This window comes from Dactylosporangium sp. NPDC051087, assembly GCF_055586325.1.
In genome coordinates this window covers 69,902-124,617 of the sequence record NZ_JBVJIJ010000022.1, presented here as the reverse complement: position 1 = coordinate 124,617, position 54,716 = coordinate 69,902, and the positions used below count along the sequence as shown (strand labels likewise).

Here is a 54,716-nt window from a genome sequence, read left to right as displayed (position 1 = left end):
GCCTGCACGACCATCAGGCCGACGGAGTGGGCGAGGACGTCGTGCATGTCGCGGGCGATCCTGGCCCGTTCGGCGCCGGCGGCGGCGGCCTGCTCCTCGGTGAGGCGGCGGGTCCGCTCCTCCAGGTAGGCGATCCGGTCGCGGCGGGCGCGCACGCCGGTGCCGAGCGCATACGCGGTCACGAACATCATCCCGACGTAGCCGATGGACGGCGGGCTCTCCTGCGGCACGATGAGGGAGACGAGGACGCCGACGGCGGTGCCGATCGCGGCGAAGATCCGCCAGCCGGGCGAGGCCAGCTCGGCCCAGGTGTAGGTGGCGACGAGCTGGCCGTAGGGCTGGTCGAAGAGCCGCTCCTGCACCGACAGCCAGGTGGTGCCGATCCCGCAGATCAGCGCGACGAGGACCGGCGCCTGCCGCCGCCACAGCAGCGGCACGGAGGCGAGCGCGCCCAGCGCGACGTCGAGCCACGAGCCCCAGACCACCGCGGGATACACGGTGGCGGCGGTGACCACCACCGTGATCACGATGTCGACCGGCTGGAAGCGCATGGCAGCCATTCTGGCCACGACGGCGGACGGGCGCCTCGGTCGTAAGACGGGTTTTTTCGTCAAGTCATCAGCCGAACGGTCGAAGATCACACTGAGTCATGCTTGCACCGCAGCTGCACCCGAGGAGCAACCGTGCCCGAGCCGATCGGACTCGTCAACGACAGTCACACGCCCGCCATGGCGGAGGCATCGCTGAGCCTGCTGGTGCAGGAGCGCATGATCGTCGTGCTGAACGCGAAGAACGGCACCATCATCTCGGTGAACGACCGGGTGCTGGACACCGTCGACGTACCGCTGGCCGACCTGGTCGGCAAGCGGCTGGAGGAGGTCTGGCACCTGCAGTCGCAGATCGTGGACCAGCTCATGGACAGCGCCCGGGTCGGGCAGTTCCTGGAGCAGGTGACGTCGATCGTCGACAGCGGCGGCCGACAGCGGTGGCTGCGGCTCAACTGCGGGCCGGTGCGCGGCGCGGGCCGGGAGCCCGACGCGATCCTGCTCACCGCCTACGACATCACCAACGACCGGCGGCTGCTCGCCGAGCTGCGCGGCAAGTACGCGGCGGTCGACCGGGCGCAGGCGGTGATCGAGTTCGACCTCACCGGCGAGATTCTCGGCGCGAACGAGAACTTCCTGCAGCTGACCGGCTACTCGCTCGGCGACGTGGTCGGCAAGCACCACCGGATGTTCGTCGACGAGACCTACGCGGAGAGCTCCGAGTACGCCGACCTGTGGGCCAAGCTGGGCCGGGGCGAGGCGATCAGCGGGGAGTTCAAGCGGATCGGGCGCGGCGGCCGGGAGGTGTGGCTGCGGGCGAGCTACAACCCGATCTTCGACCTGGAGGGCCGCCCGTACAAGATCGTCAAGTACGCGATGGACGTGACGGACCAGAAGCTGCACACGGTCGAGTACGAGGGCAAGGTCGCCGCGATCAGCCGGGCGCAGGCGGTCATCGAGTTCGAGCTGGACGGCACGATCCGGCAGGTGAACAAGCACTTCCTGGACGCGACCGGCTATGAGGCCGACGAGCTGATCGGGCAGCAGCACAAGAAGCTGGTCACCGAGGACGAAGCGCGCAGCACCGCCTACAAGAACTTCTGGCAGAAGCTCGCCAAGGGCCACTACGAGGCCGGGGAGTTCAAGCGGATCGGCAAGAACGGCCGGGAGGTGTGGCTGCAGGCGACGTACAACCCGATCTTCGACCTGGAGGGCCGCCCGTACAAGGTGGTCAAGTACGCCACCGACATCACCGAGACCAAGCAGCGCAACGCCGAGTACGAGGGCAAGGTCACCGCGATCGACCGAGCGCAGGCGGTCATCGAGTTCGACCTCGACGGGATCATCGTCGACGCGAACCGCAACTTCCTGCAGCTGACCGGCTACACGAACGTCGAGGAGCTGCGCGGCAAGCACCACCGGATGTTCGTCGACCCGATCTACGCGGCGAGCGAGGAATACCGCGCGTTCTGGGCGAAACTGTCCCGCGGCGAGTTCGAGGCCGGCGAGTACAAGCGGCTCGGCAAGGCCGGCAAGGAGGTGTGGCTGCAGGCGACGTACAACCCGATCTTCGACCTCGAGGGCCGCCCGTACAAGATCGTCAAGTACGCCACCGACGTCACCCAGATGAAGCTGCGCAACGCGGAGTTCGAGGGCAAGGTCGCGGCGATCAACCGGGCGCAGGCGGTCATCGAGTTCGACCCCAAGGGCAACATCCTGGACGCCAACCGCAACTTCCTGGACCTGTTCGGCTACAGCCTGGACGAGCTGCGCGGCAAGCACCACCGGCTCCTCGTCGACCCCGTCGACGCCACGTCGGACCACTACCAGGAGTTCTGGACGCGGCTGCAGCGCGGCGAGTACGACACCGGGGAGTACAAGCGGATCGCCAAGGACGGCCGGGAGATCTGGATCCAGGCGTCCTACAACCCGATCCTCGACCTGGAGGGCCGCCCCTACAAGATCGTGAAGTTCGCGGCGGACGTGACGGCGACCCGGCTGCGCAACTCCGAGTTCGAGGGCAAGGTCACCGCGATCAACCGGGCGCAGGCCGTCATCGAGTTCGACCTCGAGGGCAACGTCCTGACCGCCAACGACAACTTCCTGCGGACCATGGGCTTCTCGCTGCGCGAGATCATCGGGCAGCACCACAGCATGTTCTGCACCCAGGACTACATCACCTCGCAGGACTACCGCGACTTCTGGCTGCGGCTGAGCCGCGGCGAGTTCCTCACCGGCCGGTTCCACCGCATCGGCAAGTACGGCCGCGACGTGTACCTGCAGGCGACGTACAACCCGATCTTCGACCTCAAGGGCGAGCCGGTGAAGGCCGTCAAGTACGCGCAGGACATCACCGAGCAGATCGCCCTGGAGCACCGGCTCACCACGAAGACCAAGGAGATGAGCAGCGCGATCGACGAGCTGTCGACGTCCATCGCGCAGATCGTCGGCAACGCCGGGCACGCCAGCGAGCTGGCCGGGGAGACCCAGTCCAACGCGCAGCGCGGCTTCGAGGAGCTGCGCAAGTCGATCGAGGCCATCGACCTGATGGAGCGCTCCTCCGACCAGATCGCCGCGATCGTGCAGGTCATCGGGGAGATCGCGTCGCAGACCAACCTGCTGGCGTTCAACGCCTCGATCGAGGCGGCGCGGGCCGGTGAGCACGGCGTCGGCTTCTCCGTCGTCGCCGGCGAGGTGCGCAAGCTCGCCGAACGCTCCTCCGACTCGGCCCGGGAGATCAGCCGGCTCATCGTCGAGTCGGCGACCCGGATCAACCAGGGCTCGCAGGTCGCGCAGCGGGCCCAGGACGCCTTCGAGGAGATCCTGCGCAGCGTCGGCAAGACCGCCGAGTCGATCCACCACATCGTCACGTCGACCCGCCAGCAGCAGGAGGCGTCGCGGACCGTCAACACCCTGATCGGCGACCTCATCGGCGCGGCACCCGCTGAACAGTCATGACCGGGACGCTGTACGGGGTGTTCACCGTCGCCGACGTACAGGTGGCGCTGCCCCTGTCGGAGCTGCGTGAGGTGATCCCGTGCCCGGCGGCGTTCGACCCGCTCCTCGCGGTCGCGCCCGGGCTCGTCGGCGCGGTCAACCTCCGCCACCAGGTGATCCCGGTGCTCGACCTGCGGCTGCTGCTGGACCGCCGCGACGCCGCGGACGCCGAGGTCGTCGTGGTCGTCACCTACGACGGGTCGGTGTTCGGGCTGCTCGCGCACGCCGTGCGGGGTGTGGTGCTCATCGAAGACGACGCGCACCTGGAGATCAACATCAACGCGGACCTGCCGCTGTTCAGCCGCACGTTCGAACGCCCCGACGACAACGCTGTCGTCAGCGTCCTGGACTGCGCCGCCGTCAAGCACACCCCCGGGATGGTCCTCGCCGAGGACACCGGCGGGCCGAGCGGCGCCGTCGCCCAGGCGCAGCAGGCCGAGTCCGGGACCTCGGCCGGCGGCCGGCGAATGATGATGCTGCTGCGCTGCGGCGAGATCGGCCTCGCCGTCGACGTGTCGCACATCCACTCCGTGGTCCCGGAGCTGATCCTCAAGTCCTCCCCGCTGGACGGCCCCACGATCCACGGCGTCGTCGAGCTCGGCGACCGGTTCGTGCCGACCGTCGACACGCTCGCCGTCCTCGGGCTCGGCGCGCTCAGCCCGGTCGACGTCAAGCGCGGGGTCTCCCTCTCGTACGAGCGTGGCCTGCTCGCGTTCGCCGTCACCGAGGTCGTCAGCATCGTCGCCGTCCCGGACGCGGACGTGCTGCCGATGCCGGAGTTCGGGCTGCCCTCCTCGGGGCACGCCGTCGGGATCCTCCCCGGCCAGGCCGGCGGGTCCTACCTGGTCCTCGACGGCGCGGCGCTGCGCGCGGACGAGGGCCTCGGCACGATCGCGGCGCTCGGCACGCCCGTCCGCGGCGCGCCGCCCGTGACCCGCGTCGCCGAACGGTCCGACGCGTCCGACCCCCGCTTCGACGGCCGCGCCATCGAGACCAGCGTGCGGAAGTTCCTCACGTACGACGCCGGCGTCGACGTCGCCACCCCGCTGACCCAGATCACCGAGATCGTGCCCTACCCCGCCGACGTCATCCCGCTCGTGGACGGCGGCCCGCTGCGTGGCGTCTTCACCCACCAGCGCGCGTCGGTGCCGCTGATCTGCCTCACCGCCCTGCTCGGCCAGCACACCGAGCTCGACGAGGCGACCGCGCGGGTGCTGCTCGTCGAGGCCCGCGGCACCCGCGTCGGCTTCATCGTGCCGCAGCTGCGCGCGATCGAGGAGTCCGCGTGGGAGGAGCGCCGCGCCGACGCCGGCCCGGACGCGCCCGTCTCCCTCGCCGGCAGCCCGCTGGTGAAGATCGGCGGCCGGATGCTGCCCCGCGTCGACCTGGAGCGGGTCGTGCGGACTATGGTGACCGATCATGAACGGTCTGATCCGGCTGGAGATCGACGGGCATTCGCCAACGCCTGAGCAGCTGTATTACCCCGCGCTGGTCAACTACGGCCACCTGACCGCGATGCAGGTCCGTTCGAGCCGCGTGCAGGGCCTCGACCTGCACCTGAGCCGGCTGGCGGCGCAGTCGCTGGCCCTGTTCGACACGCCGCTGGAGCCGTCGCACGCCCGGTCGCTGCTGCGGCACGCCGTCCGCGACGTGCCTGACGCCGCCCTGCGGGTCAACGTCTTCCGTCCCACGCCCGACGGTCCGCTGTCGGTGCTCGTCGCCGTCCGTCCGCCGGTGTACCCGTCGCCGACGCCGCTGCGGCTGATGTCGGTGCCGTACCAGCGGCCCGTCGCGCACATCAAACACCTCGGCGGCTTCGGGCAGATCTACTGGGGCCACGCCGCCGTCGAGCACGGCTTCGACGACGCGCTGCTCACCGCCCCGGACGGCGAGATCACCGAGGCCGCGGTGCACAACATCGCCTTCCACGACGGCACGCACGTCGTCTGGCCCGACGCGCCCGCGCTGCCCGGCATCGCGATGCAGTTGCTCGAGCCGCTCCTGCCGTCCCGCCGGGCCACGATCACCCTCGGCGACCTGCCGCTGTACCGCGCCGCCTTCGTCACCAACTCGATCGGCGTCGCCGCCGTCGCGGCCATCGACGAGCACCCCTTCCCCGTCGACCCCGACCTGATGGCGACGGTCACCGGCGCACTCGGCGCCGTCCCGTGGGACGAGCTCTGACGATCCCTCCCCCGTGAGAGGGAGGCCGAAGACCGCTCGCCGTGGGGAGGTGCCGGCAGTGCGCGACGACGAGCATCGACGGCATGTTTCGGATGCTGACAGCGCTGGCGTTGCGCCGGCCCGTGCTGGTCATCGTGTTCTGGGTCGCGGTCGTCGGGGTCGGGTTCGGCGTCGGCGGCGGGGTGTTCATGAAGCTCACCGCGCAGGTCGCGACCGTGCCCGGCTCGGAGACCGAGCGGGCTCTTGACCTGCGCGAAGAGGCCGCCGGTCCGCGGCCGGCGCAGCTGACCGTCGTCGCGACCGGCGGGGTCGACCTGACCGCCGCGCTCACCGAGGTGCGCGGCGTCGCCGGGGTCGATGACGTCGGCGAGCCGATGCCCGCCACCGCCGGCGGAGCGGTCCTGCTGCAGGTCACCGTCAAGGACACCGCGACCGCCGAGCAGGTCGCGACGCGGCTGCGGGCCGTCGACAGCGCGCGGGTGACCGTGACCGGCGGGCCGCTCACCGACGCCGAGTTCGCCACGCAGGCACAGTCCGACGTGCAGCGGGCCGAGCTCTTCACGATGCCGGTCGTGCTGGTCCTGCTCGTGATCGTGTTCGGCGGGCTCCTCGCCGGGGCGATGCCGCTGCTCGTCGCGGTCGCCGGGATCGGCGGCACGTTCGGCCTGCTCTACGCGCTGAGCTTCGCCACCGACATCTCCGTCTACGCGATCCAGGTCGCCACGATGCTCAGCGTCGGCCTCGCCGTCGACTACGGGCTGCTGCTGATCAGCCGGTTCCGCGCCGAGCGGGCCGCCGGCACCGGCGACGTGGCCGCCGCGCTCGCCGCCGCCGTCGACAAGGCCGGGCGGACGATCGCGGTCACCGGGCTGACCGTCGCGGCGAGCCTGCTCGGGCTGGCCGTGTTCCCGGACGCGTTCCTGCGGTCGATGGGTCTCGCCGGCACCGGCGTCGTCCTGGTCAACATGTTCGCCGTCCTCACCCTGCTGCCGGCGGTCCTCGCCCTGGTCGGCAAGCGGGTCAAGCCGGCAAAGGTCCGCACCGGCGACGGTGTCTTCGGCCGGCTCGCCGTCGCGGTGCAGCGCCGCCCGGTGCTCACCACCGTCCTGACCGGCGCGGCGCTGCTCGCCCTCGCCGTCCCCGCGCTCGACATGCGCCTCGGCAACAGCGACGCGCGGGCGCTGCCGGCCTCCACGCAGACCCGGCAGCAGCACGACCAGCTCGCCGCGCACTTCCCGGAGCTCATCGGCCCGGACGACATCGTCGCCGTGGTGCGCTCCTCCGCCACCGACGCCGCGACGCTGCAGTTCGCCGACCGGGTCCGGGCCGTCCCGGGCGTGTCGGACGTCAAGGTCGAGCCCGTCTCGGCGGCCGTCACCGTGGTACGGGCCACGCCCGTGCACCGCCCCGAGACCGGGCAGGGACGCGCGACGGTGACCGCGGTGCGCGACGTACCGGCGCCGTTCGAGGTCCTCGTCACCGGCGACGCGGCCCGGCTCGTCGACTACCGCGGGATGCTCGCGGACTACGGACCGATCGCCGCCCTCGTGGTGGTCGCCGCGACGATCGCGCTGCTCGCCGCGTTCACCCGCTCGGTGCTGCTGCCCCTGAAGGCGGTCCTCACCAGCGTCCTGAGCATCGGCGCCGCGCTCGGTGTCGTCACGCTCGTCTTCCAGGAGCGCGGCGACCTCGGCATGATCGACCTGACGGTGCCGGTCCTGGTCGCGGCGATCGCGTTCGGCCTGTCGGTCGACTACGAGGTGTTCCTGCTCGCCCGCATCCGCGAGCACCGGCTCACCGGCGCGGACTCCCGCCGATCGGTCGCGGTCGGCCTGCAGCAGACCGGCCGGATCGTCACCTCGGCGGCGCTGCTGCTCGTGGTGGTGTTCGCCGGGTTCCTGCTCGGCGGGTTCGCGCCGATCCGGGAGATCGGGCTCGGCCTGGTCGTCGCCATCGTCCTGGACGCCACCGTGGTCCGGATGCTGCTGGTCCCGGCGACGATGACCCTGCTGGGCCGGGCCGCCTGGTGGCCGGGCCGCGTCCCGCCCGCCACACCCGCTCCGGAGCCGGTGCCGGCCCTGGTGTCGTAGCCCCGGTTGCGAGATGTTTGGGGCCGGGTCCGGCCGGTTGCAATCCCCGTGATCGCCGGACCCGGCTCCTCGACGGCCCGCATGATGACCTCGGCAGAACACCGACGTTCTCACTGACGGACCAGGAGTGACCATGTCGCAGGAAGCCGAACAGGCCGCAGGCTCGTTGACCATCGCCGATCCGTTGACCATCGCACCGGCCGGCACCGCCGGCGCCGCACCGAACCCCGACGAGACCTGGCAGCTGCGGGGCGGGTTCGCCAACGTCTACTACGGCTCCGGAAACCAGGGCATCGTCCGGCCGGTCGTCATGGCCGACGGGTTCAACCTCGGCCGCAGCGACCTTGACTGGCTCTACCAGGGTCTGGACGGCAACGAGTACCGGCTGATCACCGAGCTGCGCCGGCGCGGCAAGGACGTCATCCTCGTCGGCTTCGACGAACGCACCGCGTCCATTGTGGACAACGCACGCGCGGTGCAGGAGGCGGTCATGCGCACGATCGCCGAGCGGCTGGGCGGCGAACCGCTCACCGTCGGCGGGTTCAGTATGGGCGGCCTCATCACCCGGTACGCGCTGGCGAGGCTCGAGACCGAGCGGATCGACCACCAGACCAGCACGTACTTCTCCTACGACACCCCGCACCGCGGCGCCGTCATCCCGCTGGGCCTGCAAGCCTTCTCACACTTCATCCCGTCGCTGCCGGGCTTCCCCAACGACTTCGCGAAGCAGATGAACAGCCCCGCGGCCCGGCAGATGCTGTGGCGGCACTACGACCCGCGGTCCGGAGCGATCGGCGAGGCCCCGGAACGCATCGCGTTCAAGGCCGAGCTGGAGCGCGTCGGCGGCTGGCCGCGGCTGCCCCGGCTCCTCGCCCTGGCCAACGGCTCCGGCGACAGCTCGGGCCTGAAGATCCCGCCGGGCGACGTCGCCCTCACCGTCGGCAAGATCTTCCCCGGCACCACCTTCATCACCCAGGCCGGCGGCGACGCGACGGTGGCGGAGCTGAAGCGCACATTCCCCGCCGCGGAGAAGACCATCACCACGAAGGACCTGCCGGAGCTCGACAGCGCCCCCGGCGGCACCCTCGACTCCTTCGAGATCCTCGCCGACGCCCTCCGCGCGAAGGGCGCCACCATCGACCTGCGCCACCCGACGGTCTGCTTCGTCCCCACCGTCAGCGCCGTCTCGATCCGCGACATCGACAAGCAGTCCGACCTGTACAGCAGCGTCGACCAGCTCGACCCGAACGAGGCCGACGTCGACGACTACCGCACCTCCGGCACGAACACCCCGCACACGGCCATCACCCACGAACTCGGCGAGTGGCTCGTCGACCGCGCCGGCGGCCGCTGACCACCCACCCCACCGCCCGGCAGCCGTTCCCCGGCCGCCGGGCGGCTCCGTGCCCGGAACCGCCCCGACGACCGGCCGTCGATCCGGCACATGAATGGGCCCGTCCGGCGCTCCCATGCCGGACGGGCCCTGTCAGTGGTGCTGAACGAGGCCGCCAGGGAACCTGCCCGGGCCGGTGGCGGCCGACCCGGGCAAGTCTGCTGAGAGCGCTCTCACAGCATTGAACTTCGATGGAACTCGATTGTCAAACGTTGTTAACGAGAAACTGTCACGGGAAGCTGACCAGGTACACGGGAACCGTGTTGGTGCCCTGCGCCGGACCACCCGTGGTGTTGATGACGTGCGCGATCGTGCCCTTGCCGCCGAGGGACACGGTGAGCAGGTCGTGGAACTTCACGCCCGCGGTGACCGGCGACTCGAAGCCGTGCTCGGCGACGATCGACGGGTCCACGTTGAAGTTGCAGTAGCTGCCCATCCCCCACGCCTCGTGGGTCGTGACGGTGTCCGCGACCTTGTACGCCGCGTAACCACGCGCGCCGGTGCGCCAGGCGGACTGGCTCGGCGGGTCGTACGGCATCTCGTTCTGGAAGAAGATCGTCCGGCCGCCCTGACCGTTCCAGATCACCTCGTCCTTCTGGTAGTGCTCGACGAACAGGCCGTAGGCGGAGACGTTGTTGCCGTTGACGATCAGGCCGGTGTCGGCGGTGTTGACGGTCCAGCCGACGCCGGCGCCGTGGTCGGCGCGCCACGCCCAGATGTGGTCGATGATCGTGTTGTTGGAGTTGACGACCAGGCTGTTGGTGGCCTTGCCCGGCCCGGCACCGCCGATGCGGAAGAACACGTCCTGCACGGTCGTCGGGTTGGCGGCGTGGCTCGCGGCCGAGCCGGCCTGACCGATCGTGAGCAGCGTGTTGGAGTTGACCGTGCCCGCGTCGAAGAGCACCCCGGCGATCTTGACCCCGTCGACGTCGGCGACGGTCATCGCGTTGACCCCGTTGTCCGGGATCAGCGTCGGGTACCCCTCACCGAGGATCACGGTGTTGGGGTTGGTCACGTTGAGCGTCTGGTTCAGGTGGTACACGCCCGGCGAGAAGAAGATGTGCTTGCCGCAGGCGAGGGCGGCGTTGATGGTGCCGGCGCTGACGCCGGGCGCGGCGACGAAGAAGTCCGACAGCGGGATCGACGAGCCCGGCGTGGCACCGCCGGACCACGTGGTGCCCACCGCGTTGGTGCGCAGGTTCGGCACGAACACGCGGTAGGTGCTGCCGTCCAGGTACAGGTAGGGCTTCTCCCGGATCACCGGCGTGTTGGGCACCACGGTGTAGGGCGGGCTGGGGAAGCTGTTCGCCGGGGCACCCTGCACACCGGAGAACACCATGTTCCACACGCCGTTGACCCAGCTGCCGATGGAGCTGTCCCGCGTGTACCACTGCTGCTGCGAGTACGGTCCGACGCTGCCGTCGATCTTGCTGTCGGCGATGTAGCCGCCGCTCGCCCAGCCGTAGCCGTTCGGGGCCAGGTTGAGCTTGCCGCGGATGTGGACCCGCCGCATCGGCGCGGCCTGCGCGACCGCCCACCGGTCGCCGCCGTTGGCGTTGCTCGGCACGATCGACAGGTTCTCGATCGAGCGCCAGAAGTTCTGCGTCGCGTTGCCGCCGAACCAGCCGGCGTCCACGGTCACGTCACCGTTGATGACCACGTCGTCGGGGCTGCGCCCGAGGCCGATCACCGAGGTGTAGAACCCTGTGTTGACGTTGATGCCACTGTACGTGCCGGGCTTGAACGCCAGCACGTACCGCTGCAGGCCGAACTGGTTGGACTCCTGAGACGCGAAGACCGTGTCGACCTGGCTCTGGATGCTGGCCGCGGACATCGACGGGTCGAACACGATGAACGTCGCGGGCAGCGGCTGCGACGCGGGCGGGGTCGTGCAGACGGGCGGCTCCGTGGGGGTGCCGCTGTAGACGGCCAGCTCCTTGATGGAGTACCCGTAGTTGTTGGCCCGCTGCGTACCGTACACGCGCAGGTACCGGCCGGTGCCGCTGACGTTGAGCGTCTGGGTGCCGCCGGTGCTCGTCGTGGTGGAGTAGATCGAGGTCCAGCTGCCGGCCGCGGCGGTCGGCGAGACCTCGACGCTGAAGGCCTTGGCGTAGGACGTCTGCCAGGTGATGACGACCTGGCAGACGTCGGTGGCGGCGCCCAGGTCGACCTGCAGCCACTGCGGGTCGCTGAACGCGCTGGACCAGCGGGTGTTGACGTTGCCGTCGACGGCCTTGGCCGGGGTGAGGCTGCCGTTCTCGTTGGACGAGGAGGTGGCGGGCTTGTTCAGCGCGACGTTCGTCGTGCCGCAGGCGGCGTGCGCCGGTGCGGTCGTGGCGCCCAGGACGGCGACGGTGCCGCCGAGCATGAGCACGGCGCTGAGCAGGGCTCTTGACACCCTGTTGGGGGCATGGGGCATTGGAGCATCTCCCTCAGATGGCGGGGTGGGGACATGTGCCTCGGACGGTAATGACGCCGCTCCGGGGGCGGCAATCGTTTGCCATCCATTTGCCAAACTCGATCTTCGGGCGGGTGGTTGAGTCGGAAACCTGACGCGGTGGGGACCCGGGTGTCGCGGTGCGCGGCGGATGCCTACGCTGACCTGCGAATGCGTCTCCGGGGAGGAAGACAGATGGCCGTTCACGTCGACTTGCAGGCAACGCCCGAGGTGCTCCGCCAACGCCTGTATGACGGTCACCTTCTGGTGATGACGAAGCTGCCGTCCGTGGCGAAGTTCGTCGATCACGCCCGGCAGCAGCTCACCGAGCTCTTCGCGCCGCACGACCCCGAGCACGCCCACGAGCACTTCGAGCCCGCCGCGATGGCCGCGCTGCTCGGCCCGTGGAAGCCGCGGTTCATCCACGACGAGCGGTCCAAGAAGCTGGTCCGCAACATCATCGAGGAGGCCGGCTTCACCGCCGAGGAGACCCACTTCGACGTGCCGAAGCCCCGCACCTCGTTCCCCGTCGGGCACCTGACGACCGGCGTCGCGTTCGCCTTCCCGTGGCACCGCGACGTGTGGTATTCAGCGCCGAACCAGCAGCTCAACTGGTGGCTGCCGATCTTCCCGGCGCGCGACACCAACGCGATGTCCTTCGACCTGGACCGCTTCAACGCGCCCGTCGCCAACAACTCCGGCGACTTCGACTACTACCGCAACAACATCGGCCGGCTCACCACCGCCGCCTCCGTCAAGCAGGAGGCCCAGGTCCGCCCCGGCGCCACCGAGCACAACCCGCCCAACGAGCTCATCGTGCTCCCCGCCCCCGGCCAGGTCCTGCTGTTCTCCGGCGCCCACCTGCACCGCTCCACCCCCAACACGTCGGGCCTGGCCCGCTACAGCGTCGACTTCCGCACCGTGCACGTCCCCGACGTCATCGCCGGCCGGGGCGCGCCGCTCGCCGACACGTACTGCTCGGGCACCGCGATCCGCGACTTCGTCAACGTCGCCGACGAGTCCCGCTTCGAGGAGTCCACCGTCCGCTCCATCTACGGCGACCCGCCCGCCGACGCCATGCTCGTCTTCGAGGCCCCGAAGTGACCCCGTGCTGACCGTCGGCGCGATCGTCCTGGGCGTCGACGACGTGGACCGTGCCGTCCGTTTCTGGCAGGAGGCGCTCGGATACCGCAGGCACGAGACCGGATTCGGCGGGGCCGCGACGATCCTCGTGCCGGTCGACGGCCCGGGCACGCCGATCGCGTTGCAGCGCAACGAGACCCCGCCGCAGGACCACCCGCGCATCCACCTGGACCTGCACGTATCCGACCTCGCCGCCATGGTGGCCGAGACGCGGCGGCTGGTGTCGCTCGGCGCGTCGCGCGTCGACTGGGACAGCTACCCGGCCGACCCCGACTTCGTCGTGCTCGCCGACCCCGACGGCAACCGCTTCTGCGTCGTCGACCTCGGCCACGTCCCGGTCTGACCACAGTGGACAGTGTCCGGAATCCGGTGTGAACGGCGGCGGGTCGGCGCCGGACCCGTCCACACCGGACGATCGACATCCTAGAGCCCCGGCGTGTCATGCGTCTCGTGCCGCGGATCCGACCGTTCACTGGTCGAAACCCGTAATGTTTCAGTGGAAGAATGCGGGGTAGCGCGACGAAAATGCGAAGAGGGGTGCGGATGCGACTGGCAGTGCTCGATGTGGGCTCGAATGCCGCGCACCTGCACGTCGTCGACGCGCGACCGGGAGCCGCACCACAGTCGGTGTTCCGACTCAAGGCCCCGACGCTGCTCGCCGACTCCGTCGGCAAGGACGGCGCCCTGTCCGACGACGCGGTGGACCGGCTCGTCTCCGCCGTCACGGAGACCGTCGACGCGTCCCGCCGGCACGCCGTCACCGACCTCATCCCCCTCGCCACCGCGACGATCCGCGACGCGACCAACGTCGCGGAGATCCGCGCCCGGGTCCGCGCCGCGGCCGGCATCGAGCTGCGCTCCCTCAGCGGCGAGGACGAGGCCCGCGTCACGTTCCTCGCCGTGCACCGCTGGCTCGGCTGGCCCACGGGCCCGGTCCTGCTGCTCGACATCGGCGGCGCGACCGCCGAGATCGCGGCCGGCACCGGCGAGCTGCCCGACGTCGCGGTGTCGTTCCCCCTCGGCGCCGCCCGCATCACCCGCACCATGCTCCCCTGCCACCCCGCCCGCCGCCGCGACGTCGACGCCGTGCACAAGCACGTCCTGCGCTCCGTCCGCCCGCACGCCTCGGTCGTGCCGGAGGGCGCCCGCAACGTCGCGACGTCGAAGACCTTCAAGCAGCTCGCCCGCGTCGCCGGCACCGACGGCCGGCTCACCCTCGACGGCCTGCACCGGTGGATCCCCCGCCTGACGCAGATGCGCCCCGAGGAGCGCGCCGACCTGCCCGGCGTCGCCGCCAGCCGCTCCCGCCAGCTCCTCGCCGGCGCCGTCATCGCCGCCGCCACGATGGAAGCCCTCGACATCACCCACGTCGACGTCTGCCCCTGGGCCCTGCGCGAAGGCCTCCTGCTCCGCCGCATCACCGAACTCAGCAGCTGACACCCGCGCCCTGCCCCTCGCAGACCTGCCCCTCGCAGACCTGCCCCTCGCAGACCTGCCCCTCGCAGACCTGCCCCTCGCAGACCTGCCCCTCGCAGACCTGCCCCTCGCATGCCCGACCCTCGCAGCCCTGCCCGGCACAGGCGCGCACGGCACCCACCGCCGCCCACAACACACCGGCACGGCACTGGTCAGGGTCAGGGGCCGAAGCGACGGCCGGCCCGGCGGGTTTACGGCCGGCGAAGGCGCACACAGCTCCCACCACCCACCGCCACGGCACGCCGCGGCACGCCACCGCATGGCACGGCACGCCACCGCATGGCACGGCACGCCACCGCATGGCACGGCACGGCACGGCACGGGTCAGGTCAGGTCAGGTCAGGGTCCGAGACGGCGGGCCAGCCCGGCGGGCTTGCGGCCGGCGAAGGCGCGCGCAGCGGCCCCCACGGCACACCGGCACGGCAAGGGTGAGGGTCAGGGGCCGAAGCGGCGGGACGGGCCGGCGGGCTTGCGGGCCGCGGGGGCGAGGCAGAGCTGCGTCTGCTCCTGCATCGCGTAGGGCTGGGCGGGGTCGGGGCACGATCCCGCCGGAAACACCCTGGCGGTGACGGTGTAGGCGTCGGGCTCGGCGCAGTCGACCCGGCGGGCCTCGGCGCCGTCCTGGCGGACGCACTGACCGACCTGGATCGTGGCGAGCGACTCCGACGGCGCCACCACGAACCCGACCCAGACCCCGGCGGCCACAGCCACGGCGGCCGCGGCGAGCGATCCGGCGGTGACCTTCGCGGCGCGGACGGCCCTCTTCCTGGTGCTCCCGGACGCCGTCGCCGGGTGTACCGGCGGGCGCCCGTCCCCCGCACCGGGAAAGCCAGGGGCGGAACCGGCGGCCGACGAGCGGCGCCGGCGGAGGCGGTCGAGCAGGGAAGCCGGGTGCCGCACGGGAACGTCGACCGGCTCGACGTACGGCACCTCCGACCACTGTCCCGGACGCGCCGTGTCCGGGTACGCCTCGTGCGGCCCGAAGCCCTGGTGCGGGCCGAAGGCCTCGTGCGGACTGCCTGCCGGGTGCCGGGCACCCTGCTGCTGGGGACCGCTCGCGTGTGGGGAAGCGCCCGCGGTGTGCGGACCGGCCGACGCGGGATGGGGACCGGACGTCGCATACGGATCAGCTTGCGGCCCCGGCGCGGCGGCCTTCGGGGGGTCCTGCTCCCGCCGGACATCAGCCTGGTCCGGCACACCAGATGAAGCCGGCCCCGGCACACCGGATGAAGCCGGCCGCGGCACGCCAGATGAAGCCGGCCGTGGCGCGCCAGATGAGCGCGGGACACCAGCCGCGCCCGGCGCGCTGGAAGCATGCGGGACATCAGCCGGCCGGGACGCGCCCGGGACATGCGGGACGTCCGCCGATTGCGGTGCCGCCGGGGCGCCCGGGATGCGCGAGGCGCCGGTCGGGGGCGCGGATGCCGGACCGGCGGCGAACGCGGCGGGCTCGAAGGCCGGGCTTTCCGGTGCCGGTACAGCAGCGGCATCCGCGACAGGAGTGGCCGCGGTGGCCGCGCGGGGGCGGCGGGCGTTCGCGCGGGGACGGACCGGCAGGCACCCGTCGGCGACCGCGAGCTTCGGGCGGCGCACGAGCGTCGGCTCCAGACCGAGACGCTCGCGCAGCAGCCGGGCCACCAGCGGCATCCGCGACGAGCCGCCGATGAGCAGCACCCCGGCGACGTCGGCCGGGGCGACGCCCGCCTCCAGGATCGCCTCGACCGTCGCCTCGACCGTGCGGTCCAGCAGCGGCCGGGCGACCGCCTCCAGGTCGGTGCGGTGCAGCTGGACCGACTCCTCGAAGAGCGGCACCCGGATCGTGGTGGACTCGGCGACGGACAGCAGCTCCTTCGCGGCGCGGACCTCGTCCAGCAGCCGCCGGCCGGCGCGCCAGTCCTCGGCGGTCCGCGGCAACGTGAGGCGCTCCCAGCGGATGCTGTCGTCGGCGATGAGGGTGCCGAGGTGGGTGACGACGGCCGCGTCGAGTTCCAGGCCGCCGACGTCGGGGAGCTCGCGCTGCGCGAGGACGTCGAACGTCGCGCCCGCGCGGCGCACGACGGCGGCGTCGAAGGTGCCGGCGCCCAGGTCGTAGACGATGAGGCCGGCGCCGTCGGGGACCTCGAGGGTGCCCGAGTCGACGACGTGCAGCGCGGCGGCGACGGGCTCGGCGAGCAGCTTCGTGTGGCCGAGGCCGACCTTCGCCGCGGCCCGGGTGAGCGTCGCCTGCTGGCGGCGGTCCCAGCAGGCCGGGTGGGTGAGCGTCACGCTGGTCATCGGCTCGCCCGCGACGCGCCGGGCCTCGGCCGCGACCCGCCCCAGGACGGCCGCGTACAGGTCGCCGACCGGGCACTCGACGCCGCCGAGGACGACCGCGCCGGTGTCGACGCAGCGTTTCGGGTACGCGGCGAGCCGGTCGGGGAACGTCTGGCCGAGGACCAGCGCGTCGCGGCCGACGAGCAGGTGCGGCGCGTTGTCCAGACACGCCGCGGACGGCAGGAACTCCTCGCCGTCGAACACGAGCGGATGGTGCTCGCCGTCCGGCCCCGCGAGCACGGCGACGGTGCTCGACGTGCCGAAGTCGACACTCAGCTGATAGCCTCCCACGCTTTCAGGCTAAATGTCCGGCAGGCCCGTTGTCTCACGGTTGGTACGGCGGCGCCTCGCCCCGCTCGTCAGACGGTCAGCAGGGTCTTGCCGAGGGCCTCGCGGGACTCGATGGCGGCGTGGGCGTCGGCGGCGTGGGCGAGGTCGAACGTCTGGCCGATGACCGGACGTAGCCTGCCCTCCGCGGCGGCCCGCAACGCGCGGGCGGCGAGCTCCGGGGCGCGCTGCCCGATCTTCAGCAGCTCCGGGAAGCCGAAGCCGGTCACGCCCTCGCCGGTCTGGGTCGGCGGGCCACCCGCGGCGCCGTGGACGAGGTACCGGCCGTCGGGCCTGGTCGCCGTGAGCGCTTCGCGGCCGAGGGTGCCGCCGACACCGTCGTACACCACGTCGAAACCCCTGACCGGGTCGCTCCAGCCGGGCGTGGTGTAGTCGACGGCGTCGGCGCCGAGGTCCCTGACCAGCGCGAGCTTCCGCTCCCCCGACGCCGCCCCGACGACCCGCGCGCCGGAGTGCAGGGCGAGCTGCACGAGGAGGCTGCCGAGCCCACCGGCGGCGGCCAGGACCAGCACCGTCTCCCCGGGCCGCGGCGCGGCGAGCTCGTGCAGGCCGAGCGCGGTCCGCCCGTCGGCGATGAGCGCCGTCGCGTCCGGCGTCGACACCCCGCCGGGGATCGGGAGCACGTTGCGGGCCGCGGCGACGGCCAGCTCCGCGTACCCGCCGGTGCCGTTCAGGCTCGCCACGACCCGCCTGCCGACCAGCTCCGGGTCGCGGCCGGGCCCGACGGCGGCGACGGTCCCGCCGACCCCGTTGCCAAGAATGGCAGGCGGGACCGCACCCGCCTTCGGGGCCCGGCCGGCCCTGGTCTGCGTCTCGATGAACGTGATCCCGGCGACCTCCACCCGGATCAGCACCTCGTCCGGCCCGGGGACCGGCTCGGCGGCCTCCCCCAGCTCCAGCACCGACGGGGGTCCGACCGCACGCCACCACACAGCTCGCATCACGCGCACCAGCCTGCAACCTCAACCGCGGTTGAGGTCAAGCGATCCGGTGCCGCGGCGTTACCGTGGTCCGCTATAAGTTGACGATGGACTATCCGGCCTACCTGGCGACGATGCCGATGCATGCGATCACCGAGGTCTACGGGGAAGACGGGCTGCGGGAGCGGTACCGGCTGGAGATCCAGCGGTTCGAGGCGGCCGAGCGGGACCGGCTCGTCGACGCGCTGGAGCTGGCGACGCGGCTGCACCAGGACGACCGGCGGGTGCGGGAGCCGTACGTGAACCATCTGCTGCGCGTCGCGATCCGCATCATGCACCACTACGAGGTCGGCGACGTCGACGTGATCGTCGCGGCGGTCCTGCACGACGCCGTCGAGGACCACCCCGACGAGCTGGCCGGCGTGCCGGGCGCCACGGCGGAAGCGGCGCTCGCCGTTCTCGCCGCCCGCTTCGGTACGCGCACCGCACAGCTCGTCGCGGCCGTCACCAACCCGGTCTACGACCCGGACGTGGACAAGCACACCCAGTATCGGCAGCACGTGCGGGACAGCCTGGAGCGCGAGCCGTGGGCGCGGGTGCTGAAGGTGTCGGACTTCACCGACAACGGCGTCGGTGTCATCCACACCACCGGGCCGAAGGTGGCGTCGTCGGCGGCGAAGTACCGGCCGCTGGTGCCGGTGCTGCGCGAGCTCGTCGCGCGCCCGGACACCCCGCTGTCGCGGCTGGTGAAGCAGCACATCTTCCGCCAGCTCGACCTCGCCGAGGAGCGCTTCGCGGCCATTCTCGACCCCGCGCACTGACGCCGGCCGCGTCTCAGGACGGCCGCACGGCCAGATCGGTCGCGGGGCGGCGCAGCAGCGCCTCGACGTCACCGGCGGGCAGCGGCCCGGCGGCCGGCGCCACCCGCACCCCGCGTTCCCGCAGCCGCCGCACCTGCGAAGCGGACCGGTCATCGGCGGCGTCGAACCGGAGCACCAGATGCCGCGGGTCGAACCCGGACTGGTCGAGCTCGCGCAGCACGTCGTCGGCGAGGGCCGGGCGGGTCAGCTCCGCCGGTGGCAGGGGTGATGCTCAGGTGCAGCGTCCGTCCGGCGGGCAGGTCCGCCTGCCACCGGCCGACCTGCCGGCACGCCTCCCGGAGCACGGAGTCCAACGGCTGCCGCTGCAGGACCGGTTCGACCGCCACGATGTCGCCGGTGGCCGGGTCGGCGATCGGCCGGTACTGCGGCTGCTGTGGCTGGTCGGGGTGGGCGGGCGCCGGCGCGGTGTCCACGGCCTCGGCGGAGTACCGCACCCAGCTCGGCGTGCCCCGGCGTTTGGCCGCGTACATCGCGAGGTCGGCGCGGTGCAGCAGCTCGCTCGCGTCGAGGTCGCCCGGGGCGCCGTCCGGGCCGCGCCCGGCGACCGCGATGCCGATGCTGGCCCGCAGGTGCAGGGTGTGCCCGGCCAGGTTCAGCGGCGGCACGCAGGCGTCCAGGATGCGCTCCGCGACGCCGGTGGCGTCCCCGGCGCCGGGCAGGACGACGGCGAACTCGTCCCCGCCGAGCCGGGCGGGCGTGTCGGTGGCCCGGCTGACCTTCCGCAGCACGTCGGCGAACGCGACGAGGAGCTGGTCGCCGACCTCGTGCCCGTAGGTGTCGTTGACCTGTTTGAAGCCGTTGAGGTCGATGAGCAGCACCGCGACCGGTGTGCCGCCGCGGCGGTGCCGTTCCAGCGCCGCGCTGAGCACGTCGCGCAGCTGGAGCCGGTTGGCGAGGCCGGTGAGGCTGTCGGTGACGACCAGGGTGTAGTTCTCGCGGGACGCGACGATCTGCCGGGACGCGACGCCGAGGGTCATGACGAGCGCGCCGACGACCAGGCCGAACCACGGGAACCAGCCGGCCTGGACCGCGGCGACGACGAGCAGGACGTAGCCGCCGGCCAGCGCGACGTACGGCAGCCACGCGTTGCGGCGCAGCGGCCGCCCGGCGGTGGCGCCGTCGCCGGCTGGTGCCGGCCGCACGGTGGACGCGAGCAGGATCAGGAACATCGGCAGGTGCAGCGCGCTCGGCACCAGCGCGTCCTGGCCGACGCCGCGGACCATCGTGTACAGGAACGCGGTGTCGACGATGAGGTAGCCGACGGTGCCGGCGAGCAGCAGGGTCAGCGGGGTCCGGGCCGCGCCCGCGGAGCCGCGCAGCAGCACGGTGCCGACGCCGACGAGCAGCACGACGTCGCCGACGGCGAAGACGACCGCGCCGAGGCCGAGCGGGTTGAGCAGGTCGCCGCTCTGCAGTGCCGGGCCGAGCACCAGGTACCACATCAGCATCACGCCGGCGCCGAGGACGGTGGCGACGGCCATGGTGAGCTTCCAGCGGGCCCTGCGGTCCATCGGTTCGGTGGCGAACGACAGCAGCCCCATGAGCAGCACCGGCACGACCAGGGTGCGGGGCACGACGGCGAGGACGGTCGCCGGGCCCCAGCTCTTGTCGCCGGTGGTGAACGCGATGGAGAAGCCGACACCGGCGACGATGAGCAGCGCGAGCGCGGCGCTGGTGAACCGGAACGGGCGGCGCGCCGCGCGCGGCTGCCGCCGGTCGGCCGCCACGCGGAGGTGGCAGGCGAGCGCGACGGCCTCCAGCGTGCACAGGGAGATGCCGGCCGCCTTGGTGTTGAACAGGTCGATGAGGCGGAACACGCTCAGTCCCGCGAAGAGCAGGCACGCCGCGACCAGCAGGCGCCGGTTCGGTGCCGGATCGTTCCCTGCGGCCAAGTCTCGTCACCCCGGTCACTGCGGTCACTGCGGATCAGGCAGCACTCGGCACTCCTATCGGCGCCGGTCCCCCGTACCTGAGCGGAGTCTTGACCTGTAGTGCGGTTGAGGTCCGAAGGTGTGCGCATGGACAACACCAGGGACGCGGCGGTCGAGGCCGTCAGGGACGTCGTCGGCAGGGTGCAGGACGCGCAGCGCAGGGAGGCGGTGGACGACTTCGTCGCGCTGTTCCGGCATGACGCGGTCTGGACGACCGGGCACGGGAAGCGGCTGACCGGCCGCGACGAGATCGCGGCGTTCACGGCGAAGGTGCTGCCGGGCGCGATGCACGGCGTCACGGTGACCTACGAGCCGCTGGACGTGCTCTTCATCCGCCCCGACGTGGCCGCGGTGCGGGTCCGGCAGACGATGACGGCGCTCGACGGGACCAGCGAGGGCAGCCCGCTCTATGTCATGGCGCTGGAGGACGGCCGCTGGCTGCTGACCGCCTGCCAGAACACGCCGGTGGTCACCTGAGGTCGCCGCGGAGGCGGCCGGGGGTGATGCGCTGCCGGGCGGCGGCGACGGCGAGCGCGGCGAGGACGAGCAGCAGCCCGGCCGCCGCCCACAGCGTGGGCGCCGCGGCGCCCAGCAGGTCCGATGTGGACAGTGCCATGGCGTGCGCCCACACGCCGATGACGACCCTGGCGCAGCCGCCGGCGAGGAGTAGACCGGTGACGAGCGGGACGGCGGTGGCGGCGAACTCCGCCGCGGCGACCGTCCGCCGCGGGACGCCCAGGACCAGCAGGCGCGTGTTGGCGCGGCGGCGGTCGAGGAGGCGGTCGACGGCGACGACGGCGAACGCGGCGCCGGCGAGCAGGGCGATGGCGGCGAGGGTGACGGACAGCAGGGTCAGGGTGGCCGGGCGGTCGAAGCCGTGGACGGGCTCGAGGGGGCCACCGCGCGACGGCGCCCTGAGGTCGTGGGTGCCTTCCAGGCGGGTCGCCGGGTGGTCGGCGGCGAGGTAGGCGGCGAACGCCTCGGCGTCGTGGGGGTCGGTGGAGAGGGTGACGACGCCGGGCTCCGGCAGGGCAATGACGCCGGGCGCGCCGGCGATGTCCTCGGCCGGGCCGATCACCCGGAACGTGCCGCTCGGGGCGGGCCGCTCGACGTGGCCGGCCGCGACGGCGAGGCCGACCCCGGACACGAACATCGCCACGACGACCGAGGCGACCAGGCGCGGCGCGTGCGACGGGGTGTGGTCCAGCAGGTGCCCGGCCAGGCGCACCGGCACCCGGGCGGAGGTGGCGAGCCGGCGGCCCAGCCACGCGGTGAGGACCGGGGTCGCGGCGGGCAGGCCGGCGGCGCACAGCAGGACACCGCCGGCGAGGAATGCGGCCCGCGCCGCGAAGGGCAGCCCCGGCACCAGGACTCCCGCCGCCGCCGCGAGACCGAGGACGGGCACCAGCAGGCGGCTGCCGTGCGGGCGCGGCGCCGGTGCTTCGCGGCGCACCGCGAGCGGGTCGGCCGGCGCGGCGCCGAACGCGCCGATGAGGACGGACAGGGTCGTCACGGCGGCCACGACCCCGGCGAGGAGGGCCGGCCGGGCCGGCACGTCGGCGGCGGACCAGTGGAACCGGCCCAGGTGCCAGCTCTCGGACAGCGGCCGGAGCAGCAGGAACACGGCGGTGCCGAGCAGCGCGCCGGTGAGGGCGACGAGCCCGGACTCGGCGGCGGTGACCAGTTGCGCCTGCCGGCGGGTGGCGCCGAGGAGGCGGATGGTGGCGAGCCGCCGGTCGGGTGCGCCGGCGGACAGCCGCGAGCAGGCGGCGAGGAGCAGGCCGAACGGCACGAGCAGGGTCAGCGTGAACGCGACGGTCGCGGACTGCTCGGGCAGCGGCCACGAGCCGGCCTCGGCGGCGCCGAACCCGGTGGCGGAGACCGGGTCGACGAGGGTACCGGGGTGGACGCCGACCCAGGCGCGCAGCTCGTCGGGGGCGGCGAGGCCGGCCGGGCCGATCGTGCCGACGATCTGCTGCCGGAACCTGACGCGGACCCGCGGGTCGGTGCTGATCAGCTCGGCGAGCGCGGGTGAGACGACGGCCTCGTCCCGGCCCGGGAGGCGCGCGACCCCGGGTGGTCGTGGTGTCTCGCCGGTGGCGGCGACGGCGATCCGGATGAGCTCGCGCCCACCGATGCTGTCGCGCACCTCGACGAACCGCAGCGTGCCCCCGGCTCCGCCGGCGCCGCCGGCGCCGCCGGTGACCGGGGTGCGCTGCGCCTGGCGGTGGTGCTGCGCGTCGATGACGGCGGGCGCGGCGATCGCGGCGAGGAGCACCACCGTGCCGAGCGCGGTGCCGGCCGCCATCAGCGCGATCCGCGTCCACCCCCGCGGGCCGCCGCCGAGGGTGAGCCGGAGCCCGAGCCGCAGCCACGGGCTCACAGCAGGGCCTCGGTGGCGAGGCGGCCGTCGTGGAGGAAGACGGTCCGGTCGGCGTAGGCGGCGGCGCGGGCCGAGTGGGTGGCGAGCACCACGGCGGCGTCGCGGCGGCGAGCCGCGCCGGTCAGCGCGTCGAGGACCAGCTCGCCGGCGGCGCTGTCCAGGGCGCCGGTCGGCTCGTCGGCGAAGACGACTTTCGGGTCGTGGACGAGCGCGCGGGCGACGGCGGCGCGCTGGGCCTGCCCGCCGGACACCTGCCCGGGCCGCTTGCCGGCGACGTCGGCGATCTCCAGCTCCTTGAGCAGCGCGCCCGCGTCCGCGGGGCGGCGGCGCAGCAGGCGCAGCGGCAGCTCGACGTTTTCCCGCAGGGTCAGCTCGGGGATCAGGTCGCCGAACTGGGACACGAACCCGAAGCTGCGCAGCCGGATCTCGCTGCGGACGTCGTCGGACCTGTTGTGGATCCAGACGCCGCCGTAGGTGACGGTGCCGTCGTCCGGGACCAGTACCCCGGCCAGGACGTGCAGCAGGGTGGACTTGCCGCAGCCGCTGGGGCCCATGACGGCCACGACCTCGCCGCGCCTGACGGACAGGTCGACGCCGTCGAGGGCCTGGGTGGCGCCGAACGCGAGCCCCAGGCCGGCCCCGGTCAGCACCGCGGGTCCTGCAGCGTCGCGCGGATGCGGTCCAGGCGCGGGCCGGCGGCGTCGATCCAGCGCAGGTCCGCCTCGAGGTGGAACATCTCGAAGTCGGCGTCGAGCTGCTCGATCGGCTCGCCGGTGGTGCGGACGCCGCGCAGGTGCCGCATGCGGGCCATGTGCGTCTGCCGCTGCCGCTCCAGGATCTGCTGCGGCCGGCGGCTGGTCAGCAGCGCCACCACGATCTTGGCGAACAGGATCTGCCGGGAGGCGCGCAGGTCGGGCAGCTCGGGCTCGGCGAGCCAGCGCTCCAGCTCGGCCACCCCGGCGCCGGTGATGCCGTAGAGGCGCCGGTCGGGGCCGCCGCCGGGCTCCACGCCGACCTGCTCGGTGAGGCCGGCGTCGGCGAGGCGGCGCAGCGATGCGTACACCTGGGCGGACGCGACGGGGTGCCCGCCGGCGAACCACCGGTCGTAGCGCTGACGCAGCGTGTACCCGTACTGCGGCTGCCCTTCGAGCAGGCCCAGCAGGGATCGACCGACCGACATGTGCCGAACGATACCGCGACTAGCAACCGAGTTGCTAGAGGGCCAGCCGGGTGATCTCCGCGGTGAGATCGGCACGGAGGGCGTCGTGCTCGGGGCCCAGCGGCACCGCCTCCCGCGTCGCCGCCGGGTAGTTCGTCACCGGACCGTGCTGGAACTCCGCGGGCTCCCAGTCGTAGCGGGGATGCACGTGCCCGTGCAGGAACGGGTCGAAGTTGCCGAGCACCATGTAGTTGACCCGGCGGAACCGCGGGTCGTGCCGGGCGCACACGGTCTGCACCGCCTCGCCGATCAGGTCCAGGTCGGCCAGGAAATGCAGGCGCCGGGCCCGCGGCAGGTCGGCGAGCCGGTCCGCGGCGGGGTCGGCGGCGAGCAGGACGCAGTAGCCCGGCAGGAACTGCGAGTCGCCGATGACGGCGAACCCCGAAGCCAGCCGCACGAGCACGGTCGGGTTGCGGCCCTGCAGGGCCGACCGGATACGGTCTTTGCGCCAGTCGTCCATCGCGGCCACGGTACCGTCAGCGCATGGGGACGAGCTACCAGACGCTGCTCGTGGCCGCCGCGCTCGAGCAGGTCTGCGGCGCGCTGTCCGTGGCGGGTGTCGACGCGATCGCGCTGCCCGCCGCGGCGAACCGGACGGCTGTGATCCCGCGCGAGGGCGCGCTCGACTTCGCCGACCCGGGTGACCTGGCGGAGCGGATCGGCGCCGGCACCGGCTGGGCGACCCTGGCCAACGTGGTCGAGGACTCCGACTGGCTGCAGCTGGAGGCCTATCAGGAGGGCCGGTTCGTGCACCGGTACCGCTCCGACCGTCCCGCCCCTGACGACGCGGCCCGCCTGGCGCCGTTCGGCATCGGCGACGTCGACACCGGCCGCCTCGGCAGGGCGTTGCGCGGCGAGTTCGACGGCGCCGGCCCCGTCTACGCCGAGTTCCAGCACCGCCTCATCCTCAACGCCCTGCACCTGGACCCCCGCGGCCTCACCACCGCATACCGCTGGGCCGACACCGGCGACCTGCCGGGCGCGGTCCGGGTGAACAGCTAGTCCCAGGCGTTCTGGTTCAGAAACCTGGCGAAGCCGCGCCAGGAGTTGGGGCCCATCACGCCGTCGACCGGGCCGGTGTAGCCGTAGCCGGATGCGAGGCGCTGCACGGCCTTCCACGAGTTGACGCCCATGACGCCGTCGATCGGGCCGGTGTAGCCGTAGCCGCGCATCGCCCGCTGCAGCGCGGCGTAGGTGTTGGTGCCCGGCACGCCGTCGATGGGCCCGGTGTAGCCGTTGGTGAGCCGCAGCCAGTTCTGCATCCGCTTGTACATGACCGGGCCGGGCTCGCCGGTCGTCTCGGTGGTGGTCTTCGGCAGGCCACCGGACGGGTGGGCGGCGATGTACTCCAGCGGGCTGATCCTGACGCCGCCCGGGTCGATCATGTGCCAGTGCACGTGCGGGCCGGTTGACGAGCCGGATCCGGGTGCGCCGGCCGCACCGCCGGAGCGCCCGACCGTCGCGCCACGGGCCACGGACGTGCCGTTGGCCAGGACGAAGGCCGACAAGTGCAGGTACTGGCTGCGGTACCCGTCCGCGTGCGCGATCGTCACGGTGTGACCGCCGGTGCCGTTGTTGGGAATGTTGCTCACGGTCCCGGCGCCGCAGGCGGGCAGGCTGGTGCCGACCGCCATGGCGAAGTCGATCCCGCCGAGCGACCCGTTCGCCCGGTGCTGCGCCCAGGTCTGCGTGATGGTGTAGCCGGCGAACGGGTTGTAGATGACCGGCGCCGCGTAGGCGACGCCGGGCAGGCCGAAGACGACCCCGCCGGTGACCGCGGCGCCGCCGAGGAGCACTCCGCGCCGGCTGATGCCGGCGGCCGGCCGGTCTTCGGCACCGCAGCACGGTGGGACGTCCGGACGCGTCATCAGGTCACTCCTCGGTAGTGGTTCGCAGCAACCTAACCAGCGCGTCGGGATCAATCAATAGATATACGTAGATTTAACCTGATGATCACCCGGACAGGACGCCCGACAGTCCGCCGGCCTGGGTGCGCCAGTCCGCGGGCGACGGCGCGGCCCACCGGCCGCCGACCCGGTTGAGACTGTCCCGGGCCGCCCACACCGAGTTCGCCTGCGTGGTGCGGAAGGTCTGGAACTGCGTGCCCGCCTCCGCCAGGTACCCGATGAAGATGCCCTTGAACTGCTTGGCGTTGTCGTCGCACGTCGCCGGCGGCACGTCGCACGACTCGGTCAGCACCCCGGAGCGCACGAGGGGCGAGGCGAGCGCCGCGGTGCCGAGCTGCCGGGCACGGTCCAGATAGGACACCGTCCCCGTGGCCCGGTACAGCTCCATCGCCGCGCCGATCGCGAGCCCCTGGTTGTAGGACCACACCGTCTGGCCGTTGTTGGCGCAGCCGTTGGTGAGCCCGTCGTTCACCAGGCCCGAGCCGTTGATCATCCCGCTGGCGGTGAACCAGTTCCATCCCGTCACGGCCCGCTGCAGCCAGACCGTGTCGCCGGCCAGGCGGTTGTGCAGGGCGGCGGTGAGCCGCAGGTACAGGCCGATCGTGACGGCGTTCTTGTACGTGCGTTCCCGGTCCCACCACACGCCGCCGCCGCACGTGGACGTGTCGTAGAACCCGTTGACGTAACCCGCGATGGTGACCGCCTCGTCGAGGTAGGCGCGGTCGCCGGTCAGGTCGTAGGCGGCCACCCACGTCAGCCCCCACCAGGCACTGTCGTCGATCGAGCGGCTGATGAAGTGCCCGTCGACCGGGTCGGAGGAGCGGGCGCCGGCCGGGAACGCGACCCGGTTGACGTCGAACGTCCGGCGGACCGTCCACAGGTACCGGTTGTCGCCGGTGCGCCGGATGTAGTCGATGACGGTGCGCAGCGCGACCGCGGAGTTCCACCAGCTCGACGGCCACCACGCGGTGTTCGGGTCGTAGGAGTACATCAGCGCGTCGGCCATCGCCGCGGCGCGGTTCGACGACGGGCGGGCCCATGCCGTGCAGGTGACGGACCCGGCCCGCCCGCAGGCCCGGATCGCGCCGCCGTACAGCAGCGACGCCGGGTCGGCGGTGTTGTACCTGGCGGTGCGCGCCGTCGTGGTGCGGCCCAGCAACGAGCCGCCGGGCCAGGTCGCGCCGGCGTCCCAGGAGCGGTCCAGCCACACCTCGTCGCCGGCCTGCCCGCCCGACACGGTGCCCCACGCCATGCCGGCCGCGTCCAGGTGCAGCGCGAACGTCCGGCCGTTGAGGCTCGTCGTCCTGACGGCCTCGGCGTCGGTGCCACCGGTGGCACCGTCGCACGCCGGCGCGCACAGCGGCAGGTGGCTCCAGCCGGTGCAGGCCACCCCGCGGGCGTCGCCGCAGGCGCGGATCAGCCCCCGCCGGTGGTTCGACGGATCGGCCACGTTGTACATGAGGGTGCGGGTGCCGGTCCACGTCCCCGGGATGGACGCCTTGCCCAGCAGCCCTTCCCAGGTGGCGCCGCCGTCGAAGGAGCGGTCGAGCCACACCGAGTCGCCGAGGGCCCCGGCGTCGATGCTGCCCCACGCCATGTTGTCCACATCGGACACGTGCAGGACGAGCCGCCGGCCGTTGACGGTCACCGTCGGGACGGGGAACGTCTCCTGCCGGGCGAGGGACGGGTCGCGGGTGTCGCAGTACAGCGCGCAGATCGCGGCCGCGGCGTGCGCCGCCTGCCCGGGCAGGACGGCGAAACCGAGCAGCAGCAGGGTAACCAGGACACGTCGCATCGATGTCACGCTGAGCTCCCATGGCGGTGGAAGTCCGACGGATTCGACACCAGCAAACATTTCCGGACGCAAACTGTCAACAGTCCTTATCAATATTTACGAAAGCCAACGGCCATCCGCCGTACCCCCCGCGTGCGTGCCGGATTCGTACCATCCGGGCCATGCGTCGATCGATGTTCCTGTGCCTGGCCGTCGCCGCGGCACTGCTGCCACCGCAGGCCGCGGCGGCGGCACCCGCCTCGCAGTTCACCGTCGTCAACGGCGCGATCCGCCCAGCGACCGGCACCCCGGTCCCGCCGTCCGGCACGCACGCCTCGCTGTGGAGCAACAGCAGCGTCGCCACGACCACGATCGACGGCTCCGGCCGGGTCCAGATCGGTGCCGTCGGCGACTACTGCGAGGCGTGGCCGACGGTCGAGGTGAGCGTCGACGGCACCGTCACCGGCCGCACCACCATCGTCAGCGCCACCAGCTACGGCACCTACCCGGTCGGCGCCGCCGTCGGCGCGGGCCGGCACACCGTGCGCATCCAGCTGGTCAACGACCGGCAGACCGCCGCCTGCGACCGCAACGTGCACATCGCGTACGCCCGGATGGAGTTCGCGGCCACCGACCCGAAGTTCACGTTCGCGGTCATGCCCGACACCCAGCAGGAGGTGCTCAACGCCGGCGACACCCGCTTCCGGCAGCGCACCACCTGGCTGGTGAACAACCGCGCCACCCTCGACCTGCGGTTCGTGACGCACTCCGGCGACGTGGTCAACTGGGACACCGCCGACCACGCGCAGTACGTGGTGGCCCGCGACGCGATGCGCCCGCTGGAGACCGCCGGCATCCCGTACGCCCTCGCCATCGGCAACCACGACACGCAGGCGACCGGCGTCGGCGGCTCGGCCCGCGACCCCGCGCGCACCAAGGAGCTGGTCCGCGGCACGACCGTGTTCAACCGGTACTTCACCGCCGCGCAGTACGGCGCGGTCCGCGGGCAGTTCGAGGCCGGCAAGGTCGACAACTCGTACTCGACCTACGAGGCGGGCGGCGTGCAGTGGATGGTCATGACCCTCGAACTGTGGCCCCGGCCCGAGGTCGTCGCGTGGGCCCGCACCGTCGTCGCCGCGAACCCACGGCACAACGTCACCGTCGTCACCCACGACTACATCGACGGCAGCGGCAACATCGAGCAGACCAACGGCGGCTACGGCGCGACCAGCCCGCAGTACCTGTACGACAACCTCATCAAGCAGTACGCGAACATCCGGTTCGTCTTCTCCGGCCACACCGGCGTCGCCGGCAACCGGGTCGACACCGGCGTGCACGGCAACCGGATCTACTCGTTCCTGCAGACGTTCCACTCCGGCACCACCAACCCGGTGCGGCTCGTCGAGATCGACACCGCCGCCGACTCGGTGCGGACCTGGATCTACGCGCCGTACACGAACCAGTCGTTCCCCGAGTACGACCGCACCTTCACCGGCATCGGCCTGGTGCGCTGAGCGTGGACCGGGTCGCCGTCGTCTACAACGCGCGGTCCGGCGCGCTCCTGGACGCCGGGTCGCCGCGGGAGCTGCTCGCCGGGATGTTCGGCCGGGCGGGCGTCACCGCCGACGTCCGGCCGTTCGACCCGAGCACCCTCGCGGCCGACGTACGGGAGCTGCTGCTGGCGGAGCCGGACGCGCTGTTCGTCGCCGGCGGTGACGGCACCGTGCGGTCCGTCGCCGAGCGGATGCTGGGCAGTGACGTGCCGCTCGGCGTCATCCCCGCCGGCACGATGAACGTCCTCGCCCGCGACCTCGGCGTGCCCGACGGCCTGGAACCCGCGGTGGCGGCGCTGCTGGCGGCGCCAGTCACCCGGATCGACGTGGCGACGGTCAACGACGTGCCGTTCCTGTGCAGCTCGACCCTGGCGATGATGCCGCACCTCGGCCGCCTGCGCGAGCACGCCCGTGGGCGCACCGCGGCCGAGGCGGTGCGGCTGCCGGGACGCGTCGTGCGGCTGCTGCGGCGGTACCCTCGGCTGCGGCTCACGATCGAGGTCGACGGGACCGTGCACCACGCACGGACCAGGGCGGTCGTCGTCTCGTGCAACCCGCTCTCGGCCGGCCCGGCGCCGATGCCCGGCCGGGACCGTCTCGACGCCGGCACCCTCGCCGTGTACGTCACCGACGACCGGACCGTCTGGGACCTGCTCTCCGTCGCGGCCAAGCTGTGGCGCGGCAGCTGGCAGCGCGACGGGCGGGTCCGCACTTATATCGGCGGGACCGTCCGCGTCCAGGCGCCGTCGCTGGCGATGATGAGTGTCATGAGTGACGGTGAGATCGCCCAGCTGAGCCTGCCGCTGCGCTACGAGATCCGGCCGGGCGCCCTCGCCGTGCTCGCGCCATGAGGATCGCGCAGATCTCCGACCTGCACTTCGGCCGCGACGTCCCGGCGGTCGCGGCGGCGCTGCTGGCCGACCTGCGCGACACCGCGCCGGACCTGGTCGCGGTGTGCGGCGACCTCACACAGACCGCCCGGGACGCCGAGTTCCGCGCCGTGCGGGCCTTTCTCGACGAGCTCCCGGCACCGGCGCTCGTCGTGCCCGGCAACCACGACCTGCCCGGCTGGCGGTTCTGGTCGCGGTTCACCCGGCCGTGGCGGCCCTGGCGGCGGCACATCGGCACCGACCCGCGCGGCGCCGTCACCCACACCGCCGGCGGGCTCGTCGCCGTCGGCGTCAACACCGCCCGCAGCTGGGGCCCGCACCACGACTGGTCGCGGGGCCGGATCGACGACCGGCAGCTGGCCGCCGCGGCCGCCGCGTTCGAGGCAGCGCCCGCCGGCGACCTGCGGGTGCTCGTCGCGCACCACCCGTTCCTGCTCACCGACGCGGGGCGGGCCCGCGGGCTGGTCGGCCGGTCGGGCCCGGCGCTGCGGCACCTGCGGCGGCGCGCGGACCTGCTGCTCGGCGGGCACATCCACCTCGCGTACAGCGGCGTCGTGGACGGCCTCGTCGTCGCCCAGTCCGGCACCGCCTGCTCCAACCGGCTCAAGGGCGAGCCCAACAGCTACAACATCGTCGAGGCGACCGGCGACCGGCTGACCGTCACCACCCACCGCTGGACCGGCACCCGCTTCGCCCCGGGCGGTCCTTCGGGGTACCACCGCGACGGTCGTAAATGGATCTGACGCCCCGCCCGTAGAGTGTCCGCATGGCTTTGCGGGGACGGCAGGTGCTCGTGCTGGTCGCGGCGGTGGTGGCGGTGTTCGCCCTCTTCGTCACGGGGATCGTGCTGGTGGTGACGCGGGCCGCGGACGGGCCGCGGGTCACCCTGACGGTGACCGCGTCCGGCGCTGGCGACCTCGAGGTGACCAGGGCGCTGCTGCTCGCCCGGATGAAAGCCGCGAAGCTCGCCGACCCGTCGGTGACCCGCGACGGCGACCGCGGGCTCGTGCTCACCGCCCACCGCACCTCGGTGGAGCAGCTCAAGGCGCTGACCGCGCCCGGCCGGCTGCACCTGCGCCGGGTCGCCGCCGCCGCAGACGGGTCCGGCACCGCCACCACCACGCTGCCCGCGCCGACGTCAACCCCGGCGGTCGCCGCGTCGCTCGGCGACGCCTATGCCGCCGCGGCCGCCGTCACCACCGAGCAGGAGGCGCAGGCACTGCCCGCGGCCGTGCGGGCCGCGTTCGCCGGGCTGCCGCCGCAGGACGTCGCAACCCTCCCGGCGCGGATGCGGCTGCTGATCCCGGAGATCCGCTGCGAGCAGCTCGCCGGCCGGCCCGCGGACGTCGCGGGCGAGCCGGTCGTCGCCTGCGAGGGCCCGGTGAAGATGCTGCTCGACCCGGCGGCGATCACCGGCGCCGACCTCGCCTCGGCGACGGCGGGCCGCTCCGACCAGGGCCAGTGGGTCGTCACCGCGGCGTTCCGGCCCGGCGCGCAGGCGAAGTTCACCGACCTGTCGAAGCAGCTGTCCGAGCAGCGGGAGCGGCTCGCCATCGTCCTGGACAACGCGGTCATCTCCGCGCCGCAGGTAGTCGGCGTCATCACCGGCGACGTCCAGGTCACCGGCCAGTTCACCGAGCAGCGGGCCCGGGCTCTCGCCGCCCAGCTCGGCGGCGGCGGTGAGCTCCCCGTCACGCTCACGGTCGGCTGAGGCGTTTCGCTCAGGTCCCGGGCGCGCGGTGCCGATCGGGCAGCGGAGGCACCATGCGGCAGCGGATCTTCGGCTCGGTCCTGGCCAGCATCGCCCTGGCGGCGTTGCTGCAGCTCGCGCTGCCCGTGCTGCCGCCGGTGGCGGGCACCCTGACGGCAGGGGTCGTCATCTGCGTCGCGGGCGTCGTCGCCGCCGCCGGCAGCGCCCGCCGCGGTCGCCGCGCCCGGACGGCGACGCGCCGGCACCGGATCGGCTGGGCGGTCGCCGCGGTCGCGTCGGCGCTGCTCGCCGTGGCGTATGCGGTGTTCGCCGGGTACGCGGTCGCCGGCGTCGAACCGCGCGACTCCCCCGGCGGGGCCTTGTCGATCCTGGCCGCCGCGGGCGCGATGGGCGCCGTGCTGTTCCTCGCCCCGCGGCTGCCGAACGCGATGGCGTGGTGCACCCATGTGCTGCTGGCGACGTCGGGGCTGGCGATGGTCCGGCAGTTCCTGAGCCTGGTCACGGTCCGCAGGCTGCTCGGCCGCCTCGACGAGCAGCGGGACCGGCTGCACCACCAGGCGCACCACGACGGCCTGACCGGCCTGCCGAACCGGGTCGCGTTCCACACCCGCGCCGGGGAGGTCCTCGCCGCCGCCGGCCCCGCCGACCAGTTCGCGGTGCTGCTGCTGGACCTCGACGGCTTCAAACCGGTCAACGACACGCACGGGCACGCCGCCGGGGACCTGATGCTGGTCGCCGTCGGGCAGCGCTTCGCGGCCGCGGTGCGCCCCGGCGACGTCGTCGCCGGGCTCGGCGGCGACGAGTTCGGCGTCGTGCTCGCCGGCCTGACCGGTCCGGGCCAGGCCGACGAGATCGCCGCCCGGCTGGTGGCACGCGCCGCCGAGCCGGTCCGGGCCGGCGACGCGGAGCTGCGCGTCGGCGCCGGCGTGGGCATCGCCCTCGCCACCGGCCCCGGGCACGTGCTCGACCGGTTGCTCAAGACCGCCGACGACGCCCTGTACGAAGCCAAGGCGGCCGGTCGCAACCAGGCGCGGCGCGGCGCCGGCCGGGGCATGACGAGTCGCGTCGCGGCTTCCTAGGGGCGCGGCCGGCGCTGCCAGGCGCGGGGTGCGGTCCACCGGCGCAGCATCGCGACGAGCCGGAAGACGAAGACGAACACCGCCGCGGCGGCCGCGATCCCCGGCATCGGCAGGCCCGCCTCGTGGGCGGCGGCGACGATGACGGCGCCCGCCGCGGCGGGGATCGCGTACAGGTGCGTGTCGGCCTGCACCAGCGCCGGGGTCTCCCCGGCGGTGATGTCGCGCAGCACCCCGCCGCCGACGGCGGTCGTGATGCCGAGCAGCAGCGCCTGGATCGGGCCCAGGCCGTACTCGAACGCCTTCAGCGTGCCGGTGACGCAGAACAGGCCGAGGCCGGCGGCGTCGAACACGAGCACCGTGAACGACAGCCGCTGCGCGAGCGGGTGGACGAAGAACGTCACGGCCGCGGCCGCCAGCGGGATCGCCAGGTAGGTGAGGTTCGCGAACGCCGGCGGCGGCGTGTCGCCGATGATCACGTCCCGCAGGATGCCGCCGCCGAGCGCCGTCAGCAGCGCCAGGACCACGATGCCGACGACGTCGAACCCTTTGTGGATGGCCATCAGCGCACCCGACGTCGCGAACACGTAGAGCCCGACGAGCTCGAGGACCCCGACGACCGCACCTGCCGACATGCCTGCCAGTGTCGCCGGTTCAGAAGTTGTACGCGGCACCGGCCGGCAGCAGCCGGTCGCGCGGGTCGTGTTCACCCGGAGTAAGGAAGCGCGACGCTTTGTGGCGGTAAATACTGATATCGCCAGAAATGTGTGCGATACGATCCCGGCTACACGTCGAGCGCTTCCCCCGGTGCGGACCGAGAGGGACATCGTTCATGACCGTGCGGACCAGCATCGCGGCGCTCGCCGTCACCGCCATCACCGCCGCCGCGCCCGCCACGGCCGCCGCGCCCGCCACGGCCGCCGCGCCCGCCACGGCCGCGCCGCCGCCGTCCCCTTCCGGCGCCTGGACCCACGACGGGTTCGACGCGGGCAACAGCGGCTACAACCCCGCCGAGCGGGCCGTCAACGCCGGCAGCATCGGCCGGATCGCGCAGCGCTGGTCGGTGCGGCCCGCGCCGGGCGCGGAAGGGTGCGCGCCGGCGCTGCCGCCGCCGCTGGTCGCCGACGGCCGCGTGTACGTCCTGGACGGCGAGGGCGTCACGGCCCTCGACGCGGCGACCGGCCGCCGGCTGTGGCGGGACCCGCGGATCCTCGACAGCCTCGACTCCCGGCAGCTCGTCGTCACCGACGGCATGCTCGTCGTCGCCGGCACCTCGTGCTACGCCAACAGCGACCCCGACGGGCACCTCGTGGCGCTCGACGCCGCGACCGGCACCCGCAGGTGGGCGGTGACGCAGGAGCCACCGGTCAACGCGCTGACCGCCGACGCCGGCACCGTCGTCACGTCCGGGTGGGCGACGGCGACGAACCAGGACACCGTCATCTCGTACACCAGCCGCAGCGGGAAGCGGCGCTGGAGCCGTCCGGGCGCCGTCCTCGCCGGTCCGGTGTCCTCCGCGGGCCGGGTGCTGCTGCACGACGCGAAGGGCACCACCGCCGTGACGGCGGCCGCGGGGACGACGCTGTGGCGGACGAGGACGCGGTGGACGCCCCTCGCGGCGACCGGCGACCGGTTCCTCGCCGTGCCCGACCCCGTCTCCCAGGGCGACCAGCAGGGGCTCGCGGCGATCCGGGCGGACTCGGGCGGGATCGCGTGGCGGCAGCCGGCGGCGGTGGCGGCGGTCGCCACCGACGGGCGGCGGGTCTACGCCACGTCCGGCCGGACCGTCACCGCGTTGCACGCCGGCAAGGGCACGAAGCTGTGGACGCGGGGGCTGCCCGGCGCGGCGGGGCGACCCGTCCGGGCCGGCGGGCTGCTGTACGTCACGGTCGAGGGCGGACCGGCCGCGGTGCTGTCACCGGTCACCGGCGGTGACGTGCCCGGCGCCGCACGCCTGGACGGCGCCGGCGGGCACGTCGTCGTCTCCGGCGGGCGGCTCTACACCACCGACGGCAGCGTCCTGCGCGCCTACACCCCGTGAGCCCGTGCGGGCCGCGCCCACGCCCGCCGCGACCACCAGGACCATGCCGAGCACGCCGAGCGGGCCGGGCGCCTGGTGCAGCAGGACACCACCGACGATCAGCGCGACCGCCGGTTCGAGGCTCATCATCGTGCCGAAGGCCCCGGCGGTGAGCTTCCGCAGCGCGTACATCTCCAGGCTGAACGGCACGACGGCGAGCAGGACGGCGAGTCCGAACCCGGCCGCGAGCACGGTCCACGTGAGGCCGGCCACGACCGACGGGCCCGCGACGGCGGACGCGACCAGCCCGGCGACGAGCGTGGCGACGGCGAGGCCCGCATAGCCGCTGACGTGGTCGCCGACGTGCTGGGTCAGCAGGATGTAACCGGCCCAGCAGGCGGCCGCGGCGAGGGCGAACGCGACACCCGCCGGGTCGGTGCCGCCGTGCCAGGGCTCGGTGAGCAGCACGACGCCGCCGCCCGCGAGCAGCGGCCACACCAGCGTCGCGCGGCGGCCACGGGCGGCGGCGACCGCGAGCGGGCCGAGGAACTCCAGGGCGCTGGCCGTGCCGAGCGGCAGCCGCGCGACCGCGGCCATGAACGTCAGCGTCATGCATCCGGTGACCACCCCGAGGGCGACGGTCGCCAGGATGCTGGCCCGGGTGAAGTCCCGCGGCCGGGGCCTGACCAGCACCAGCAGGAGCAGCGCCGCGCAGACGAGACGCAGGCAGACGGCGCCGGACGGGCCGACGCTGTCGAACAGGCCGGTGGAGGCGGCCAGGCCGAGCTGGATACAGACCATGGCGGAGATCGCGGCGAACATGACCCGAAGTAGACGGCATCCGAACCGTCCACGTCCACGTGAGATTCGCTGATGTACCGTTCGGAAATGCTGAACAATGACCGCCTGCTGCTCCTGGCGGAGCTCGCCAGGCTCGGCTCGATGCGGGAGGTCGCCGAGGAGCTCGGCACCACCACGTCGACGGTGTCGCAGCAGCTGGCGGTCCTCGCCAGGGAGGCGGGCACCGCCCTGATCGAGCCCGACGGGCGGCGGGTCCGGCTGACCCCGGCGGGCCGGCGGCTGGCCCGGCACGCGGTGACGATCCTCGCCGCGGTCGAGGCGGCCCGGCTGGACCTGGACCCGTCCGCCGAGCCCGCGGGCACGGTGCGCGTCGCCGGGTTCGCCACCGCGATCCGCCGCTCCCTGCTGCCGATCGTCACCGCGCTGCCGGCCCGCCATCCCGCGCTGCGCGTCCTCATCCACGAGCACGAGCCCGCCGAGGCACTGCAGCTGCTCGCCGGCGACGAGGTGGACCTCGCCCTCACCTACGACTACAACCTCGCCCCGGCCGCGTTCCCCGACTTCGTCGAGGCGAGTCCACTGTGGACCTCGCAGTGGCACCTCGGCGTGCCGTCGGAGTCCACAGTGGATGGTGGGACGCCGGACGTGTTCCGCCACTTCCGGGACACGCACTGGCTCGTCAACTCCCGCAACACCGCCGACGAGGACGTGGTGCGGACCGTCGCCTCGATGGCCGGCATCACGCCACGGATCGCGCACCGCGCCGACAGCCTCGACCTGATCCAGGACCTGATCGTCGCCGGCCTCGGCGTCGGCCTGCTCCCCGCGGACCAGCCCACGATCGCCGGCGTCTCACTGGTGCCGCTGCGCAACCCCGACGTGCGGCTGCGTGCGTTCGCGGTGACCCGCCTCGGCCGCCGCGCCTGGCCACCCCTCGCCGTCGTCCTGTCCCTGCTCTCCGAGGCGTGACCGGTGCCAGCCGCGCCGCTACCGCAAGGCGGCGAGGACCTCGGTGAGCTGGCGGCGGGTCGGCAGGAGGCGGAGGCCCTCGTCGATCTCACGGGCGGACCAGGCGCGGTGGGCCGGGTCGGTGGCCGGGTCGAGGGCGGTGCGGAGCTGGGCGTGCAGGAAGTTGAGCCGGCAGCCCAGCAGCATCGTGAAATCGGCCGGGCCGGTGATGCGGCCGGGACCGCCCGCACGGACGTACGCGGCGTACAGGGCCCGCATGGCAGCGAGGTCGAGACGGTCGTCGCAGTACCAGTCGAACAGCATCCGGGCGAGCTCGCGGGCGGGCGCGGCGGGGCCGACGTTGTCCCAGTCGACGACGACCGCGGCGCCCGCCGGGTCGGCGAGGATGTTCTCCGGGTGCAGGTCGCGGTGACAGACGAGCAGGGTGGCCGGATCCGCGGGACCCACGTCGGCGCACAGTCCGGGCAGGGTCGCGAGGCGCTCGGTCAGCAGCGGGGTCCAGTCGCCGGCCGTGGGCGGCCAGGCTCCGGGCACGCTGTCGTACCAGGGTTCGCCGTCTGGCGGTGCGGGCGGCGCGCAGCGGTGCAGGCGGGCCAGGAGGGTGCCGAGGGCGGCCGGGGTGGCGGGCGCCGAGGGGTCGATCGGGTGCAGGTCGATCCAGTCGAACAGCCGCAGCCACGTGCCACCGGACGTCCGGTGCAGATGGCGCCCGTCCGTGCCGGGATGGCTGAGCGGGAGTCGTACACCTGCCGCCGAAGCCGCCGCGGAGAACCGCAGCTCCGCGGCGATCGCCGCCGCTGAGGGCGGGGCGCGGAAGAGCTCCTTCAGCGCGAAGGGGCCGCCGGCCGTGTCGACGCGCCAGATCTGGCCGAGGGCGCCGCGCGGGCCGGGGGTCAGGACGGCGCCGGCGGGCCAGCCGTACGCGGCGCGGGCCTCAGCTTCGTCGTGCATGCAGGAACGCCTGGGGGGACTTCTCGGTGCCGGCGGGTGGCCGGACGAGGCGGGCGGTGACCGGCAGGCCGAGCGCGGCGAGCGCGGCGGTGAGGCGATCCGGGTCGGGCAGGTGCCAGTCGAGCGGGACGGGACGGCCGTACGCGGACTCACGGCGGTAGCTGGTGCCGCCGGCATGGAAGCCGAGCAGGAGATGCCCGCCCGGCGCGAGAACCCTGCGCAGCTCGGCCAGGACGACCGGCAGCACCTCCGGTGGCGTGTGGTTGATGGAGTACCAGACCAGCGCGCCGCCCAGTGACGCGTCGCCGAGCGGCAGGGCGGTGAGCGACGCGACGCCGAAGGGCAGCGCCGGATGCCGCCGCCGGGCCTCGGCGATCATGCCCGCGGACAGATCGAGGCCGAACACGTCCACGCCGCGCCCGGCGAGGTGCGCGGTGACCCGGCCCGTCCCGCAGCCGAGGTCGCCGACCCTGCCTCGGACGGTGTCCGCGAACGCCGCCAGGAACCCGCGCTCCGCCTGCTGCTCGGCGTCGAGGCCGGGCAGCAGGCGGGCGTAGTCGGCGGCGACGGTGTCGTAGGCGCGCCGGGTGTCACCGAAGGTCACAGCGCGTGGCCCGTGGTGCTGTCGACGTTGGCGGGCAGCGCGCCGTCGTGGCGGTCGCCGGTGGAGATGGTGCCGGTCGGCTCGAACATGAGAATCGCGCCGCCGGGCGAGGACGGCCGGTGCTCCACACCGGGCGGCACGACGAACGTGTCGCCCTTGCGCAGCCGGACGGTCCGCTCGCCGTGCTCGTCCCGGACGGCCACGTCGAACTGCCCGTCCAGCACGAGGAAGAACTCGTCGGTGTGCTCGTGCACGTGCCAGACGTGCTCGCCCAGGGTGTGCGCGATGCGCACGTCATAGTCGTTGACCCGGGCGACGATCCGCGGACTGTACACGTCGTCGAAGGAGGCGAGCGCCTCGGTCAGGTTCACCGGCTGCATGTCCCTATGCTGCCTCTTCCGGAGCCCCGGCGGCTTGTACGTTCTTGACGCCCCCGCCAGGGCGCCCGGTGGGCGACCTGGCCAGGGCGCCCGTGGACGATCTGGCCAGGGCGTCCGTGGGCGATCTGGCCAGGGCGCCGGTGGGCGATCTGGTTACTGTGCCTGGTGGGCGATCTGGATCAGGTTGCCGCACGTGTCGTCGAACGTGGCGACGGTGACCGGGCCCATCTCGGTCGGCTCCTGGGTGAAGACGACACCGAGGGCGCGCAGCCGCTCATACTCCTTGTGCACGTCGTCCACCGCGAACGACGTGTAGGGGATGCCGTCCTCGATGAGCGCCGCCCGGAACGGGGCGACCGCGGGATGGTTCGCCGGCTCGAGGAGCAGCTCGGTGCCGTCGGGACGCTCCGGCGACACCACGGTGATCCAGCTGAACTCGCCCATCGGCACGTCGTGCTTCTTCACGAAGCCGAGGACCTCGGTGTAGAACTTCAGCCCCTTGGCCTGGTCGTCGACGAACACGCTCGCCAGGTTGATGATCATCAGGTGTCCTTCGTTCGTGGGTCTGCCGGATTTTCTGGGTCCGCCGGATTTCCAGGGGTCAGCCACCGCTCGACGATCGCCCGCAGCGGGGCGGTGTCGAGGTGATGGAACTTGTAGCGCCCCTCCCGCCGCGTCACGACCAGCCCGGCCGTCTCCAGGAGCTCCAGGTGCTGGGAGATCGCCTGGCGCGACGAGCTGATGTGATGCTTCATGGTGAGGCGGCCACAGAGCTCGAACAGTGTCTGCCCGTCGCGATCGGTGAGCTCGTCGACGATCGCGCGGCGGGTCGGGTCGGCGAGCGCCTTGAAGACGTCGCCACTCATCTCGCTCATGACCCCCTCATGATAGGCAAGCATTTGCTTGCATATCAAGTCGCCCGGCGCTTCACAGGGCGGTCGGCGTGGTGACCGTGAACCGCGCCTCCACCTCCGCCCGCACCCGCTGCCGCGGCGGATCCAGCTGCAGCGGCGCGGCGCCGCCGTAGGAGGCCCGCTTCATGGCGCCCGCGTCATACGCCTGGAACGGCCCGACCTGATCGGTGCGCCCCAGCCCCGGGTCGGCCAGCTCGATCAGGTCGACGACCTGCGCGCCGAGCGCCTCGGCATACTCCTTGCCCCGCGCGATCGCGTCGGCGACGGCGTCGGCGCGCACCGCCTTGAACACCGGACTCTCGGGCCGCAGCGACCACGTCGGGCCGTGCACGTGCGCCTGATCCTGCCCGGCGACCGTCAGCATCAGCTCCCCCAGCGCCGCGAAGTCGTGCACCACGACCGTGGTGGAGACGCTGCCGGAATATGCCGTGACCCGCTCGCCCTTCTTGGCCGTCTCCGGGTGCACGTGCAGGCCGCCCGTCTCGCGCCGCTCGATCGCGTCACCGTGCCGGTCGAACAACGCCCGCAGCGCCTCCGCCCGCTCCCGCAGCCGGGTCAGCGTCGCCTCCCGGTCCTTGTCCCGCGCCACGACCGTCACCGTGAACTCCGCCAGCTCGGGATCGACCTCACGAAACGCCTCACCACGCACCGCAACCACTGTCATGCCGGCAGCGTAGTCACGGCGTACGACATTTTCGGCGGCTCGCCGCTACCGGTGCAGGACGTCCAGGACGAGCCGGGTGAAGCCGCTCGCGAGGAGGGTGGCGGCGATCGCGGTGAGCAGGATGCCGGCGATGCGGTCGAGGATGACGCGGGAATGGTCGGACAGGCGGCGGCCGGCCTGCCCGGCGACGTACACGCAGACGCCCGTGACCGCGGCGTACGCCAGGGCGGCGATCGTCAGCGCCAGGATGCCCGCCACGCCGTTGACCTGGGCGCGGAAGCTGATGAGGACCGCGATCGTGGCGCCGCCGACCGTGAGGGGGAACGTGAGCGGCATGAAGACGATCGACCGCCACGACGTCGACGGTACGACCAGCGCCGCGGCCGTCGGGGCCGGCTCCTCGGTCCGGCCGAGCATCATCGGTACAGCGGCGGCCATCAGCGCGATGCCACCCGTCGCGGACAGCGCGGCCGTGGTGAGGCCGAGCAGTTCCAGGAGCGGCTCCCCCACCAGGATGGTGACGACCGCTATGGCGGCGACGTTGACGAACAGGCCGAGCGCGAGCCGGACGTGCTGGCGGGTGTCGACCGGTTGCAGCACCGGGATGTACGACGACACCGCCGCGACCGGGCTGTAGAGCCCGACCAGCGCCAGCAGCATCAGGACCGCCTGCTCCGCACCGCCCCCGTGGGTCATCCGCGGCGCGTCACAGTCCGTCGCGGAGGATGGGGCAGGTCATGCAGTGCCCGCCGCCGCGGCCCTTGCCGAGCTCGAAGCCCTCGATCTCCACCACCTGGACGCCGTGCTCGCGCAGGTTGCGGTTGGTGTACTCGTTCTTGTGGTACCCGACGACCACCCCGGGCTCGATCGCGACGAAGTTGCAGCCGCTGTCCCACTGCTCCCGGGCCCGCTGGTCCGGGTCGCCACCGGTCGGCACGACGTCGAGGTGCCCGATGCCCAGAGCGTCCTCGAACGCCGCGACGAGCCCCTTGTCGCGGCGCACGTCGAGCGTGCCGGGCCGGTCGCCGGGGAACAGCGTGAACGCCGCCGCGCCCTCGACCACCGGCGGGTAGCCGGTGGCCTTGTCCCGGTCCACCAGCGTGAAGACGGTGTCGAGATGCATGTACGAGCGGCTCGGCGGGATCTGCACGGCGATCACCCGCCCGGCGGCCTCCCGCGCGAACAGCGACAACGCGAGGTGCTCGACCATGCGCGGGCTGGTCCGTTCGCTGACCCCGACCGCGACGGCGCCGTTGCCGATCGGCATCATGTCCCCACCCTCGAGGCACGCCCGCCCGAAGTCCTCCTCGTCGAAGCTGCCGTCGTCGCCCATCGGCGGGTACCAGTACTCGAACCCCGCACCGGCGAACATCGGATGGTGGTGGTAGATGATGCTCTGGTTGATCGTCTCCAGCCGCCGGGCGTGGAAGAACAGCGGGTTGAGCGACACACCGCCGTAGAGCCAGGCCGCGGGGTCACGCTGGTAGAGCGAGTTCGGCAGCGCCGGCAGGATGAACGACCTCGGCTGCGCGAGTGCCGCGACCAGGGACCGCCGGTCGAGGTCCGGTTGCCGCGCTCGTACGAGGTCGACGAACTCCGCCTTCGTCAGCCCCCCGATGAGATGCTTGGCGAGGGTCTCACCGTCCCACCCGGCGAGCTCCTCACGGACCGGGTCGAGCAGCACCGGCCCGACCGACAGGTGCGTGACGGTGCGCTCGACGGCGTGCCGCCGGGCCTCCGGACTCTCCAGCGCCTCGGCGAGCAGCGCCTGGTGGTAGTACACCTCGACGCCGTGCCCGCGCAGCATCGCCACGAACTCGTCGTGCTCGGACTGCGCCCGGCTCACCCACGGAAGGTCGTCGAAGAGCAGTTCCTCCCGGTTGTTCGGGGTGAGCCGACGCAGGCTCAGCTCCGGCCGGTGCACGATCACTTTCCGTAGCCGGCCGACCTCCGACGCAACACCAAACGGTCCGGGCACAACCGACCTCCGCGCCTCGGCGCCCCCGGTACGGGACGCGGCAGGCCCCGGCACTACCCCACCCGCGCCGTTCCACACCGCCGCCGGGCCTTTCGCCCACAATGCGGCAAGACACCCCCACTTCCGGGACCCGCTGGCGGCCTGGTCCGGGAGGTGGAGTGCGCGCGTGATCATGGTCGGCCTCCGGACACCACATCCGGTCGGCGGCGGTCAGCGGACCCGGCCGGTGCGCAGGTCGATCCACCGGCTGCGCCCGTCGACGGTCGCGCCGAGTGCCGCGGCCGCGCCGGTCGGGACGCTGACGACGATGATCGCGCCGGTGGTGATGTCGCCGTCCAGTGGGTGGATGGTGCCGGCGACGTCGACGCGCCAGTCGGCGAAGAGCGTGGCGTAGCCGCGCTCCGGCTCGGGCAGGTGACCGGTGTCCGGGACGTGGGCCAGCAGGAACTCGTGGCCCTCCGCCGCCCGGTGCTCACCCTTCATCGAACGGCTCACGTCGTCGGGATGCAGGCCATACGCCGCCTGCGAGAAGACGAAACCATCGAAGGTGCGGGCGGTGCCGAGGGTGTCGAACGCGACGCCATACGTCGGGCCGACGAGCCGCGCGGACGCCGGGTCGACAGGCCGGCTGTCGGCGGCCGCCACCAGCTTGCCGAACGTGCCGAGCCCGCCGCGCAGGACGCCGCTGTAACCGGCGTCGACGGTGACGATCCCGGGCGGCTCGGCCCTCCATCCGCAGCCGAGCGCGAGCACCGCGACGACCGCGAGGACGAGGACCCTGGCGCGTGGCATCGCCCGAGGGTGGCATCGCCGCGGACGACGCACCGCCCTCTGTCGAACATCGGTCACACCGGCACGAACGTCAGGCCGGCCCGAACGTCACACCGGCACGAACGTCAGGCCGGCACGAACGTCAGGCCGGCCCGAGCCCGCGCTTCGCGCGACCCGTCAGTCGGGCCAGTCGCCGAGGAGGTGGCGGCGGACCAGGGCGGCGTGCGACAGCGGGGTGGCCAGGTCGGTGACGTCGCCGTTGGTGGTGTAGTCGAGCAGGACCAGGTCGCCGTCCTCCGCCAGCCGGCGCAGCCCCAGCACCTCCTCGGCGGCCCGGTGCTCCAGCACCCACCGATATGCGGGCAGATAGATCCGCCGACTCGTAGTCCAGCAGTGTGGACCCGGCCAGTCCCCGCCGGTGGCCGTGGACCCGGCCGAAGCGGCGGACCGTCCGCTTCAGCCCCGTCATGCCCGTCGCCGTCAGCTTCGCCGGGTCGACGTCGGCGGTGTCGAACACCTTCAGCGCCTGCCAGATGCCCTCCACCGACGCCCCGGCGGTGCCCGGGCTGAACGGCACCGGGATGCCCCCGTGCGGGTAGAACGGGCTCAGCCGCACCCACGGCTGCGGCCCGCGGGACGTCACGTCGATCACCGTCGCGCCCGGGAACGCCGCCGCCAGCGACGCCGCGCCCCGCCGGCGGCTCGCCACCTGCACCATCATCGAAATCGCCTCCCCCATCCCACGCATCATGCCCCCGGGGTACGACAATTCTCGGCATGGACGATCCGTACGACCTCGCCAGGTTCACCGCCGCGCAGCAGGACACGTACGACGACGCGCTCGACGAACTGCGCCGCGGACGGAAGCGCAGCCACTGGATGTGGTTCGTGTTCCCGCAGGTCGCGGGCCTCGGGTCGAGCTACGCGGCGCAGCGCTTCGCGATCGCGTCGCTGGACGAGGCGCGTGCCTACCTGCAGCATCCGGTGCTCGGGCCGCGGCTGCACGAGTGCGCGGAGGCGATGCTCGGCAACACGGAGGCGACCGCCCGCGAGATCCTCGGCGACATCGACGCGATGAAGCTGCGCTCGTCCATGACCCTGTTCCAGCTCGCCGCGCCGGAGGAGACCGTCTTCAGCCGGGTCATCGTCCGGTTCTTCGAGGGCGCCGCCGACGCCGAGACGATCCGGCGCGTCTGAGCCGCACGTCAGGCCGGTCGCTCGAACGGCAGCGGCATCCCGGCGGCGTCCAGGACCCGTACGTAACCGTCGACGATCGCCGCGAGATGGCTGGCCGCATAGGCCAGCTCCTCCTCCGCGGCGGCCGTCTCGCCCGACCGGAGCAGGTCCAGGGCCCGCCGCACCTCGCCGGTGAGCACGGACAGGGAGTCGCCCTGGACGAGGACGCCCGGGAAGCGCCGTCCGGGCAGTCGTAACACCGCGTAGTTGTGCTGACCCGTCATCATCTCGACCTCTACGCGTGCCATACCTGATCTTACGGCCGGCGCCGGGGTTCGGCCCTGGCACGTTTCCGGGATTCGGCCGCGCGCCGTGTTGCCTACCGTCAGTTGCAACACCACGACAGACCTTCCAGGGGAGCACACAAAATGAGCGAATACGGCGACGGCGGCGCGGACTACGGCCACTACGAGGCCGGTCAGGAGCACGAGTCCCTCGACCAGCTGCACCAGGCGTCCGGCAGCGAGCAGGACTACAACTCCCAGTTCGGCGTGTACGAGGCCGACCACGCCTCGGCCGAGAACACCAGCTTCGACCAGGGCCACCACGTCGAGTACACGGACCCGAACGGCGCGCACTACGAGGAGTCGGACTACACCTCCTACGACCACTCCGCCGCCGAGACCGACCACGTCTTCGCCGCCGAGGGCTCCGAGTCCTACAGCGCCTCCGAGTGGAGCCAGCTGGACGCGCTGCAGCACCAGCTGGACACCGCGTTCGCGTCGGCCACCCAGATCAGCACCGTCTCCAACTGAGACAACCCGCCCCCTGGCGTAGGGCCGGTCACCGTCGCGGTGGCCGGCCTTCGCCGTGCCGGGCCCCGGCCGCTCAGTGCTCCAGGTCGCCTTCGGCCCTGGCGGCGTCGAAGTCGGCGGCGGTGACCGAGCCGCCGTCGTTGGTGTCGTAGTCGACGGCGATCCGCCAGCGAAGGTCGACCTTGCGGGCGAGGGTGTGGAAGCGGCCGTACAGGACGATCCGGTCGGCGCCGGTCGGCTGGACGACGATGCGGAACACGCCGCGCTCGCTGGCGAGGTCCTGCGAGGCGAGCCGCTCGGTGAAGCGGAACGTGATCTCGGCGGCGTCGCCGCGGGCGGTCAGGCCGGCGAACCAGGGCCGCACCTGTCCCGCGTAGGACGCCGGCCCGAACACCGTGCGGTTGGTGCCGCTCGCGCGGATCAGGTCGGGCGTGTGCAGCGCGAGGAACGCGTCGGCGTCGCGGGCGGCGTACGCGGCCCGCAGCGGCTGCCACACGTCGGTGTTCAGCTCGCGGAGGAGCCCGATCCGGTCGGTTGCCATCCGGCCACGCTATGACGCACCCGCCCCGCAACGCCACCGCGATGTTCCTGGCGAGTCGGTAGTGTGGGTGGTGTGACCGAGTCGGTGTGGGACTACCCGAGGCCGCCCAGGGTGGAGCCGACGGCGCGGCACGTCGTGGTCCGGCACGCGGGGCAGGTCGTCGCCGACACGCGGGCTGCGGCGCGGGTGCTGGAGACGTCGCACCCGCCGGTGTATTACATCCCGCCGGGCGACGTCGCGGCGCCCGTGCGGCGCTCGCAGCACCGGACGTTCTGCGAGTTCAAGGGTGTCGCCACGTACTGGGACGTGGCCGGGGTGCCCGACGCGGCGTGGTCCTACGAGGAGCCGTCGCCGGGCTACGAGGCGCTCCGCGGGATGCTCGCGTTCTACCCGTCGAAGTTCGACGAGTGCACGGTCGACGGGGAGGCGGTCACGCCGCAGCCCGGCGACTTCTACGGCGGGTGGCTGACCAGCGACATCACCGGGCCGGTCAAGGGCGCCCCGGGGACGCTCGGCTGGTAGGCGACAGTCGCGGAACACCGCGGTGGGCGACGGGTTAGGCTCGCCGACCGTGACTGGTTTCCGGCTCGGCGTCGACTTCGGCACGTCCACGACGATCGCCATGCTGCGGCGGCCCGACGGGCGGGTGCAGCCGCTGCTGTTCGACGGGTCGCCGCTGCTGTCGTCGGCGGTGCTGCTCGGGCCGGACGGGCGGCTGCACACCGGGCGGGACGCCGCGCACCTGGCGCGCAGCGCGCCCGAGCGGCTCGAGCCCAACCCGAAGCGGCGCGTCGACGACACCAGTGTCCTACTCGGTGACGCCGAGGTCGGGGTCCGGGACCTCGTCACCGCGGTGCTGCGGCGGGTCGCGACGGAGGCCGCCAGGGTCGCCGGGCCGGTCACCGCCGTGACCCTCACGCACCCCGCCAACTGGGGCGCCGGCCGGCGGGCGGTGCTCGTCGACGCGGCGCGGCAGGCGGGGTTCGCCGACGTCGACCTGGTCGGCGAGCCGGTCGCCGCGGCCACCTACCTGGCCGCGACCCGCGGCGCGGACCTCCCCGTCGGCGCCTGTGTCGTGGTGTACGACCTGGGCGCCGGCACCTGCGACGTCACCATCCTGCGCCGGGCGCCGCACGGCTTCGAGCCGGTCGCGTCCGACGGGCTCAACGACGTCGGCGGGCTGGACGTGGACGCCACGGTCGTCGCGTTCCTGGAGGCGACGTACGGGACGCTGTGGACCGACGCGGCGGGCCGGCGGCAGCTGTGGGACGACGTGCGCTCCGCGAAGGAGATGCTGTCGCGCGCCAGCGGCACCGTCGTCATGGTCCCGGCGCTCGGCAAAGAGGTGCCGCTGGGGCGTGAGCAGCTGGAGGGGCTGGCCAGGCCGGTACTGCGGCAGACGGTGTCGATGACGCGGTCGCTGCTCACCGAGTCGGGCGTGGCACCGGCGGCGGTCGCCGGGCTGTTCCTCGTCGGCGGGTCCAGCCGGATCCCGCTCGTGGCGACGATGCTGCACGAGTCGATCGGGATCGCGCCGGTCGTCGCGGAGCAGCCGGAGCTGGTCGTCGCCGAGGGTGCCCTGCACGCGACCGGCGGCGGCCACGCCGCACCGGCGCCGGGCGCGCCGGCCGGCAACCCGACGGTCACCCACCCGCAGTCGCCGTTCACGACCGCGCCTGTGTCGGGCACGCCCTTCTCCGGGCCGCCGTCCTCGGGGTCACCGTACGCGGCGTTCAACGGGCCGCCGACGGCGGGCATCTACAACACCGGCGCGTACACCGGCGGGATGCCCTCCGCGCAGGCGGTCACCGAGTCGACCGTCGCCGGCGGGATGCGTCCCGCGCCGATGCCGGTGTCCGCCAACCCGTACGCGTCCGCGCCGACGTCGGCGACGCCCGGCGGACCACCCACGGCGATGCCGGTCCCGCTGCCGCCGGCGCCCGGAAATCCCGGCGCGGCCTGGCAGCAGCCCCAGCCCCAGCCCCAGCGGCAGCGCAGCGGTGGCGGCGGGGCCGCGGTCGCCGTCGTCCTCGTCGTGGTCGCGGTGCTCGTCCTCGGCGGCGTCGTCGGCGTGTACCTGACGATGAAGGACGACAAGGGTGGCGGCGGCCCGGGCAACACGACGTCCGGCCGGCAGTCCGGCGCGCCGGGCAGGTTCGACCTGAAGAAGCTGCCGACCAACATCTGCACCGCGCTGGACGCCTCGGCGGTCAACGGCTCCTACGAGGAGGCGGTCGGCGACCCGACACCGTCGCGCAACCTCAACACGTACGCCGGCACCGCCTCCTGCACGGTGAGCCGGATGCACAGGGCGGGCAACACGGTGAAGACGGCGTCGGTGATGTCGATGACGACGGTCTACGCCGACCTCACCTCCGCCACGACCGTCGGCAAGCAGCTGCAGGACTCCGCGAAGCTCAACGGCGCCGTCACCGACGTCGGCGGCGTCGGCGACACGGCGTTCACCTACGCCGACCTGCAGCAGGCGGCCGCGCCGACGTTCACGTTCGTGGCGATCGAGTCGAACATGACCTGCACCATCACGTTCGTGGTCGGCACGGGCGGCAAGGCGCTGAGCGACACCGAGGTCCGCGAGATGCAGAACCGTCTCGTCCAGGTCGGCAAGGCGACCTTCCCGAAGACGGTGTCGGCGATCTCCTAGCGACGGCCGCGAGGCCCGGAAACCCGTTGGCGGAAGGTTTCCGGGCCGGTATCACGGCATCAGGGCTTCTTGGGGTCCTCTCCGTAGCCGTTGCACTGGCGGCCGCCGTTGATGCAGTAGCTCACCAGGTACGCCTGCCGTGCCGCGTCCCACCCGTTCATGAAGTCGTAGTGGAACGTGAAGCTGGCACCGGAGGAGTACGCCAGGTTCGACGTGTTGCCGCCGGGCAGCTTGTAGGGCAGCTTGATCTCCAGCATCGGCAGCGGCACCGGGTGCGACGCCGGGCACACGCCGCTGACCGGCCACGCCATGTGCGACTTGTGGTCGGCGGTGTCCAGGTGTACGCCGTCCCAGCAGCTCGGCGCGGTCATCCGGACGACGAGCGACGAGCCCGACGGGCACGACGCGGGGATCTCGTTGCCCTTGTACCCCGGGCACTGCCAGTTGCCGGTGAAGTGCGCGGCGTCCGGGGTGCGGGCGTCGCCGACGAGCAGCTTGAAGCCGGCCGGGAAGGGCTTGACGGTGCGGTAGTCCTTGACGTCGGACTTGTAGTAGACGGTGGGCTTGTCGGGCAGGACCGGGTTGCCGTTCTGCAGCAGCGTCGGGAACCAGTAGCCCGACGCGTCCTCCTGGTCCTCGCAGGACGTGGCGCCGCCGACCAGCGACGCCGGGGTCGAGTTGGCGTTGGTGGCCGGGTTGCCGATGAACGAGTGGTTGTGGGAGGCGCCGGCGAGGCCCGGGAACACGATGGGGTCGTCGCCGAGCCGGTGGGTGACGGTGCAGTTGGCGTGCATCTCGTGGTACTGCGCGCGGGGCGGGTCGTCGGCGGCCATCGCGGTGCCGAGCCCGGCGGCGCCGGACAGGGCCACCGCGGTGGCGACCACGACGAGGGCACGGGGCAGCATGGACCTGATGCTCATAGCAACTCCTTGGCGGTGGAATCGAGCATCTCCAATGGGGATGAAACCCGACGCTAGCAGCGCGTTTGTCGCGCCGACAACCGTTTGCCACCGCTTGCCGAAACGATCACCGGTCCACTGTGGACAACGCTTCCGCGAGGTCGGCGACGATGTCCCCGGGCTCCTCGAGGCCGACCGACAGCCGCAGCATCGCCGGATCCACGCCCGACGCCGCCCCCTGATGGGCGAAGACCAGCGACGCCGGATGGGTGATGAGGGACTCGGGCCCGCCGAGGCTCACCGCGTTGCGGCACAGGCGGGTCGCGCGAATGACCCGGGCCGCCGCGTCGGCGTCGGCGACGGTGAAGGCGAGCATCGCGCCGTACCCACGCATCTGCCGCACCGCGAGGTCGTGCTGCGGATGGCTCGGCAGTCCCGGGTGGTGCACGGCGCGCACCGCCGGATGCCCGGCGAGGAACTCCGCGACGGCGAGCCCGTTGGCGTTGTGCCGCGCCATCCGCAGCGGAAACGTCTTGAGCCCGCGCGCGAGCAGCCACGCCTCGAAGGGGTGGCAGACCGGCCCGAGCACCCGCGCGGTCTCCCACGCCTTCGCGACCAGCGCCGCCGAGCCGGTGACCACGCCCGCGGTGACGTCGCTGTGCCCGTTGAGGTATTTCGTGGCCGACTGCACGACGAGGTCGACCCCGAATTCGAGGGGGCGGGTGTTGTACGGCGTCGCGAACGTGTTGTCCGCGATGAGCACCGCGTCCGGGGCGGCGGCACGGACGGCGCGCAGGTCGGTCAGCGTCATCGTCGGGTTGCTGGGCGTCTCGACGTAGACGACCCGGGTCTCGGGCCGCACCTGCGCGGCGAGGTCCTCCTGCGCCACCAGCCGCACCGGCACGCCGAAGCCGGGCAGCAGCTCCTCCAGCAGGGTCAGCGACGCCGTGTAGTGGCTGCGCTGGGCGAGCACCTCACCACCCGGCGAACCACCCGCCACAGTGGACAGCAGGGCCGCGCTGACCGCCGCCATGCCGCTGCCGACCAGCAGGGCCGCCTCGGCGCCGTCGAGGTCCGCGAGCATCGCCTCCGCCTCGCGCGCGTTGGGCGAGCCGTAGCGGGTGTAGAACGCGCCGGGCGCCACCGACGCCGCGATCCGCGCCGCCTCGGCGGTGCGGGGCAGCTCGTAGGTGCTGGTCTGGTGGATGGGCGTGGTCAGCGGGGTGCCACCGGGCTGCGGCGCGACGTCCGGGTGCAGCAGCCTGGTCATGCTCGGCGGTGTGGTGTCCATGCCTCAGCCTTGCACGGGGTGCACCCTCCACAGGCTGCCGTTCAGGCCGCCGCGCTGGTTGATGCCGTCCCTGATCCGGTTGGACGTGTCGCCGGAGATGCCGGGCGCCAGGTAGGGCTGGATCTCCACGGCGTCGGCGGTGTAGCCCTCCCCCTCGCCGTCGTACTCCACGCGCAGCGCGACCGGCCCCCGGTCGGTCTCCAGCAGCACGAACACCGTGCCGTCGGGGTGGCCGGCGAGCGTGGTCCGCCGGCCCAGGTTGATGCAGGAGGTGACCGCGCCGTAGGGGGTGCTCTGCGCGGTCGTGCCGGCGGGACCGCCGGTGATCAGCGTGCAGGTGCCGGGCTGGCGCGCGGCGAGCGCGTCGGACCGGCCCGGGAACCCGGTCGCGACGAGGTATCCGGCCACCACGACCAGCACGCCGGCGATCCCGCCGCACCACCACCACAGACGATTCATGTTCACCTTGGTACCGGATCCCGCCGGGGGATGTAGTACCGGGGTGGTACTGCGATGCAGTCCCGCAGCGTGACGACGGTGCGGGGCCGCCTGCATAGCGTCACGGCATGGCCCTGAGCACCCTTGCCCGGCGCGTCACGGACGCGACCCCGGCGACCCGCGACCGCGCCGTCGACGGGCTGCGCGCCCTGGCGATCGGTGGTGTCGTCCTCGGCCACTGGCTGGTGACGGCGCTGGTCAGCGACGGCGGTGCGGTGCGCGGCGCCAGCCCGCTGCGCTTCCTGCCGGAGCTGGCGCCGGTGTCGTGGCTGTTCCAGACCCTGGCGGTGTTCTTCCTCGTCGGCGGGTACACCGCGGCCCGCCCCCGGACCCTGCCCTACCGGCGGTGGCTGGCGGCGCGGCTGACCCGGCTGCTGCGCCCGGTGCCGCCGCTGCTCGGCGTGTGGGCGCTCGTGGTGGCCGCGATGCTCGCCGCCGGCGCCGCCGACCGGACGGTGCACACGCTGGTGAAGCTGGTGCTGTCGCCGCTGTGGTTCCTGCTGGTGTTCGCGGCGCTGACCGCCGTCGCGCCGCTGGCCGCGAAGCTGCACTGGCAGTGGCCGCTGGGTGTGGTGATCGCGGTCGACGTGCTGCGCTTCGGGACCGTCGCCCCCGGCTGGGTCGCCTGGATCAACCTCGGTGCCGGCTGGCTGGTGCCGTTCTGCCTCGGCGCCGCCTGGTCCCGCGGGACCCTCGGCACCCCCGGGACCCCGGGCACCCTCGGCAGCATCGGCACCGCGGACGTGCGGCGGACCGGCTGGCGGCTGCTGCTCGGGGGTGCCGCCGCGACCGTCGTGCTGATCCGCTGGTTCGGCTACCCGGCGTCGATGGTCGGCGTGCCGGGCGAGGGTGTCTCCAACCTCAACCCGCCGACCCTGGCCGCGGTGACGTTCGGGCTGGCGCAGTGCGGGCTGGCGTTGCTGCTGCTCGGACCGCTGCGGGCGGTGCTGCGCCGGCCGGTCGTGTGGGCCGCCGTCGCGCTGCTCAACCTGTCGGCGATGACGGTGTTCCTGTGGCACCAGACGGCGATGATCACCGTGACGTTCCTCATCCACGGTACGCACGACGGCCTGCACACGGTGCCCGACACGCCGGGGTGGATGCTGGCGCGGATCCTGTGGCTGCCGGCGTTCGCGCTGGTGCTGGCGGGATGCTGGGCGGTCTTCCACAGGTTCGAGCGCGGTCCGGCGGTCAGCCCCTGATGCGAATATTCGGATAAGACGGACATATCCGAGTATTGCTCGTTATGTTCCGTTGCATGGTTGCATCCTGGCTCAAGGCTTCAGCCGTGCTCACCGCGGCCGTCATCGCCCTCGCTCCGGCGGCCGGCGTACAGGCGAACCCGGTCCCACCGCAGGCACCGCAGACAGTGACAGTGCAGGCCGGGGACACCCTGTGGGGGCTCGCCCGCCGCAACGGGACCACCGTCGCGGACCTGCAACGGCTCAACAACCTCGGCACCTCGACCCTGATCCGGATCGGTCAGACCCTCACGATCACCGGCTCGACCCGGGCCGCCCGCGCCGCCGTCGCCATCGCCTACGCCAAGGCGCAGGTCGGCAAGCCGTACAGGTTCGCGACCGCCGGACCTGAGACGTTCGACTGCTCGGGGCTCGTCATGCGGGCCTGGCAGGCGGCCGGCGTGCAGCTGCCGCGGGTCACCTACGACCAGATCAAAGTCGGCCAGCGGGTGGGCCGCGAGGAGCTCGAACCCGGCGACCTCGTGTTCACCAACAACGGCGGCCACGTCATGCTCTACATCGGCGACGACCGGGTCGTGAACGCCGGCCACACCGGGGTGAACGTGAGCGTGCAGACGCTGCCACGCACCGAGAAGGTGGTGGCGTTCGTCCGCCTGCCGGACCGGTAGGCCCTACTTCGCGGACACCTCGTCGAGGTGCTGCAGCAGATCGTGCGCGGCCAGCTCCACGTCCTTGTGCCGCCACTCCGACGCCCGGTAGACGCAGGCGATCAGCCCGCTGCGGTGCACCCGGCGCAGGTCGCCGTACACGAACGCGTAGCGGGCCTTCGTCTCGTCGCCGGGCCCGACGGTCAGCCCGAGGTGCCACCGCGCGTACTCGTCCCAGGAGTGCTTCTCCAGGTACGCGTTGTCGTCCGCGGTCTTCGGCTGCGCCGCGCCCCAGTCGCTGTCCAGCACGTACTGCCGGGCGTCGATCAGCTTCCGCGCGTACGCCACGGCGTCCTCGTTGACCTCATAGTGCGCCATGGGCCAGCCATACCCGCCGTACGCGGGTCTTAAAACGGTCCCGCGAGCCACGAGGCGATCGTGTCGACGTCGGCGCGGGTGAGCCCGCACCGCGGATCGACGCGGTGCGGCAGCGCGGCACCGGCGTGGTGCGCGGCGATCCACTCGCGGTCGGCGGCGCCGATCTCGTCGTCGACCCACACGAACGGCCGCCCGGCGGCCCACGCGACGAGCCCGCGCGTCTTCCAGTGCACCGGCCCGGCCACGTCCTCGCCGGGCCAGTCGACGACCGGCAGCTCCGGCAGCCCGAGCAGCGGCCCCACGACCTCGTTGGCGTCCGCCATCCACGTGGTCGCCCACACGAGGTCGCACGGCAGCGCCGCCAGCCAGGCGCCGTGCCGCGGGTCGAGCCGGGCCAGCAGCGGGTTGCCGCGCGCCGCCGCCCGGATCGCCGGCGTGGCCGCGGCCGGGTACCCCTGCGCGCCGAAGGGGATGAGCGGCCCGTCGACGTCGAGGAACAGCACGGGGCGCATCGCCGCACGATAGCCGCCATCGGCGGTGCCGGTGGCCGCGGGCGGGCCCTACGCGCCCGGCGTGCCGGGCGGTGCCGGTGGCCGGTCGGCGCAGGGCGGGCCCGGGGCGGCCGCGGCGCCCTGCAGGTCCGGGACCGGGCCGGCGTCGTCCAGCCCCGGCAGACCCTCCTCGAAGAGCAGCCGGCGCAGGACGCCGCCGGTCTCGTACAGGGACCGGAGGATGCCCTCGGGGACGGCGATCGCGATCGCGCGGCGCAGGGACTCCCCCGCCTGCATGAGCCGGCCGGCCCGGGCGTCGACGGCGGCGAGGAGCAGCCACGCGTCGATCAGGGTGCCCGGCGGGGCGGCGCCGGCGTCCGCGACCGTGTGGGCCAGCTCCGCGGCGCAGCCGGCGTCGCCGCGGGCCAGCAGCGCCTCGGCCTTCAGGACGCCGGTCGTGGGCTCGCCGTCGAGGGTGTCGATGACTGCGGTCGCCTCGTCGACGCGGTCCATCGCGAGCAGGATCCGGGCCTCGACGGCGGCCAGCCGGTGCCGCAGCCAGTCGCGGGCCGGCCGGCCGGCGGGTGGGCGCAGCGCCTGCCGCACGGCGGCCAGCGCCCCCGGCAGGTCGTTGCCGGCGCGCAGCAGCATGGCCCGGACCAGCGCGACGGTCGCGGTGTAGAGCAGGTCCTGGAAGCGGTCCTCGGCGCGGTGCATGCCGGCCTCGGCGGCGTTGAGATGGTGCCACGCGGCGACGGTGTCGAAGCGTTCCAGGGCGACCAGGGCGAGCGTCACGTCGAGGACGGCGACCCAGTGCATGGCCGGGGCGGGCGCGCCGCCGGCGGCGAGCGCGCGGGTCTGCACGGCCGCGGCGACGGCCCGGCCGAGCCGCC

Annotated in this window: 53 protein-coding genes and 2 pseudogenes (2 of these 55 running past the window's edge); 24 read left to right on the top strand and 31 right to left on the bottom strand. The window is 73.1% G+C overall.

The window, feature by feature from the left end:
- On the bottom strand, positions 1-551 hold the 5' portion of the coding sequence (locus ACZ6TV_RS36825) for a sensor histidine kinase (RefSeq protein WP_465302771.1). Its footprint begins 547 nt before the window's first position; 551 of the gene's 1,098 nt are visible here — the first part of the coding sequence; the start codon lies at positions 549-551; its stop codon lies beyond the left edge, outside the window.
- A 132-nt stretch (positions 552-683) separates the two neighbouring features.
- On the opposite strand from ACZ6TV_RS36825, the gene ACZ6TV_RS36820 reads away from it, so the two are divergent.
- The 5 genes from ACZ6TV_RS36820 (at position 684) to ACZ6TV_RS36800 (ending at position 9,170) form a co-directional block, all read left to right on the top strand.
- The gene (locus ACZ6TV_RS36820; protein WP_465302769.1) at positions 684-3,503 is read left to right on the top strand and encodes a methyl-accepting chemotaxis protein; all 2,820 of its coding nucleotides are present in this window, start codon (positions 684-686) and stop codon (positions 3,501-3,503) included.
- Positions 3,500-5,011, top strand: a complete 1,512-nt coding sequence (locus ACZ6TV_RS36815; protein WP_465302767.1) for a chemotaxis protein CheW — start codon at positions 3,500-3,502, stop codon at positions 5,009-5,011. The genes ACZ6TV_RS36820 and ACZ6TV_RS36815 overlap by 4 nt, the downstream gene beginning before the upstream one ends.
- On the top strand, positions 4,962-5,726 hold the full coding sequence (locus ACZ6TV_RS36810; RefSeq protein WP_465302765.1) for an aminotransferase class IV: 765 nt from the start codon (positions 4,962-4,964) through the stop codon (positions 5,724-5,726). The genes ACZ6TV_RS36815 and ACZ6TV_RS36810 overlap by 50 nt, the downstream gene beginning before the upstream one ends.
- Positions 5,727-5,818: 92 nt before the next feature.
- Positions 5,819-7,816, top strand: a complete 1,998-nt coding sequence (locus ACZ6TV_RS36805; RefSeq protein WP_465302763.1) for an MMPL family transporter — start codon at positions 5,819-5,821, stop codon at positions 7,814-7,816.
- 133 nt (positions 7,817-7,949) lie between these two features.
- Positions 7,950-9,170, top strand: a complete 1,221-nt coding sequence (locus tag ACZ6TV_RS36800) for an esterase/lipase family protein (protein WP_465302761.1) — start codon at positions 7,950-7,952, stop codon at positions 9,168-9,170.
- 268 nt (positions 9,171-9,438) lie between these two features.
- Here ACZ6TV_RS36800 and ACZ6TV_RS36795 read toward each other — a convergent pair whose 3' ends face one another.
- Positions 9,439-11,577: a discoidin domain-containing protein gene (locus ACZ6TV_RS36795; protein ID WP_465302901.1), complete on the bottom strand. Its 2,139-nt coding sequence runs from the start codon at positions 11,575-11,577 to the stop codon at positions 9,439-9,441.
- Positions 11,578-11,916: 339 nt separating this feature from the next.
- On the opposite strand from ACZ6TV_RS36795, the gene ACZ6TV_RS36790 reads away from it, so the two are divergent.
- The 3 genes from ACZ6TV_RS36790 to ACZ6TV_RS36780 all read left to right on the top strand — a co-directional run bounded on the left by ACZ6TV_RS36790 (position 11,917) and on the right by ACZ6TV_RS36780 (position 14,226).
- Entirely contained in the window at positions 11,917-12,750 is an 834-nt protein-coding gene (locus tag ACZ6TV_RS36790; protein WP_465302760.1) for a phytanoyl-CoA dioxygenase family protein, read from the top strand.
- Positions 12,751-12,754: 4 nt separating this feature from the next.
- Positions 12,755-13,132, top strand: a complete 378-nt coding sequence (locus ACZ6TV_RS36785) for a VOC family protein (protein WP_465302758.1) — start codon at positions 12,755-12,757, stop codon at positions 13,130-13,132.
- A gap of 200 nt (positions 13,133-13,332) precedes the next feature.
- Positions 13,333-14,226 carry a Ppx/GppA phosphatase family protein gene (locus ACZ6TV_RS36780; protein WP_465302756.1) on the top strand — a complete coding sequence of 298 codons (894 nt, stop codon included), beginning with the start codon at positions 13,333-13,335 and terminating at the stop codon, positions 14,224-14,226.
- 474 nt (positions 14,227-14,700) lie between these two features.
- Here ACZ6TV_RS36780 and ACZ6TV_RS36775 read toward each other — a convergent pair whose 3' ends face one another.
- A complete protein-coding gene (locus ACZ6TV_RS36775) occupies positions 14,701-16,869 on the bottom strand; it encodes an Hsp70 family protein (protein ID WP_465302754.1) in 2,169 nt (722 codons plus the stop codon).
- A gap of 68 nt (positions 16,870-16,937) precedes the next feature.
- The gene (locus tag ACZ6TV_RS36770) at positions 16,938-17,867 is read right to left on the bottom strand and encodes a zinc-binding dehydrogenase (protein WP_465302899.1); all 930 of its coding nucleotides are present in this window, start codon (positions 17,865-17,867) and stop codon (positions 16,938-16,940) included.
- Between the two features lie 86 nt (positions 17,868-17,953).
- On the opposite strand from ACZ6TV_RS36770, the gene ACZ6TV_RS36765 reads away from it, so the two are divergent.
- Positions 17,954-18,667, top strand: coding sequence for an HD domain-containing protein (locus ACZ6TV_RS36765; protein ID WP_465302752.1), 714 nt, complete (start codon positions 17,954-17,956; stop codon positions 18,665-18,667).
- A 149-nt stretch (positions 18,668-18,816) separates the two neighbouring features.
- Here ACZ6TV_RS36765 and ACZ6TV_RS36760 read toward each other — a convergent pair whose 3' ends face one another.
- Positions 18,817-20,619, bottom strand: coding sequence for a diguanylate cyclase domain-containing protein (locus ACZ6TV_RS36760; RefSeq protein ID WP_465302750.1), 1,803 nt, complete (start codon positions 20,617-20,619; stop codon positions 18,817-18,819).
- 126 nt (positions 20,620-20,745) lie between these two features.
- On the opposite strand from ACZ6TV_RS36760, the gene ACZ6TV_RS36755 reads away from it, so the two are divergent.
- Positions 20,746-21,135 carry an SgcJ/EcaC family oxidoreductase gene (locus ACZ6TV_RS36755; protein ID WP_465302748.1) on the top strand — a complete coding sequence of 130 codons (390 nt, stop codon included), beginning with the start codon at positions 20,746-20,748 and terminating at the stop codon, positions 21,133-21,135.
- On the opposite strand, the gene ACZ6TV_RS36750 is transcribed toward ACZ6TV_RS36755, so the two are convergent.
- Genes ACZ6TV_RS36750 through ACZ6TV_RS36735 form a run of 4 tightly spaced genes read right to left on the bottom strand, consistent with a single transcriptional unit; the run spans position 21,128 to position 24,720 of the window.
- Complete coding sequence (locus ACZ6TV_RS36750) at positions 21,128-23,041, bottom strand: FtsX-like permease family protein (protein WP_465302746.1); 1,914 nt, start codon at positions 23,039-23,041, stop codon at positions 21,128-21,130. The genes ACZ6TV_RS36755 and ACZ6TV_RS36750 overlap by 8 nt on opposite strands.
- Entirely contained in the window at positions 23,038-23,691 is a 654-nt protein-coding gene (locus ACZ6TV_RS36745; RefSeq protein ID WP_465302745.1) for an ABC transporter ATP-binding protein, read from the bottom strand. The genes ACZ6TV_RS36750 and ACZ6TV_RS36745 overlap by 4 nt, the downstream gene beginning before the upstream one ends.
- Positions 23,685-24,221, bottom strand: a complete 537-nt coding sequence (locus ACZ6TV_RS36740; RefSeq protein WP_465302743.1) for a PadR family transcriptional regulator — start codon at positions 24,219-24,221, stop codon at positions 23,685-23,687. The genes ACZ6TV_RS36745 and ACZ6TV_RS36740 overlap by 7 nt, the downstream gene beginning before the upstream one ends.
- A gap of 34 nt (positions 24,222-24,255) precedes the next feature.
- Complete coding sequence (locus ACZ6TV_RS36735) at positions 24,256-24,720, bottom strand: diadenosine tetraphosphate hydrolase (RefSeq protein WP_465302741.1); 465 nt, start codon at positions 24,718-24,720, stop codon at positions 24,256-24,258.
- A 23-nt stretch (positions 24,721-24,743) separates the two neighbouring features.
- On the opposite strand from ACZ6TV_RS36735, the gene ACZ6TV_RS36730 reads away from it, so the two are divergent.
- Positions 24,744-25,262, top strand: a complete 519-nt coding sequence (locus ACZ6TV_RS36730) for a hypothetical protein (RefSeq protein ID WP_465302739.1) — start codon at positions 24,744-24,746, stop codon at positions 25,260-25,262.
- On the opposite strand, the gene ACZ6TV_RS36725 is transcribed toward ACZ6TV_RS36730, so the two are convergent.
- Both ACZ6TV_RS36725 and ACZ6TV_RS36720 read right to left on the bottom strand, forming a co-directional pair.
- Entirely contained in the window at positions 25,259-26,128 is an 870-nt protein-coding gene (locus tag ACZ6TV_RS36725) for a peptidoglycan DD-metalloendopeptidase family protein (RefSeq protein WP_465302737.1), read from the bottom strand. The genes ACZ6TV_RS36730 and ACZ6TV_RS36725 overlap by 4 nt on opposite strands.
- Positions 26,129-26,213: 85 nt before the next feature.
- Positions 26,214-27,962 carry a glycoside hydrolase family 76 protein gene (locus tag ACZ6TV_RS36720; RefSeq protein ID WP_465302735.1) on the bottom strand — a complete coding sequence of 583 codons (1,749 nt, stop codon included), beginning with the start codon at positions 27,960-27,962 and terminating at the stop codon, positions 26,214-26,216.
- A 161-nt stretch (positions 27,963-28,123) separates the two neighbouring features.
- Here ACZ6TV_RS36720 and ACZ6TV_RS36715 point away from each other — a divergent pair, with 161 nt between their 5' ends.
- Genes ACZ6TV_RS36715 through ACZ6TV_RS36695 form a run of 5 tightly spaced genes read left to right on the top strand, consistent with a single transcriptional unit; the run spans position 28,124 to position 33,174 of the window.
- The gene (locus tag ACZ6TV_RS36715; RefSeq protein ID WP_465302733.1) at positions 28,124-29,455 is read left to right on the top strand and encodes a carbohydrate-binding domain-containing protein; all 1,332 of its coding nucleotides are present in this window, start codon (positions 28,124-28,126) and stop codon (positions 29,453-29,455) included.
- Between the two features lie 2 nt (positions 29,456-29,457).
- Positions 29,458-30,345: a diacylglycerol/lipid kinase family protein gene (locus tag ACZ6TV_RS36710; protein WP_465302731.1), complete on the top strand. Its 888-nt coding sequence runs from the start codon at positions 29,458-29,460 to the stop codon at positions 30,343-30,345.
- On the top strand, positions 30,342-31,127 hold the full coding sequence (locus ACZ6TV_RS36705; RefSeq protein ID WP_465302729.1) for a metallophosphoesterase family protein: 786 nt from the start codon (positions 30,342-30,344) through the stop codon (positions 31,125-31,127). The genes ACZ6TV_RS36710 and ACZ6TV_RS36705 overlap by 4 nt, the downstream gene beginning before the upstream one ends.
- Before the next feature lie 23 nt (positions 31,128-31,150).
- A complete protein-coding gene (locus tag ACZ6TV_RS36700; protein ID WP_465302727.1) occupies positions 31,151-32,095 on the top strand; it encodes a SecDF P1 head subdomain-containing protein in 945 nt (314 codons plus the stop codon).
- A gap of 53 nt (positions 32,096-32,148) precedes the next feature.
- On the top strand, positions 32,149-33,174 hold the full coding sequence (locus ACZ6TV_RS36695; protein WP_465302725.1) for a diguanylate cyclase domain-containing protein: 1,026 nt from the start codon (positions 32,149-32,151) through the stop codon (positions 33,172-33,174).
- On the opposite strand, the gene ACZ6TV_RS36690 is transcribed toward ACZ6TV_RS36695, so the two are convergent.
- Entirely contained in the window at positions 33,171-33,806 is a 636-nt protein-coding gene (locus tag ACZ6TV_RS36690) for a trimeric intracellular cation channel family protein (RefSeq protein ID WP_465302723.1), read from the bottom strand. The genes ACZ6TV_RS36695 and ACZ6TV_RS36690 overlap by 4 nt on opposite strands.
- A gap of 128 nt (positions 33,807-33,934) precedes the next feature.
- Between ACZ6TV_RS36690 and ACZ6TV_RS36685 the strand changes: the two are divergent.
- Positions 33,935-35,041: pseudogene (locus ACZ6TV_RS36685) on the top strand (outer membrane protein assembly factor BamB family protein); the annotation flags it as partial.
- Between the two features lie 45 nt (positions 35,042-35,086).
- On the opposite strand, the gene ACZ6TV_RS36680 reads toward ACZ6TV_RS36685, so the two are convergent.
- A complete protein-coding gene (locus tag ACZ6TV_RS36680; protein ID WP_465302721.1) occupies positions 35,087-36,013 on the bottom strand; it encodes an EamA family transporter in 927 nt (308 codons plus the stop codon).
- A gap of 66 nt (positions 36,014-36,079) precedes the next feature.
- On the opposite strand from ACZ6TV_RS36680, the gene ACZ6TV_RS36675 reads away from it, so the two are divergent.
- Positions 36,080-36,961 (top strand): LysR family transcriptional regulator, encoded by an 882-nt coding sequence (locus tag ACZ6TV_RS36675; protein WP_465302719.1) that lies wholly within the window; start codon positions 36,080-36,082, stop codon positions 36,959-36,961.
- 18 nt (positions 36,962-36,979) lie between these two features.
- Here ACZ6TV_RS36675 and ACZ6TV_RS36670 read toward each other — a convergent pair whose 3' ends face one another.
- The 10 genes and pseudogenes from ACZ6TV_RS36670 to ACZ6TV_RS36625 all read right to left on the bottom strand — a co-directional run bounded on the left by ACZ6TV_RS36670 (position 36,980) and on the right by ACZ6TV_RS36625 (position 43,941).
- Positions 36,980-37,912 (bottom strand): phosphotransferase enzyme family protein, encoded by a 933-nt coding sequence (locus ACZ6TV_RS36670; RefSeq protein ID WP_465302717.1) that lies wholly within the window; start codon positions 37,910-37,912, stop codon positions 36,980-36,982.
- Entirely contained in the window at positions 37,896-38,516 is a 621-nt protein-coding gene (locus tag ACZ6TV_RS36665) for a class I SAM-dependent methyltransferase (RefSeq protein ID WP_465302715.1), read from the bottom strand. Before ACZ6TV_RS36665 ends, ACZ6TV_RS36670 begins: the two co-directional genes overlap by 17 nt.
- Positions 38,513-38,896 (bottom strand): cupin domain-containing protein, encoded by a 384-nt coding sequence (locus ACZ6TV_RS36660; RefSeq protein ID WP_465302713.1) that lies wholly within the window; start codon positions 38,894-38,896, stop codon positions 38,513-38,515. Before ACZ6TV_RS36660 ends, ACZ6TV_RS36665 begins: the two co-directional genes overlap by 4 nt.
- Before the next feature lie 153 nt (positions 38,897-39,049).
- The gene (locus ACZ6TV_RS36655) at positions 39,050-39,439 is read right to left on the bottom strand and encodes a VOC family protein (protein WP_465302711.1); all 390 of its coding nucleotides are present in this window, start codon (positions 39,437-39,439) and stop codon (positions 39,050-39,052) included.
- The gene (locus tag ACZ6TV_RS36650; protein ID WP_465302709.1) at positions 39,439-39,771 is read right to left on the bottom strand and encodes an ArsR/SmtB family transcription factor; all 333 of its coding nucleotides are present in this window, start codon (positions 39,769-39,771) and stop codon (positions 39,439-39,441) included. The genes ACZ6TV_RS36655 and ACZ6TV_RS36650 overlap by 1 nt, the downstream gene beginning before the upstream one ends.
- Before the next feature lie 52 nt (positions 39,772-39,823).
- Positions 39,824-40,474, bottom strand: a complete 651-nt coding sequence (locus ACZ6TV_RS36645) for an SIMPL domain-containing protein (RefSeq protein ID WP_465302707.1) — start codon at positions 40,472-40,474, stop codon at positions 39,824-39,826.
- A gap of 45 nt (positions 40,475-40,519) precedes the next feature.
- Positions 40,520-41,170: a MarC family protein gene (locus tag ACZ6TV_RS36640; protein ID WP_465302705.1), complete on the bottom strand. Its 651-nt coding sequence runs from the start codon at positions 41,168-41,170 to the stop codon at positions 40,520-40,522.
- Positions 41,171-41,180: 10 nt separating this feature from the next.
- Entirely contained in the window at positions 41,181-42,626 is a 1,446-nt protein-coding gene (locus tag ACZ6TV_RS36635) for an arginine deiminase (RefSeq protein WP_465302703.1), read from the bottom strand.
- Positions 42,627-42,662: 36 nt separating this feature from the next.
- Positions 42,663-43,244 carry a hypothetical protein gene (locus ACZ6TV_RS36630; RefSeq protein WP_465302701.1) on the bottom strand — a complete coding sequence of 194 codons (582 nt, stop codon included), beginning with the start codon at positions 43,242-43,244 and terminating at the stop codon, positions 42,663-42,665.
- Positions 43,245-43,400: 156 nt separating this feature from the next.
- Positions 43,401-43,941 (bottom strand): annotated as a pseudogene (locus ACZ6TV_RS36625) (DUF6939 family protein).
- A 59-nt stretch (positions 43,942-44,000) separates the two neighbouring features.
- Here ACZ6TV_RS36625 and ACZ6TV_RS36620 point away from each other — a divergent pair.
- Positions 44,001-44,420, top strand: a complete 420-nt coding sequence (locus tag ACZ6TV_RS36620; RefSeq protein ID WP_465302699.1) for a DUF1810 domain-containing protein — start codon at positions 44,001-44,003, stop codon at positions 44,418-44,420.
- A gap of 8 nt (positions 44,421-44,428) precedes the next feature.
- Here the strand turns inward: ACZ6TV_RS36620 and ACZ6TV_RS36615 are convergent, their stop codons facing one another.
- Positions 44,429-44,707 (bottom strand): DUF6959 family protein, encoded by a 279-nt coding sequence (locus tag ACZ6TV_RS36615; protein ID WP_465302697.1) that lies wholly within the window; start codon positions 44,705-44,707, stop codon positions 44,429-44,431.
- A gap of 120 nt (positions 44,708-44,827) precedes the next feature.
- On the opposite strand from ACZ6TV_RS36615, the gene ACZ6TV_RS36610 reads away from it, so the two are divergent.
- Positions 44,828-45,214, top strand: a complete 387-nt coding sequence (locus ACZ6TV_RS36610) for a hypothetical protein (protein WP_465302695.1) — start codon at positions 44,828-44,830, stop codon at positions 45,212-45,214.
- A 73-nt stretch (positions 45,215-45,287) separates the two neighbouring features.
- On the opposite strand, the gene ACZ6TV_RS36605 is transcribed toward ACZ6TV_RS36610, so the two are convergent.
- Entirely contained in the window at positions 45,288-45,755 is a 468-nt protein-coding gene (locus ACZ6TV_RS36605; protein WP_465302693.1) for a DUF4440 domain-containing protein, read from the bottom strand.
- 72 nt (positions 45,756-45,827) lie between these two features.
- On the opposite strand from ACZ6TV_RS36605, the gene ACZ6TV_RS36600 reads away from it, so the two are divergent.
- The gene (locus ACZ6TV_RS36600; protein ID WP_465302691.1) at positions 45,828-46,277 is read left to right on the top strand and encodes a DUF427 domain-containing protein; all 450 of its coding nucleotides are present in this window, start codon (positions 45,828-45,830) and stop codon (positions 46,275-46,277) included.
- Positions 46,278-46,326: 49 nt separating this feature from the next.
- The gene (locus ACZ6TV_RS36595; RefSeq protein WP_465302689.1) at positions 46,327-48,417 is read left to right on the top strand and encodes an Hsp70 family protein; all 2,091 of its coding nucleotides are present in this window, start codon (positions 46,327-46,329) and stop codon (positions 48,415-48,417) included.
- Positions 48,418-48,476: 59 nt separating this feature from the next.
- Here ACZ6TV_RS36595 and ACZ6TV_RS36590 read toward each other — a convergent pair whose 3' ends face one another.
- The 3 genes from ACZ6TV_RS36590 to ACZ6TV_RS36580 all read right to left on the bottom strand — a co-directional run bounded on the left by ACZ6TV_RS36590 (position 48,477) and on the right by ACZ6TV_RS36580 (position 51,066).
- Complete coding sequence (locus ACZ6TV_RS36590; RefSeq protein WP_465302687.1) at positions 48,477-49,337, bottom strand: DUF1996 domain-containing protein; 861 nt, start codon at positions 49,335-49,337, stop codon at positions 48,477-48,479.
- A 106-nt stretch (positions 49,338-49,443) separates the two neighbouring features.
- Positions 49,444-50,607 (bottom strand): trans-sulfuration enzyme family protein, encoded by a 1,164-nt coding sequence (locus tag ACZ6TV_RS36585; RefSeq protein WP_465302685.1) that lies wholly within the window; start codon positions 50,605-50,607, stop codon positions 49,444-49,446.
- Between the two features lie 3 nt (positions 50,608-50,610).
- Positions 50,611-51,066 (bottom strand): hypothetical protein, encoded by a 456-nt coding sequence (locus tag ACZ6TV_RS36580; protein WP_465302683.1) that lies wholly within the window; start codon positions 51,064-51,066, stop codon positions 50,611-50,613.
- 107 nt (positions 51,067-51,173) lie between these two features.
- Between ACZ6TV_RS36580 and ACZ6TV_RS36575 the strand changes: the two genes are divergently transcribed.
- Together ACZ6TV_RS36575 and ACZ6TV_RS36570 are read left to right on the top strand one after the other, a co-directional pair.
- Positions 51,174-52,307, top strand: a complete 1,134-nt coding sequence (locus ACZ6TV_RS36575; protein WP_465302681.1) for an acyltransferase family protein — start codon at positions 51,174-51,176, stop codon at positions 52,305-52,307.
- A 56-nt stretch (positions 52,308-52,363) separates the two neighbouring features.
- On the top strand, positions 52,364-52,975 hold the full coding sequence (locus tag ACZ6TV_RS36570; protein WP_465302679.1) for a C40 family peptidase: 612 nt from the start codon (positions 52,364-52,366) through the stop codon (positions 52,973-52,975).
- 3 nt (positions 52,976-52,978) lie between these two features.
- Here ACZ6TV_RS36570 and ACZ6TV_RS36565 read toward each other — a convergent pair whose 3' ends face one another.
- The 3 genes in view from ACZ6TV_RS36565 to ACZ6TV_RS36555 are tightly spaced (at most 48 nt apart) and all read right to left on the bottom strand, a layout consistent with a single transcriptional unit that may run on beyond the window.
- Positions 52,979-53,332 carry a hypothetical protein gene (locus tag ACZ6TV_RS36565; RefSeq protein ID WP_465302677.1) on the bottom strand — a complete coding sequence of 118 codons (354 nt, stop codon included), beginning with the start codon at positions 53,330-53,332 and terminating at the stop codon, positions 52,979-52,981.
- Between the two features lie 29 nt (positions 53,333-53,361).
- Complete coding sequence (locus ACZ6TV_RS36560) at positions 53,362-53,844, bottom strand: HAD domain-containing protein (RefSeq protein ID WP_465302675.1); 483 nt, start codon at positions 53,842-53,844, stop codon at positions 53,362-53,364.
- Between the two features lie 48 nt (positions 53,845-53,892).
- Positions 53,893-54,716, bottom strand: partial view of a winged helix-turn-helix domain-containing protein gene (locus tag ACZ6TV_RS36555; protein ID WP_465302673.1) — the final stretch only. The gene runs 1,708 nt beyond the window's last position; 824 of the gene's 2,532 nt are visible here — the last part of the coding sequence; its start codon lies off the right edge, out of view; it ends in the stop codon at positions 53,893-53,895.

Excerpts from the sequence above, each read along its gene's own strand:
- ACZ6TV_RS36815 (WP_465302767.1), top strand. The coding sequence starts at position 3,500 with ATGACCGGGACGCTGTACGGGGTGTTCACCGTCGCCGACGTACAGGTG.
- ACZ6TV_RS36810 (WP_465302765.1), top strand. The coding sequence starts at position 4,962 with ATGAACGGTCTGATCCGGCTGGAGATCGACGGGCATTCGCCAACGCCT.
- ACZ6TV_RS36805 (WP_465302763.1), top strand. The coding sequence starts at position 5,819 with ATGCTGACAGCGCTGGCGTTGCGCCGGCCCGTGCTGGTCATCGTGTTC.
- ACZ6TV_RS36800 (WP_465302761.1), top strand. The coding sequence starts at position 7,950 with ATGTCGCAGGAAGCCGAACAGGCCGCAGGCTCGTTGACCATCGCCGAT.
- ACZ6TV_RS36795 (WP_465302901.1), bottom strand. The coding sequence starts at position 11,577 with ATGCTCGGCGGCACCGTCGCCGTCCTGGGCGCCACGACCGCACCGGCG.
- ACZ6TV_RS36790 (WP_465302760.1), top strand. The coding sequence starts at position 11,917 with ATGACGAAGCTGCCGTCCGTGGCGAAGTTCGTCGATCACGCCCGGCAG.
- ACZ6TV_RS36780 (WP_465302756.1), top strand. The coding sequence starts at position 13,333 with ATGCGACTGGCAGTGCTCGATGTGGGCTCGAATGCCGCGCACCTGCAC.
- ACZ6TV_RS36770 (WP_465302899.1), bottom strand. The coding sequence starts at position 17,867 with ATGCGAGCTGTGTGGTGGCGTGCGGTCGGACCCCCGTCGGTGCTGGAG.
- ACZ6TV_RS36765 (WP_465302752.1), top strand. The coding sequence starts at position 17,954 with ATGGACTATCCGGCCTACCTGGCGACGATGCCGATGCATGCGATCACC.
- ACZ6TV_RS36755 (WP_465302748.1), top strand. The coding sequence starts at position 20,746 with ATGGACAACACCAGGGACGCGGCGGTCGAGGCCGTCAGGGACGTCGTC.
- ACZ6TV_RS36740 (WP_465302743.1), bottom strand. The coding sequence starts at position 24,221 with ATGTCGGTCGGTCGATCCCTGCTGGGCCTGCTCGAAGGGCAGCCGCAG.
- ACZ6TV_RS36735 (WP_465302741.1), bottom strand. The coding sequence starts at position 24,720 with ATGGACGACTGGCGCAAAGACCGTATCCGGTCGGCCCTGCAGGGCCGC.
- ACZ6TV_RS36730 (WP_465302739.1), top strand. The coding sequence starts at position 24,744 with ATGGGGACGAGCTACCAGACGCTGCTCGTGGCCGCCGCGCTCGAGCAG.
- ACZ6TV_RS36725 (WP_465302737.1), bottom strand. The coding sequence starts at position 26,128 with ATGACGCGTCCGGACGTCCCACCGTGCTGCGGTGCCGAAGACCGGCCG.
- ACZ6TV_RS36720 (WP_465302735.1), bottom strand. The coding sequence starts at position 27,962 with ATGCGACGTGTCCTGGTTACCCTGCTGCTGCTCGGTTTCGCCGTCCTG.
- ACZ6TV_RS36715 (WP_465302733.1), top strand. The coding sequence starts at position 28,124 with ATGCGTCGATCGATGTTCCTGTGCCTGGCCGTCGCCGCGGCACTGCTG.
- ACZ6TV_RS36705 (WP_465302729.1), top strand. The coding sequence starts at position 30,342 with ATGAGGATCGCGCAGATCTCCGACCTGCACTTCGGCCGCGACGTCCCG.
- ACZ6TV_RS36700 (WP_465302727.1), top strand. The coding sequence starts at position 31,151 with ATGGCTTTGCGGGGACGGCAGGTGCTCGTGCTGGTCGCGGCGGTGGTG.
- ACZ6TV_RS36695 (WP_465302725.1), top strand. The coding sequence starts at position 32,149 with ATGCGGCAGCGGATCTTCGGCTCGGTCCTGGCCAGCATCGCCCTGGCG.
- ACZ6TV_RS36690 (WP_465302723.1), bottom strand. The coding sequence starts at position 33,806 with ATGTCGGCAGGTGCGGTCGTCGGGGTCCTCGAGCTCGTCGGGCTCTAC.
- ACZ6TV_RS36680 (WP_465302721.1), bottom strand. The coding sequence starts at position 36,013 with ATGTTCGCCGCGATCTCCGCCATGGTCTGTATCCAGCTCGGCCTGGCC.
- ACZ6TV_RS36675 (WP_465302719.1), top strand. The coding sequence starts at position 36,080 with ATGCTGAACAATGACCGCCTGCTGCTCCTGGCGGAGCTCGCCAGGCTC.
- ACZ6TV_RS36670 (WP_465302717.1), bottom strand. The coding sequence starts at position 37,912 with ATGCACGACGAAGCTGAGGCCCGCGCCGCGTACGGCTGGCCCGCCGGC.
- ACZ6TV_RS36660 (WP_465302713.1), bottom strand. The coding sequence starts at position 38,896 with ATGCAGCCGGTGAACCTGACCGAGGCGCTCGCCTCCTTCGACGACGTG.
- ACZ6TV_RS36655 (WP_465302711.1), bottom strand. The coding sequence starts at position 39,439 with ATGATCATCAACCTGGCGAGCGTGTTCGTCGACGACCAGGCCAAGGGG.
- ACZ6TV_RS36650 (WP_465302709.1), bottom strand. The coding sequence starts at position 39,771 with ATGAGCGAGATGAGTGGCGACGTCTTCAAGGCGCTCGCCGACCCGACC.
- ACZ6TV_RS36645 (WP_465302707.1), bottom strand. The coding sequence starts at position 40,474 with ATGACAGTGGTTGCGGTGCGTGGTGAGGCGTTTCGTGAGGTCGATCCC.
- ACZ6TV_RS36640 (WP_465302705.1), bottom strand. The coding sequence starts at position 41,170 with ATGACCCACGGGGGCGGTGCGGAGCAGGCGGTCCTGATGCTGCTGGCG.
- ACZ6TV_RS36635 (WP_465302703.1), bottom strand. The coding sequence starts at position 42,626 with ATGATCACGCGCGCACTCCACCTCCCGGACCAGGCCGCCAGCGGGTCC.
- ACZ6TV_RS36630 (WP_465302701.1), bottom strand. The coding sequence starts at position 43,244 with ATGCCACGCGCCAGGGTCCTCGTCCTCGCGGTCGTCGCGGTGCTCGCG.
- ACZ6TV_RS36620 (WP_465302699.1), top strand. The coding sequence starts at position 44,001 with ATGGACGATCCGTACGACCTCGCCAGGTTCACCGCCGCGCAGCAGGAC.
- ACZ6TV_RS36615 (WP_465302697.1), bottom strand. The coding sequence starts at position 44,707 with ATGGCACGCGTAGAGGTCGAGATGATGACGGGTCAGCACAACTACGCG.
- ACZ6TV_RS36610 (WP_465302695.1), top strand. The coding sequence starts at position 44,828 with ATGAGCGAATACGGCGACGGCGGCGCGGACTACGGCCACTACGAGGCC.
- ACZ6TV_RS36605 (WP_465302693.1), bottom strand. The coding sequence starts at position 45,755 with ATGGCAACCGACCGGATCGGGCTCCTCCGCGAGCTGAACACCGACGTG.
- ACZ6TV_RS36590 (WP_465302687.1), bottom strand. The coding sequence starts at position 49,337 with ATGAGCATCAGGTCCATGCTGCCCCGTGCCCTCGTCGTGGTCGCCACC.
- ACZ6TV_RS36585 (WP_465302685.1), bottom strand. The coding sequence starts at position 50,607 with ATGGACACCACACCGCCGAGCATGACCAGGCTGCTGCACCCGGACGTC.
- ACZ6TV_RS36580 (WP_465302683.1), bottom strand. The coding sequence starts at position 51,066 with ATGAATCGTCTGTGGTGGTGGTGCGGCGGGATCGCCGGCGTGCTGGTC.
- ACZ6TV_RS36575 (WP_465302681.1), top strand. The coding sequence starts at position 51,174 with ATGGCCCTGAGCACCCTTGCCCGGCGCGTCACGGACGCGACCCCGGCG.
- ACZ6TV_RS36570 (WP_465302679.1), top strand. The coding sequence starts at position 52,364 with ATGGTTGCATCCTGGCTCAAGGCTTCAGCCGTGCTCACCGCGGCCGTC.
- ACZ6TV_RS36565 (WP_465302677.1), bottom strand. The coding sequence starts at position 53,332 with ATGGCGCACTATGAGGTCAACGAGGACGCCGTGGCGTACGCGCGGAAG.
- ACZ6TV_RS36560 (WP_465302675.1), bottom strand. The coding sequence starts at position 53,844 with ATGCGCCCCGTGCTGTTCCTCGACGTCGACGGGCCGCTCATCCCCTTC.